This is a genomic window from Mycolicibacterium sp. XJ879 (assembly GCF_053483935.1).
This window is the reverse complement of the sequence record NZ_JBEFTH010000004.1, coordinates 171987-228861: the sequence shown is the minus strand read 5'-3', so window position 1 is coordinate 228861 and position 56875 is coordinate 171987. Positions and strand designations below refer to the sequence as shown.

Annotated in this window: 58 protein-coding genes and 1 pseudogene (2 of these 59 only partly in view); 21 read left to right on the top strand and 38 right to left on the bottom strand. The window is 67.5% G+C overall.

Features of this window, described 5'->3' with window-relative positions; all coding sequences use genetic code 11:
* Positions 1 to 267 carry the 3' portion of a hypothetical protein gene (locus ABQF13_RS11635; protein ID WP_448392892.1) on the top strand. It extends 171 nt beyond the left edge of the window, so the window shows 267 of its 438 coding nt (coding positions 172–438); its start codon lies beyond the left edge, outside the window; the stop codon is at positions 265 to 267.
* An 85-nt stretch (positions 268 to 352) separates the two neighbouring features.
* Here the strand turns inward: ABQF13_RS11635 and ABQF13_RS11630 are convergent, their stop codons facing one another.
* On the bottom strand, positions 353 to 721 hold the full coding sequence (locus ABQF13_RS11630; RefSeq protein ID WP_448392891.1) for an Rv1352/Rv1906c domain-containing protein: 369 nt from the start codon (positions 719 to 721) through the stop codon (positions 353 to 355).
* A gap of 565 nt (positions 722 to 1286) precedes the next feature.
* Between ABQF13_RS11630 and ABQF13_RS11625 the strand changes: the two are divergent.
* Both ABQF13_RS11625 and ABQF13_RS11620 read left to right on the top strand, forming a co-directional pair.
* Positions 1287 to 1388: pseudogene (locus ABQF13_RS11625) on the top strand (DUF2510 domain-containing protein); the annotation flags it as partial.
* A 90-nt stretch (positions 1389 to 1478) separates the two neighbouring features.
* The gene (locus ABQF13_RS11620) at positions 1479 to 1865 is read left to right on the top strand and encodes a DUF4352 domain-containing protein (RefSeq protein ID WP_448393149.1); all 387 of its coding nucleotides are present in this window, start codon (positions 1479 to 1481) and stop codon (positions 1863 to 1865) included.
* A gap of 96 nt (positions 1866 to 1961) precedes the next feature.
* Here the strand turns inward: ABQF13_RS11620 and groL are convergent, their stop codons facing one another.
* The 10 genes from groL to ABQF13_RS11570 form a co-directional block, all read right to left on the bottom strand.
* The gene (gene groL / locus ABQF13_RS11615) at positions 1962 to 3587 is read right to left on the bottom strand and encodes a chaperonin GroEL (RefSeq protein ID WP_448392890.1); all 1626 of its coding nucleotides are present in this window, start codon (positions 3585 to 3587) and stop codon (positions 1962 to 1964) included.
* Positions 3588 to 3666: 79 nt separating this feature from the next.
* Positions 3667 to 3969 (bottom strand): co-chaperone GroES, encoded by a 303-nt coding sequence (groES, locus tag ABQF13_RS11610; RefSeq protein ID WP_046754122.1) that lies wholly within the window; start codon positions 3967 to 3969, stop codon positions 3667 to 3669.
* A gap of 168 nt (positions 3970 to 4137) precedes the next feature.
* Entirely contained in the window at positions 4138 to 4587 is a 450-nt protein-coding gene (locus ABQF13_RS11605) for a nuclear transport factor 2 family protein (protein WP_448392889.1), read from the bottom strand.
* Positions 4584 to 5609: a tRNA (adenosine(37)-N6)-threonylcarbamoyltransferase complex transferase subunit TsaD gene (gene tsaD, locus ABQF13_RS11600; protein WP_448392888.1), complete on the bottom strand. Its 1026-nt coding sequence runs from the start codon at positions 5607 to 5609 to the stop codon at positions 4584 to 4586. Before tsaD ends, ABQF13_RS11605 begins: the two co-directional genes overlap by 4 nt.
* The gene (rimI, locus tag ABQF13_RS11595; protein WP_448392887.1) at positions 5606 to 6058 is read right to left on the bottom strand and encodes a ribosomal protein S18-alanine N-acetyltransferase; all 453 of its coding nucleotides are present in this window, start codon (positions 6056 to 6058) and stop codon (positions 5606 to 5608) included. Before rimI ends, tsaD begins: the two co-directional genes overlap by 4 nt.
* Positions 6055 to 6642, bottom strand: coding sequence for a tRNA (adenosine(37)-N6)-threonylcarbamoyltransferase complex dimerization subunit type 1 TsaB (gene tsaB, locus ABQF13_RS11590; protein ID WP_448392886.1), 588 nt, complete (start codon positions 6640 to 6642; stop codon positions 6055 to 6057). The genes rimI and tsaB overlap by 4 nt, the downstream gene beginning before the upstream one ends.
* Positions 6639 to 7106: a tRNA (adenosine(37)-N6)-threonylcarbamoyltransferase complex ATPase subunit type 1 TsaE gene (tsaE, locus tag ABQF13_RS11585; protein WP_448392885.1), complete on the bottom strand. Its 468-nt coding sequence runs from the start codon at positions 7104 to 7106 to the stop codon at positions 6639 to 6641. Before tsaE ends, tsaB begins: the two co-directional genes overlap by 4 nt.
* Positions 7099 to 8220 carry an alpha/beta fold hydrolase gene (locus tag ABQF13_RS11580; RefSeq protein WP_448392884.1) on the bottom strand — a complete coding sequence of 374 codons (1122 nt, stop codon included), beginning with the start codon at positions 8218 to 8220 and terminating at the stop codon, positions 7099 to 7101. The genes tsaE and ABQF13_RS11580 overlap by 8 nt, the downstream gene beginning before the upstream one ends.
* Positions 8217 to 9392, bottom strand: coding sequence for an alanine racemase (gene alr / locus ABQF13_RS11575; protein ID WP_448392883.1), 1176 nt, complete (start codon positions 9390 to 9392; stop codon positions 8217 to 8219). The genes ABQF13_RS11580 and alr overlap by 4 nt, the downstream gene beginning before the upstream one ends.
* 178 nt (positions 9393 to 9570) lie before the next feature.
* Positions 9571 to 10464 (bottom strand): alpha/beta hydrolase, encoded by an 894-nt coding sequence (locus tag ABQF13_RS11570; RefSeq protein ID WP_448392882.1) that lies wholly within the window; start codon positions 10462 to 10464, stop codon positions 9571 to 9573.
* 96 nt (positions 10465 to 10560) lie between these two features.
* On the opposite strand from ABQF13_RS11570, the gene ABQF13_RS11565 reads away from it, so the two are divergent.
* The gene (locus tag ABQF13_RS11565) at positions 10561 to 11598 is read left to right on the top strand and encodes a helix-turn-helix domain-containing protein (RefSeq protein ID WP_448392881.1); all 1038 of its coding nucleotides are present in this window, start codon (positions 10561 to 10563) and stop codon (positions 11596 to 11598) included.
* Between the two features lie 5 nt (positions 11599 to 11603).
* On the opposite strand, the gene ABQF13_RS11560 is transcribed toward ABQF13_RS11565, so the two are convergent.
* From ABQF13_RS11560 to glmS, 4 genes are read right to left on the bottom strand one after another with little or no spacing between them, the layout of a single operon-like run.
* Positions 11604 to 12989 (bottom strand): glutamate decarboxylase, encoded by a 1386-nt coding sequence (locus ABQF13_RS11560; RefSeq protein ID WP_448392880.1) that lies wholly within the window; start codon positions 12987 to 12989, stop codon positions 11604 to 11606.
* A gap of 28 nt (positions 12990 to 13017) precedes the next feature.
* Positions 13018 to 14439: an NAD(P)H-hydrate dehydratase gene (locus ABQF13_RS11555; RefSeq protein WP_448392879.1), complete on the bottom strand. Its 1422-nt coding sequence runs from the start codon at positions 14437 to 14439 to the stop codon at positions 13018 to 13020.
* A 36-nt stretch (positions 14440 to 14475) separates the two neighbouring features.
* Entirely contained in the window at positions 14476 to 15363 is an 888-nt protein-coding gene (locus tag ABQF13_RS11550; RefSeq protein WP_448392878.1) for an alpha/beta fold hydrolase, read from the bottom strand.
* A complete protein-coding gene (gene glmS, locus ABQF13_RS11545) occupies positions 15363 to 17231 on the bottom strand; it encodes a glutamine--fructose-6-phosphate transaminase (isomerizing) (RefSeq protein WP_448392877.1) in 1869 nt (622 codons plus the stop codon). The genes ABQF13_RS11550 and glmS overlap by 1 nt, the downstream gene beginning before the upstream one ends.
* A gap of 55 nt (positions 17232 to 17286) precedes the next feature.
* Here glmS and ABQF13_RS11540 point away from each other — a divergent pair, with 55 nt between their 5' ends.
* From ABQF13_RS11540 to ABQF13_RS11525, 4 genes are all read left to right on the top strand, one after another.
* A complete protein-coding gene (locus ABQF13_RS11540) occupies positions 17287 to 18141 on the top strand; it encodes a dienelactone hydrolase family protein (protein ID WP_448392876.1) in 855 nt (284 codons plus the stop codon).
* A 12-nt stretch (positions 18142 to 18153) separates the two neighbouring features.
* Positions 18154 to 19194 (top strand): LLM class F420-dependent oxidoreductase, encoded by a 1041-nt coding sequence (locus ABQF13_RS11535; RefSeq protein WP_448392875.1) that lies wholly within the window; start codon positions 18154 to 18156, stop codon positions 19192 to 19194.
* A 180-nt stretch (positions 19195 to 19374) separates the two neighbouring features.
* Positions 19375 to 20643, top strand: coding sequence for a DEAD/DEAH box helicase (locus tag ABQF13_RS11530; RefSeq protein ID WP_448392874.1), 1269 nt, complete (start codon positions 19375 to 19377; stop codon positions 20641 to 20643).
* A gap of 140 nt (positions 20644 to 20783) precedes the next feature.
* On the top strand, positions 20784 to 22391 hold the full coding sequence (locus ABQF13_RS11525) for an HNH endonuclease signature motif containing protein (RefSeq protein WP_448392873.1): 1608 nt from the start codon (positions 20784 to 20786) through the stop codon (positions 22389 to 22391).
* Between the two features lie 394 nt (positions 22392 to 22785).
* Here ABQF13_RS11525 and ABQF13_RS11520 read toward each other — a convergent pair whose 3' ends face one another.
* From ABQF13_RS11520 to eccCa, 11 genes are all read right to left on the bottom strand, one after another.
* Positions 22786 to 24105 (bottom strand): hypothetical protein, encoded by a 1320-nt coding sequence (locus tag ABQF13_RS11520; protein ID WP_448392872.1) that lies wholly within the window; start codon positions 24103 to 24105, stop codon positions 22786 to 22788.
* A 39-nt stretch (positions 24106 to 24144) separates the two neighbouring features.
* Positions 24145 to 24450: a DUF7162 family protein gene (locus tag ABQF13_RS11515; protein ID WP_448392871.1), complete on the bottom strand. Its 306-nt coding sequence runs from the start codon at positions 24448 to 24450 to the stop codon at positions 24145 to 24147.
* 39 nt (positions 24451 to 24489) lie between these two features.
* Complete coding sequence (glmM, locus tag ABQF13_RS11510) at positions 24490 to 25827, bottom strand: phosphoglucosamine mutase (protein ID WP_448392870.1); 1338 nt, start codon at positions 25825 to 25827, stop codon at positions 24490 to 24492.
* Positions 25828 to 25974: 147 nt separating this feature from the next.
* Positions 25975 to 26421, bottom strand: coding sequence for a hypothetical protein (locus ABQF13_RS11505; RefSeq protein WP_448392869.1), 447 nt, complete (start codon positions 26419 to 26421; stop codon positions 25975 to 25977).
* A gap of 253 nt (positions 26422 to 26674) precedes the next feature.
* Positions 26675 to 27073 carry a hypothetical protein gene (locus ABQF13_RS11500; protein WP_448392868.1) on the bottom strand — a complete coding sequence of 133 codons (399 nt, stop codon included), beginning with the start codon at positions 27071 to 27073 and terminating at the stop codon, positions 26675 to 26677.
* A 326-nt stretch (positions 27074 to 27399) separates the two neighbouring features.
* On the bottom strand, positions 27400 to 27885 hold the full coding sequence (gene rpsI / locus ABQF13_RS11495; protein WP_448392867.1) for a 30S ribosomal protein S9: 486 nt from the start codon (positions 27883 to 27885) through the stop codon (positions 27400 to 27402).
* Positions 27882 to 28325: a 50S ribosomal protein L13 gene (gene rplM / locus ABQF13_RS11490; RefSeq protein WP_448392866.1), complete on the bottom strand. Its 444-nt coding sequence runs from the start codon at positions 28323 to 28325 to the stop codon at positions 27882 to 27884. Before rplM ends, rpsI begins: the two co-directional genes overlap by 4 nt.
* Before the next feature lie 204 nt (positions 28326 to 28529).
* A complete protein-coding gene (locus ABQF13_RS11485) occupies positions 28530 to 28826 on the bottom strand; it encodes a WXG100 family type VII secretion target (RefSeq protein WP_448392865.1) in 297 nt (98 codons plus the stop codon).
* Between the two features lie 3 nt (positions 28827 to 28829).
* Positions 28830 to 29153, bottom strand: a complete 324-nt coding sequence (locus tag ABQF13_RS11480; RefSeq protein ID WP_448392864.1) for a WXG100 family type VII secretion target — start codon at positions 29151 to 29153, stop codon at positions 28830 to 28832.
* A 77-nt stretch (positions 29154 to 29230) separates the two neighbouring features.
* Positions 29231 to 30352 carry a type VII secretion-associated protein gene (locus ABQF13_RS11475; RefSeq protein WP_448392863.1) on the bottom strand — a complete coding sequence of 374 codons (1122 nt, stop codon included), beginning with the start codon at positions 30350 to 30352 and terminating at the stop codon, positions 29231 to 29233.
* On the bottom strand, positions 30349 to 34029 hold the full coding sequence (gene eccCa / locus ABQF13_RS11470) for a type VII secretion protein EccCa (protein ID WP_448392862.1): 3681 nt from the start codon (positions 34027 to 34029) through the stop codon (positions 30349 to 30351). Before eccCa ends, ABQF13_RS11475 begins: the two co-directional genes overlap by 4 nt.
* A gap of 141 nt (positions 34030 to 34170) precedes the next feature.
* Here eccCa and eccD point away from each other — a divergent pair, with 141 nt between their 5' ends.
* Positions 34171 to 35454 carry a type VII secretion integral membrane protein EccD gene (gene eccD, locus ABQF13_RS11465; protein WP_448392861.1) on the top strand — a complete coding sequence of 428 codons (1284 nt, stop codon included), beginning with the start codon at positions 34171 to 34173 and terminating at the stop codon, positions 35452 to 35454.
* Positions 35451 to 36776: a type VII secretion-associated serine protease mycosin gene (mycP, locus tag ABQF13_RS11460; RefSeq protein WP_448392860.1), complete on the top strand. Its 1326-nt coding sequence runs from the start codon at positions 35451 to 35453 to the stop codon at positions 36774 to 36776. Before eccD ends, mycP begins: the two co-directional genes overlap by 4 nt.
* Here mycP and eccB read toward each other — a convergent pair.
* Together eccB and ABQF13_RS11450 are read right to left on the bottom strand one after the other, a co-directional pair.
* A complete protein-coding gene (gene eccB / locus ABQF13_RS11455) occupies positions 36741 to 38117 on the bottom strand; it encodes a type VII secretion protein EccB (protein ID WP_448392859.1) in 1377 nt (458 codons plus the stop codon). The genes mycP and eccB overlap by 36 nt on opposite strands.
* Positions 38118 to 38248: 131 nt before the next feature.
* Positions 38249 to 38830 (bottom strand): CGNR zinc finger domain-containing protein, encoded by a 582-nt coding sequence (locus ABQF13_RS11450; protein WP_448392858.1) that lies wholly within the window; start codon positions 38828 to 38830, stop codon positions 38249 to 38251.
* 69 nt (positions 38831 to 38899) lie between these two features.
* Between ABQF13_RS11450 and ABQF13_RS11445 the strand changes: the two genes are divergently transcribed.
* The 4 genes from ABQF13_RS11445 to ABQF13_RS11430 are packed head-to-tail and all read left to right on the top strand — an operon-like array spanning position 38900 to position 42116.
* On the top strand, positions 38900 to 39904 hold the full coding sequence (locus ABQF13_RS11445; protein WP_448392857.1) for an EamA family transporter: 1005 nt from the start codon (positions 38900 to 38902) through the stop codon (positions 39902 to 39904).
* Positions 39905 to 39937: 33 nt separating this feature from the next.
* Positions 39938 to 40690 carry a cutinase family protein gene (locus ABQF13_RS11440; RefSeq protein ID WP_448392856.1) on the top strand — a complete coding sequence of 251 codons (753 nt, stop codon included), beginning with the start codon at positions 39938 to 39940 and terminating at the stop codon, positions 40688 to 40690.
* A 36-nt stretch (positions 40691 to 40726) separates the two neighbouring features.
* On the top strand, positions 40727 to 41374 hold the full coding sequence (locus ABQF13_RS11435; protein ID WP_448392855.1) for a cutinase family protein: 648 nt from the start codon (positions 40727 to 40729) through the stop codon (positions 41372 to 41374).
* Positions 41375 to 41399: 25 nt separating this feature from the next.
* Complete coding sequence (locus ABQF13_RS11430; protein WP_448393132.1) at positions 41400 to 42116, top strand: cutinase family protein; 717 nt, start codon at positions 41400 to 41402, stop codon at positions 42114 to 42116.
* Positions 42117 to 42136: 20 nt separating this feature from the next.
* Here ABQF13_RS11430 and truA read toward each other — a convergent pair whose 3' ends face one another.
* From truA to infA, 8 genes are all read right to left on the bottom strand, one after another.
* Positions 42137 to 43063: a tRNA pseudouridine(38-40) synthase TruA gene (truA, locus tag ABQF13_RS11425; RefSeq protein ID WP_448392854.1), complete on the bottom strand. Its 927-nt coding sequence runs from the start codon at positions 43061 to 43063 to the stop codon at positions 42137 to 42139.
* Positions 43047 to 43610: a 50S ribosomal protein L17 gene (gene rplQ / locus ABQF13_RS11420; protein ID WP_448392853.1), complete on the bottom strand. Its 564-nt coding sequence runs from the start codon at positions 43608 to 43610 to the stop codon at positions 43047 to 43049. Before rplQ ends, truA begins: the two co-directional genes overlap by 17 nt.
* 44 nt (positions 43611 to 43654) lie before the next feature.
* Positions 43655 to 44707, bottom strand: a complete 1053-nt coding sequence (locus tag ABQF13_RS11415; RefSeq protein WP_448392852.1) for a DNA-directed RNA polymerase subunit alpha — start codon at positions 44705 to 44707, stop codon at positions 43655 to 43657.
* A 79-nt stretch (positions 44708 to 44786) separates the two neighbouring features.
* A complete protein-coding gene (gene rpsD, locus ABQF13_RS11410; RefSeq protein ID WP_448392851.1) occupies positions 44787 to 45392 on the bottom strand; it encodes a 30S ribosomal protein S4 in 606 nt (201 codons plus the stop codon).
* 13 nt (positions 45393 to 45405) lie between these two features.
* On the bottom strand, positions 45406 to 45813 hold the full coding sequence (gene rpsK / locus ABQF13_RS11405; RefSeq protein ID WP_448392850.1) for a 30S ribosomal protein S11: 408 nt from the start codon (positions 45811 to 45813) through the stop codon (positions 45406 to 45408).
* A gap of 4 nt (positions 45814 to 45817) precedes the next feature.
* Positions 45818 to 46192 (bottom strand): 30S ribosomal protein S13, encoded by a 375-nt coding sequence (rpsM, locus tag ABQF13_RS11400; RefSeq protein ID WP_448392849.1) that lies wholly within the window; start codon positions 46190 to 46192, stop codon positions 45818 to 45820.
* A gap of 174 nt (positions 46193 to 46366) precedes the next feature.
* Entirely contained in the window at positions 46367 to 46480 is a 114-nt protein-coding gene (rpmJ, locus tag ABQF13_RS11395; protein ID WP_003879483.1) for a 50S ribosomal protein L36, read from the bottom strand.
* A gap of 33 nt (positions 46481 to 46513) precedes the next feature.
* On the bottom strand, positions 46514 to 46735 hold the full coding sequence (infA, locus tag ABQF13_RS11390; RefSeq protein WP_003418601.1) for a translation initiation factor IF-1: 222 nt from the start codon (positions 46733 to 46735) through the stop codon (positions 46514 to 46516).
* 273 nt (positions 46736 to 47008) lie between these two features.
* Here infA and ABQF13_RS11385 point away from each other — a divergent pair, with 273 nt between their 5' ends.
* The 7 genes from ABQF13_RS11385 (at position 47009) to rfbB (ending at position 54769) form a co-directional block, all read left to right on the top strand.
* Positions 47009 to 48670, top strand: coding sequence for an NAD(P)/FAD-dependent oxidoreductase (locus ABQF13_RS11385; protein WP_448392848.1), 1662 nt, complete (start codon positions 47009 to 47011; stop codon positions 48668 to 48670).
* Positions 48671 to 48680: 10 nt separating this feature from the next.
* On the top strand, positions 48681 to 50132 hold the full coding sequence (locus tag ABQF13_RS11380) for an ATP-binding protein (protein ID WP_448392847.1): 1452 nt from the start codon (positions 48681 to 48683) through the stop codon (positions 50130 to 50132).
* A 22-nt stretch (positions 50133 to 50154) separates the two neighbouring features.
* Positions 50155 to 51000, top strand: a complete 846-nt coding sequence (locus tag ABQF13_RS11375) for an LLM class F420-dependent oxidoreductase (protein WP_448392846.1) — start codon at positions 50155 to 50157, stop codon at positions 50998 to 51000.
* A 19-nt stretch (positions 51001 to 51019) separates the two neighbouring features.
* Positions 51020 to 51862 carry an LLM class F420-dependent oxidoreductase gene (locus ABQF13_RS11370; RefSeq protein ID WP_448392845.1) on the top strand — a complete coding sequence of 281 codons (843 nt, stop codon included), beginning with the start codon at positions 51020 to 51022 and terminating at the stop codon, positions 51860 to 51862.
* A gap of 198 nt (positions 51863 to 52060) precedes the next feature.
* On the top strand, positions 52061 to 52540 hold the full coding sequence (locus ABQF13_RS11365) for a hypothetical protein (RefSeq protein WP_448392844.1): 480 nt from the start codon (positions 52061 to 52063) through the stop codon (positions 52538 to 52540).
* Between the two features lie 315 nt (positions 52541 to 52855).
* The gene (locus ABQF13_RS11360; protein ID WP_448392843.1) at positions 52856 to 53662 is read left to right on the top strand and encodes a class I SAM-dependent methyltransferase; all 807 of its coding nucleotides are present in this window, start codon (positions 52856 to 52858) and stop codon (positions 53660 to 53662) included.
* 111 nt (positions 53663 to 53773) lie between these two features.
* Positions 53774 to 54769 carry a dTDP-glucose 4,6-dehydratase gene (gene rfbB, locus ABQF13_RS11355; protein ID WP_448392842.1) on the top strand — a complete coding sequence of 332 codons (996 nt, stop codon included), beginning with the start codon at positions 53774 to 53776 and terminating at the stop codon, positions 54767 to 54769.
* A gap of 16 nt (positions 54770 to 54785) precedes the next feature.
* Here rfbB and ABQF13_RS11350 read toward each other — a convergent pair whose 3' ends face one another.
* Together ABQF13_RS11350 and ABQF13_RS11345 are read right to left on the bottom strand one after the other, a co-directional pair.
* Positions 54786 to 56189 (bottom strand): MCE family protein, encoded by a 1404-nt coding sequence (locus ABQF13_RS11350; protein WP_448392841.1) that lies wholly within the window; start codon positions 56187 to 56189, stop codon positions 54786 to 54788.
* A protein-coding gene (locus tag ABQF13_RS11345) for a virulence factor Mce family protein (protein ID WP_448392840.1) crosses the window boundary here: on the bottom strand, positions 56189 to 56875 show its 3' portion. The gene runs 456 nt beyond the window's last position; the window shows 687 of its 1143 coding nt (coding positions 457–1143); the start codon falls outside the window, past its right edge; the stop codon is at positions 56189 to 56191. Before ABQF13_RS11345 ends, ABQF13_RS11350 begins: the two co-directional genes overlap by 1 nt.

Genomic DNA, 56875 nt, shown 5'->3' with positions numbered 1-56875 from the left:
GGCGCCGTGCAGAACATCGTCGACCAGAACAACAAGGGCCTGCAGGGCATCACGGAAATCAACAACGAGGGCCTGCAGAGCGTCGTCGACCAGAACAACAAGGGCTTGCAGAGCATCGTCGACCAAAACAACAAGGGTCTGCAGAGCGGCGTCGGGTCGCTCAACGACGCCGTTCAGGCGACGGTGCCAGCCACGCAGTCCACATTGTCGGCCGCCAACGGGTTGGTGAGGTTCGCCGTCCACGGCTTGCTGAGGGGCGGCAACTAGTTCCGCGCTCGAAGACACCCCCGGTTCCCTGTCGGACCGGGGGTGATTCGTTACCGCCTATTACCCTCTGCTGCAGTGGGTTCGGTCAGCGGACCCGCGTCCAGGGTTGACAATTGAGCGACTCGAAGGCCTTGACGGTCGAGTTGATGTTCGCATACATCGGACCCATGGAGATGTTCGTCGCGAGGACGTTGTCCTTGTTCGCATCGGGTGTGCTGTAAGTGAACCAGACACACATCGAGTCCTGTGTCGGCACGTCGTTGATCCAGACGCCGAACACCGAGGCCGTTCCGTCCGAATGGTAGAGGCCTGGCGCGATGTCGGGCCCGACCAGAAAAAACCCGTTTCCCGGGATGGGATCCAGCGGCGCGGCCGCCGCCGGTGAGACATACGCGATTGCGGCCGCCGAGACGAACACCGCGGCGGCTGCTTGAGACCAACACTTCAAGGGCATCGTTCCTCGTTTCGTTGCCCGAAGACTTGATGTGCCTTGATGTGCAGCGTATGCCTTCGACCGTTGGGTGGTGCAGATTTCGCGACCGCGACGAGCGCGGCGCGGGCCACATCAGTCCGTTCCACCCACCACCAGACCCGGCCCATGCTCGACGAAACCGAAAACACCCCCGGCCGCGACGACGGGGGTGTTTCGCCGAACTACGAACTAGTGCGCGTGGACGTGGGGACCGTGGCCGTGGCCGTCGTCTATCTTCCTCCGGCTTCTCCACCACCGCCGTCTCGGGAGTTTACGATGTGCCACTACTACCGAAACGGCGCCCGTACCGGTCATCCAGTTCAGCCAACCAACGGACGCCACCACCTACAGAGTGGTTGGGCGAGACACGGGCTGCCGCGGCTGCAGCCAAACTCATTGGCGCAGAGCGGAATGGGCCAGTCTTTGTGCCCGTGATTTTTCGTGAACCAAGAGTTGGCCCAGGCTCGAGGCCACCGATTCAACATCCTCGACGGCGAACCACGGTGGCGCCAACCGACAGCGAGTCGTTTGCTACTGTCCTGCAGTCATGAGCACGCCGTCACCCCCGCCTGGTTGGTATCCAGACCCCTCAAATCCCGGCCAATCCATCTACTGGGACGGCACAAAATGGACCGTACGCAGGGCAGGCGCGCCAACATCAGCGACTCAGGGCGTTGGTCGATCCAATTCCGATGCTGTGGTCAAGTGGGTCGCTGGCAGCGTCGCTGCAGTCGTAGGGTTGGTGATCGTCTTTTCCGCACTAGGCGGTAAAGACAGCGAGCCGATCGACGAGCTGCACCTGCCGCCCGTACGGGACGGCAAGCTGGAGTTCACCCTGCTTTCCTGGAACGGACACGCTGGAAAGCTGCGGGTTGTGAACATCGGAGACCGTTCGTGGTCATACGCCGGCGACAATCAGAAGGCTGTCGACGCCGGAGGCCGGGAATTCGACTGTGATGGCGAAACCGTAAGTGATATCCAGCCTGGGCAAGGGATCATCGACTCGCTCACATGCCGCAATGGCGAAGTTACTATCCACCACCTCGAAGTTCACGATTCTTGGCTTTCGCTCGGAGCCGACCTCATCCTGGAACCGACTCTCGGGGATGACCCACCATCGCCTTGAGCAACAAAGATTGACTCACATCATCCTGGGCGGCATGCTCGCCGAAACCGAAAACACCCCCGGCCCAAGCGGACCGGGGGTGCCTCGTCTCCGTGCCTAGTGCGCGTGGCCGTGGTGACCGTGGCCGTGGCCGTCGTCCTCGGGCTCCTCGGGCTTGTCAACAACCGCGGTCTCGGTGGTGAGCACCATCCGCGCGACCGAGGCCGCGTTCATCAGCGCCGAACGGGTCACCTTGACCGGGTCGACGATGCCGGCGGCCGCCAGGTCGCCGTAGCTCAGCGTCGCGGCGTTGAAGCCCTGTCCCTCAGGAAGTTCCAGGACCTTGCTCACCACCACCGAACCGTCGAGCCCGGCGTTGGTGGCGATCCAGTGCAGCGGTGCTGACAGCGCCGCGGCGAACAGGTCGACACCCAGCCGCTCGTCGCCGGAGAGGCTTTCGCGCAGCTTGTCGGTGGCTGCGCGGGCACGCACCAGCGCTGCCCCGCCACCGGCGATGATGCCTTCCTCGACCGCAGCCTTGGCCGCCGCGATCGCGTCCTCGACGCTTTCCTTGCGCTCCTTGAGCGCCGTCTCGGTGGCCGCGCCGACCTTGATGACGGCCACCCCGCCGGCCAGCTTGGCCAGCCGCTCTTCGAGCTTCTCGCGGTCCCAGTCCGAGTCGCTGGCCTCGATCTCGGCGCGCAACTGCTGGGCGCGCCCATCGATGGCGTCCTTGGTGCCGCCGCCGTCGACGATGACGGTGCTGTCCTTGTCGACGACGACGCGCCGCGCGGTGCCCAGCACGTCGAGGCCGGCCTCACGGAGCACCAGGCCCACGTCGGGGTTGACGACCTGCCCTCCGGTGACGATCGCGAGGTCCTCGAGGAACGCCTTGCGGCGGTCACCGAAGAACGGCGCCTTGACCGCGACGGCCTTCAGCGTCTTACGGATGGAGTTCACCACTAACGTTGAAAGCGCTTCGCCCTCAACGTCTTCGGCGATGATCAGCAGCGGCTTACCGGCTTCGGCGACCTTTTCCAGCAGCGGCAGCAGGTCGGGCAGCGAGCTGATCTTCTCGCGGTGCAGCAGCACCAGCGCGTCCTCGAGCACCGCCTGCTGGGCGTCGAAGTCGGTGATGAAGTATGCGGACAGGAAGCCCTTGTCGAAGCCGACACCCTCGGTGATCTCGAGTTCGGTGTTCAGCGTCGAGGACTCCTCGACGGTGACGACGCCGTCGTGGCCCACCTTGGTCATCGCCTCACCGACCATCTCACCGATCTCATCATCGCGTGACGAGACGGTGGCAACCTGGGCGATGCCCTGCTTGTCGGACACCGGTGTGGCCGACGTCAGCAGCGCTTCAGAGACCGCGTCGGCGGCCTTGGCGATGCCCTGGCCCAGCGCGATCGGGTTGGCGCCGGCGGCGACGTTGCGCAGCCCGCCCTTGACGAGGGACTGGGCGAGCACCGTCGCGGTGGTGGTGCCGTCGCCGGTGACGTCGTTGGTCTTGGTTGCGACGGACTTCACCAGCTGCGCGCCGAGGTTTTCGAACGGATCCTCGAGGTCGATTTCGCGCGCGATCGTCACGCCGTCGTTGGTGATCTGCGGTCCGCCGAACGCCTTGGCCAGCACGACGTGTCGGCCACGCGGCCCGAGGGTCACGCGAACTGCGTCGGCGAGCTTGTCTACGCCCGCTTCCAGTGCGCGGCGCGCAGTTTCGTTGTACTCAATCTGCTTGCTCATGGATGTCTTTCCCTAGTTACGCATGCCGCCCCGGAGATCACCCGTTGGAACGGGGATTTCCGGGGCGGTACACGGGCGCTTACTTGTTGACGACAGCCAGCACGTCGCGGGCCGACAGGATCAGGTACTCCTCGCCGTTGTACTTGATCTCGGTGCCGCCGTACTTGCTGTAGATGACGGTGTCGCCCTCCGACACGTCCAGCGGGATCCGCTTTTCGCCGTCCTCATCCCAGCGGCCAGGGCCGACTGCGACGACGGTGCCTTCCTGCGGCTTCTCCTTGGCGGTGTCGGGAATGACCAGACCGGAAGCGGTCGTGGTCTCGGCCTCGTTGGCCTGTACGAGGATCTTGTCCTCGAGTGGCTTGATGTTCACGCTCGCCACGATGGAGCCCTCCAGTGGTTCGGGTAGTAGATCCGGGGCCAGGCCCCGGATCTAGAGATTCCAGTGTTACCAGGTGTTCGGCATAGCGTCCGTGCCCAGGAGCCGTCGTCGCGGGTGCCGGCACAGGGGGTTGGCCGCCTGCCACCTAGCACTCTATACATGAGAGTGCTAGCACTCAAGGTCACCCCTCTGCCTAATTCCTGGCAGCAGGTGATCGGACACGTCACCGAGCAACTCGATGTCGACGTGGCGGTCGGTGAAATACCAGCCGGAGCGGTCCCGGGCGAAGCTGTCTCGGTAGCGGCCCACGACGATCGGCTGCAGCGCAATGGTGTCGGTGGCCTGTACGACGCAGAACGTCGAGCGGGCCTGCGCGGTGTCACCGTCCACCTCCACGATGGGGTTGAGCACCAGGTGCCGGGTGCGTGGGGTGTTGGTGTGCTCCGGAAAGCGACGGGTCGTGGCGGCGAAGAGACCGGCGATGTTTTCCTCGCCGGCCACCCCCATGAACCGTCCCCTGCCCAGCAGCCGCCCGACCCCCTCGAAGTCGCCGGCGTCGATCAGCTCGGCATAGCGGTACAGCAGCTCGGTGACGGCGAGCTTGTCGTCCGTGCTCACGCGACCTGTCCCTGCAGCACCGGAAGGCCCGGGTCGCTGGCCACATCCAGCGGCGACGCCGTCGCACCGGCGGCGATCAGGTGCGCAGCGAAGGACGCGATCATCGCGCCGTTGTCGGTGCACAGCCGCGGCCGCGGTATGCGCAACGTCAGCCCGGCGGCCGCGCAGCGTTCCTCGGCCAGCTCGCGCAACCGCGAATTGGCCGCCACCCCACCGGCGATCAGCAGCGTCTTGACCCCGAGCGCGGTCGCGGCGCGCACGGCTTTGCGGGTCAGCACATCGGCGACGGCCTCCTGGAAACCCGCCGCCACGTCGGCCTGCGCGGCGTCGGGATGGCTTTCGACATAGCGGGCCACCGCGGTCTTGAGCCCGGAGAAGCTGAACGCGTAGGGATCGTCGCGCGGGCCGGTCATGCCGCGCGGGAAGACGACCGCGTCGCGGTCGCCGGTGCGGGCCAGGTCGTCGAGCACCCTGCCGCCCGGATAGCCGAGCCCGAGCAGCCGCGCCACCTTGTCGTAGGCCTCCCCCGCGGCGTCGTCGACGGTGCTGCCCAGCTCGACGATCGGCTCACCCAGCGACCGCACGTGCAGCAGGTTGGTATGCCCGCCCGACACCAGCAGACCCACGCACTCGGGAAGCGGGCCGTGGTCGTAGACGTCTGCGGCCAGGTGCCCACCCAGATGGTTGACCGCGTAGAACGGCACCTGCCACGAGGCCGAATAGGCCTTGGCCGCAGCCACTCCCACCAGCAGCGCACCGGCGAGACCGGGGCCGATGGTGGCCGCGACGACGTCGGGTTTGGTGACGTTGGCCGCCTCCAGCGCGCGGCGCATCGTCGGGCCCAGCGCCTCCAGGTGCGCCCGGCTGGCGATCTCGGGGACGACGCCGCCGAACCGGGCATGTTCGTCGACGCTGGAGGCCACCTCGTCGGCGAGCAACGTCACCGTGCCGTCGGCATCGAGTTGTGCGATGCCGACTCCGGTTTCGTCGCAGGAGCTTTCGATGGCCAGGATGACAGTCATGAGGGATCTCGTCTCATCGTATAGGCATCGGCGCCGCTGACGCGGTAGTAGCGCCTGCGCACGCCGACGATGACGAACCCCAAGCTCTCGTACAGTTTGATGGCGGCCTCGTTGTCGGTGCGAACTTCAAGGAAAACCATTGCGTCCGATGCAATTTCGAGCAGCCGCGCGACCAGCTCCCTGCCGATGCCCTGCCCCTGGTAGGCGGGGTCAACGCCGACGGTGTGGATCTCGTACTCGTAGGGTCGTTTTCGGCCGAGCCGCGCGATGCCGGCATAGCCGACGAGCTTGTCCTGCGCGCGCGCCGCGACATAGTGGATGTGCTTGGCCGCCAGCTCGGCCAGAAACGCCCGCGTCGGCCAGGGGTCGTCACCGTCGAACAGCTGCGCCTCCAGCTCCGCGCACCGGGCCGCGTCGCGGGGGGTCAGCTTGCCGTATTCGACGTTCATCGGGGCGCTGCCGACGGTTTGGCGTCGGGGCGTCGCAGGTAGAGCGGGATCAGCGGGGCCGGTTCGGCCGACCAGTCCGCGACGGCTCGCACCAGCCCCGCCGGCGTCGGATACAGCGCGGGTCCGGCCAGGATGTCAGCCGCGCCCGGCACATCGGCGGGGGCGTTGACCGCCGGCCCGTCGATGCGTACGCCGTCGCGGTAACGCGCCCAGTACACCTCGCGACGGCGGGCGTCGGTGACCACCAGCACCTCACCGGTGGTTTCGACGCCTATGGCGTCCAGGCTGCAGACACCGTGCACGGGCACCCCCAGCGCATGCCCGAACGCCGCCGCGGTGGCCATCCCGACCCGCAGCCCGGTAAATGGCCCGGGGCCGCAGCCCACGACGACGGCGTTCAGCTCATCGAAGGTGACCTGTGCGTCGGCCAGCGCTGCCACCACGTTGGGGGTCAGTTGTTCGGCATGTGCGCGGGCGTCGACGGTCACCCGCTGCGCCAACACATGCGCCGCCGTATCGAGGCGCACCACGCCCGCGGTGACGGCCGGGGTGGCGGTGTCGATGGCCAGCACCACAAGGCTCATGGTGCGCTCCAGTCCCATACCGCGGTGCGCACTTCGCTGTCCGAGCCGCGTTCCAGCCGCACGTCGAGGTGGCTGTCGGAGAGCCGCTCGGCAAGACCTTCACCCCATTCGACGACCACGACGGCGTCCTCGAGGTCGGTGTCCAGATCCAGCGAGTCCAGCTCGGCCAGCAGGTCGACCGAAGGCTGATCTAGCAGCCGGTACAGGTCGACGTGAATCATCGCCGGTGCCTCGGGTTTTCGGGCACGATGCACGCGCGCGAGCACGAACGTCGGTGAGATGACCGGACCATCGACGTCCATCGCCTCTGCGATTCCCTTGGCCAACACCGTTTTCCCCGCACCCAGCGGTCCCGACAACACCACCACATCCCCTGCGCGCAGCTGCGCGCCCAGCCGTGCGCCCAGTGCGGCGGTGTCTTCGGCAGTGGGTAATTCCGCTGTGCCGGGGGCACGTTCAGTCACGGTTGCGGACCCGTTCGACGACGCGGCGGGTAAGCGCGACGAGCTTGGAGGGAGTGGCCCGTTCGACCATCCGCACCAGCGCGTCGTCGATGATGTCGGCCTGTTCGAGTTGCACCAGATGCCCTGCGCCGGGCACGATCACCAACTCGGACTTGGGCAGCGCGGCCGCCATGTCTTCGGAGTACTCCTTCGGCGTGAGCAGATCGCGGTCACCGCAGGCGATCAACGTGGGCACTTTCGCCAGGGTGGCCAGCCCCTCGGATTCGTCGTGTACCTCGAGGGCATGCAGGAACTCCACCACGGTCGCTATCGGCGTGTCGTGCATCATCTGCTCGGAGAACGCCACGACGCTGGGGCTGACCTCCTCGTCACCGTAGGATGCCGCGCGCAGGATCGGCGCGATCACCGACTTGGCGACGCCGCGGGTGCGGTGCACGGCCTTGGGCGCGTAGCGCACGGCGAAGCGCACCGCCTCCAGCGCCGGGTTCTTCAGGATCTCGCCGAGCGGTGATCGCGAGACACCTTCGGCCGCAGAGGAGATCAGCGCGGCGCCGACGATGCGTGTCGGATAGCGCTGCGGGTACTGGCGGGCGTGGGACAGCACGGTCATCCCGCCCATCGAGTGTCCGACCAGCACTACCGGGCCCTGCGGTGCCATCACCGCGAGCACGGCCTCCAGGTCACGGCCCAGTTGCTCGACCGTGTACTCCTGGGGTGCGGACTCCTCGGACCGGCCGTGGCCACGCTGGTCGTAGAACACCATGCGCACCTGATCGCCCCACTGCTCGGTGAGCCGGGCCCGCTGAAAGTGGAAGGCGCCCATGCGCAGACAGAACCCGTGCGCGAATACGACGGTGAGAAATGCGTCTTTGGGGCCAACCTCGCGCACGGCGAGCGACACACCGTCGGGTGTGGTGACCACATAGCCGCGGTCGGCGTCGAGCAGGGTGAAGTCTTCGTATGCGTACGGGTCATCGACACTGAGCCGGCGGCGCAGCGAACGGGCGACCGAGAACCCCGCAGCCGTGCCGACTGCGGTCAGCCCGGCCCCGCCCGCCAACCAGCGGCCACCCGCACCACGGTCGTCTGGTGGCTCGATTTCGTTGTCCGTCAACGGTTCGTGCCTGCCTGTTGGGTTCCGCGGTAAGTCCTGACGACACGGCCGCGCGGGCTGGTGACCACCTCGTAGTTGATGGTGCCCAGCAGATCCGCCCAGTTCTGCGCGGTGGGCTCGCCATGTGTGCCTGGCCCGAACAGAATCGCGTCGTCGCCTTCGGCCACATCCGTGTCGGGGCCCAGATCGACCACGAACTGGTCCATGCAGATCCGGCCCACGTTGGGTCGCAGCCGACCGTTGATCAGCACGTCGATGCGCCCACTCAACACTCGAAACACCCCGTCCGCATACCCGATCGGGATCAACCCAACCGTGGTGTCGCGCTCGGCGATCCAGGTGTGCCCGTAGGAGACCCCGTCCCCGGCGCGTATCGATCGAACAAGCGTCACAGGGCATTTCAGCGTCATCGCGGGGTGCAGGCCCATGTCGCCGCGTTCGGGGATCGGGGTCTGCCCGTAGACGGCGATGCCCGGGCGGACGAGGTCGAACGCCAGGTCCGGGCGCGTCATCGCGGCAGGCGAGTTGCTTAGATGCGCGATCTCGAACGCCACACCCTGCTCGCGCGCGTACCGCAGCATGTCGGTCAGACGTTCACCCTGCTGGGCGTTGAGGGGATGCTCGGGGCAGTCGCCGTGCACCAGATGCGACATCAGGCCGCGTAGCCGCACCGCGCCGTCGACGTGTGCGCGCTTCAACGCGGTCAGCAGCGCGGGATAGTCCGACGGGCTGCAGCCGTTGCGGCTCAGCCCGGTGTCGACCTTCACGGTGACCGTCGCGGCGGCTCCGGTGCGTTCGACCGCGTCGAGCAGCTCGTCGAGTTGGCGCACCGACGACAGCCCGATCTCGACGCCGGCGTTCAGCGCGGGCGCGAAGTCCGTGCCGGGCGGGTGCAGCCACGCCAGCACGGGCGCGGTGACCCCGTCGCGCCGCAACGCCACCGCCTCGCCGACGGTGGCGACACCCAGTTCGGTAGCACCTGCGGCCAAGGCGGTCCGGGCGACCTGGGCGGCGCCGTGACCGTATCCGTCCGCCTTCACGACGACCATCACCTGCGCGGATCCTGCCAGCTCGCGCAGCAGCCGCACGTTGTGGGCGATGGCGTCGAGATCCACCACCGCCTGGGCGGGCGCGGCGGCGGATGTCGTCAGCTCGGTCGTGTGCATGCTCATGTCACTACGGCCGATTGTCCCAGACGGGTGGTCTGGATCGCCGCGCGCGACCGCCTACGCGTTCGCCCGCGCCTCGAGCTCAGTGTTTTCCAGCACAGTGACCGCCAGGATGTCGCTGGGGACGTCGACTTCGATGCGGTGCCACCGTCCCCTCGTCATATCGAAATCCCTTCTGCTGTCAGTGCAACGCTCGGCGCAGCACTGCCGCGAGTTCGGCGATCTGCCGCTGCGACACCTCCGCCGACAGGATGGCCTGCGAGCCGTGGAAGGTGCCCGACCACTGGTGTGCCTCGACCGGGACGCCGGCCGCCATCAGGCGCATCGCGTAGACGAGGCCTTCGTCGCGGTTCGGGCAGAACTCCGCGGTCGCGATGTAGGCCGCAGGCAGGCCGGACAGTTCCGTTGCCCGCGCCGGCGCGGCGTACGGGGTTGCGGTCGCGCCGCCGAGGTAGTGCTTCCAGATCGCCGTCACCTTGTCCCGGTTCATCCACGGCGTTTCGGTGAAGTTGCGTGCCGACCAGGTCTCCTGCCGGTCGTCGAGGCCGGGCTGGTTGAGCAGTTGGAAGCGGATTGTCGGGCCTCCTTCGTCGCGGGCGCGCAGCGCGACGGCGGTTGCGAGTGCGGCGCCGGCACTGTGCCCGCCGACCGCGATCCGGTCGGGGTCCACACCAAGCTCCGCGGCGTGCTTCGCGGTCCACTCCAGCACCGCGTAGGCGTCGTCGATTGCGGCGGGGAACGGGTTCTCCGGGGCCAGCCGGTAGCCGACGGAGACCACCGTCACCCCGGATCCGGCGGCCACCCTGGTGGCCCACGGATGCTCGGTGCTCAGGTCGCCCATCACGAAGCCTCCACCGTGCAGCCAGACGATCGCGGCCTCGGCGCCCGGTGGCCGGTAGATGCGGATCGGCACCTCCGGTTCGGCGGGCACCGTACGGTCCTCGACCACCAGGTCGGCGACGTCGGGCACCGGTATCGCGGCGGCCAGCGCGGCGAAGTTCTTGCGTTCTTCGACGGGATCGGACAGTTCGGCCGGGGGGAACAATGCGAGAAACGCTTCGAGTTCGGGGTCCATGTTTCCCATACTCGGCGCTTGCCGCCCGCAAGACATCCGACATTCGTCGGCAATAGTCAGGTGATCATCCGACGATCGGCGCCTACGCTGCACAGCATGGAAGCGTTGGTGGCGCGGCTGTCGCGGCTGGACGCCGACGCCGAAGGCGCGCTGCGGGTGGTCACGTTTTTCGACACGCTGATGCGCAGGCGCGTGGATCTGCCCGCGCTGGCGCGGGCCGCGGCGGGCCTGGCCGAGTGCACGGCCGGCATCCGCCTGCACGCCACCGGACAGTCGATCCGGATGTCTGCCGCCGGCACCGAGGCGTCCGATCCGGCGCAGTCCGCGTCGTCGGAAGCCGTCGTCACGCTCGACGACGAGGACATCGGCACCGTTTGGCTGGAGCGTTGCGGACCGGTCCGGTCCCTCGACGAGCTGGCATTGGAACGCCTGGCGATCGCGGTGGCCGCCGTCGTCGAACGGTACGGCCCAGCGCAGACCACGATGGCCGACCCCGCGCTGGTGGAGCTGGTCATCGCCGGCGACACCGATGATGCGGGCAGAAACCGCGCGTTGCGCCTGCTGGGTTTCGCGCCCGGCAGCCCGGTCCGCGTCGCCGCAGTGCGTTCAGCGACGCCGTTGGACCGGCTCGGCGCCATGGTGTGCCCGGCGCGGCCGGTCAAGGCGGCGCAGCTCGGCGATGTCGGCGTGCTGTTGACCGGGGAAATAGCCGACGAGGCGTTTCCGGCAGGGGTGCGCGCGGGCGTCGGCGTCGCCAAGCACGCCGCCCGGTCGTGGCGGGAGGCACGTACGGCGCTGCGGTTCACCACCGCCCGTCGCCCCGTGGTGCGCTACGACACGCTCGGTGCCGTCGCACTGCTCGCGCAGGTGCCTGAAGGCATCGCCCGCGACCATCCCGATGTGGCTGCTGTCACCCGGTTGGCAAGCACGCCAAGCGATCTCGATACGCTCGATGCGTACTGCACGACCGGTTCGCTGCGCCGCGCCGCCGACGTGCTCCACCTGCACCACAGCAGCGTGGCGCGCAGGCTCGATCAGCTCGGCAAGACGCTCGGGTTCAGCCTCACCGAATCCGGCGGGCTGCTGCGGGCCAGCGTCGCGTTGACGACCTGGCGGCTACTCGACGACAGCTGAACGCGTCAGTGCGCGAAGGGTTGCACCCCGTTGAAGTGCCCGCCGGGTTTGAGCTCGTCGAGATGATCCAAAACGGTGGTCAGATCGTCGCGTAACGCGCGGGCCATGTCGGCGGAAAAGCCCTCTCGCACCACGACGCGCAGCACGGCGACGTCGTTGGCGTTGTCCGGCATCGTGTAGGCGGGTACCTGCCAGCCGTAGGCGCGCAGGGTGTGTGAGATGTCGAACTCGGTGTAGCCGAAATCGCCGGACAGCTTGAAGCTGACCACCGGGATCGCCGACCCGTCGGTGATCACCTCGAAATGTTTACTGTCGCGCAGCTGGTCGCCGAGCCAGCGCGCGGTCTGCGACAAGCTCTGCATGACCTGGCCGTATCCCGCGCGGCCGAGGCGCAGGAAGTTGTAGTACTGGCCGACCACCTGGTTGCCGGGCCGGGAGAAGTTCAGCGTGAACGTCGGCATGTCGCCGCCGAGGTAGTTGACCCGGAACACGAGGTCCTCGGGCAGGTGTTCGGCGCTGCGCCACACCACAAACCCGATGCCCGGGTAGGTCAGCCCATACTTGTGGCCGCTGACGTTGATCGACACCACCCGCGGCAGCCGGAAGTCCCATTGCAGGTCCGGGTGCAGGAACGGCACCACGAAGCCGCCGCTGGCCGCGTCGACGTGCACGGGCACGTCCACTCCCCCGTCGCCGGCCGCGAGCTTGTCCAGGGCGGCGCAGATCTCCCCGATCGGCTCGAGTTCGCCGGTGTATGTGGTGCCCAGGATGGCGACCACGCCGATGGTGTCTTCGTCGACGTGATCCAGCACCTGCTCCGGGGTGATGACGTAGCGGCCCTTCTCCATCGGCAGATACCGCGGTTCGACGTCGAAGTAGCGGCAGAACTTCTCCCACACCACCTGCACGTTGGAGCCCATCACCAGGTTGGGGGTACGCCCTTTCCAATCTTTGCCGACGCGGTCACGCCAGCGCCACTTCATCGCGAGTCCGGCGAGCATGACGGCCTCGCTGGAGCCGATGGTCGACACGCCCACGGCGCTGGACGGATCGTCGTCGCGTAGGTCTTCGGCGTGGAACAGGTCGGCCACCATGCACACACAGCGCTGCTCGATCGCGGCGGTCGCCGGATATTCGTCCTTGTCGATCATGTTCTTGTCGAACGTCTCGGCCATCAGCTTCTCGGCCTGCGGATCCATCCACGTCGTGACGAACGTGGCGAGGTTCAGCCGGGAACTGCCGTCCAGCATCAACTCGTCGTGGATGAACCGGTAGGCCGCGTCCGGGGGCATCGACTCGTCGGGCAGCCGCAGCGACGGGATCGGCGCCATTTCAAGCCGTCCCGTATAGGCCGGTGCGACAATCGGTGCGGAACTGCGCCTGCGCGACATAACGAAACCCTTTCGACTACAAACTGGCTTACAAACTGGCTAGGGCACTGCGGATGTGCGCGAGGATTCGCGACGCTGAGGTGGGCGCGGGCTGCGGCCCGGGATCGACGGCCGACAGGCTCGCCGCGCGGGTATGGACGAACGCCGCGGCGCCGGCGGCTTCACCGGCGGGCAGGCCGGCGGCCAGCAGCGCGCCGATCACGCCCGACAGCACGTCACCGGATCCCGCTGTGGCGGCCCATGACTCGCGGGCGGGGCTGAGGCAGACCTGTCCGCCAGGTTCGGCGATGACCGTGACGTTGCCCTTGAGCAGCACCGTGGCGCCGAGCCTTTCGGCCAGCGCCCGGGTAGCGCCGACGCGGTCGTCTCCCGGCGGGGAACCGGCTAGCCGCGCGAATTCGCCTGCGTGCGGGGTCAATACGGTCGGTGCGGTACGTTCGGCGACGATCTCGGGATGGGCGGCGACGATGGTCAGCGCATCGGCGTCGACGATCACCGGCAGCTCAGTCTGCAGGGCGAACCACAACGCGGAGGCGCCGGCGTCGTCGGTGCCCAGCCCGGGGCCGACCACCCACGCCTGCACCCGGCCGGCCGCGCTGACGCTGGGTGTGGCGATGACCTCCGGCCAGTGTGAAAGCACTTGTTGCCCAGCGGTTCCGGCGTAGCGCACCATGCCCGACGTCGCGGCCACCGCGGCCCCGGTGCACAACACGGCCGCGCCTGGGTAGGTCGCCGATCCGGCCAGCACCCCGGTCACGCCCTGCGTGTACTTGTCGTCGCTGGCCCCGGGCACCGGCCAGCGTGCCTTGACGTCCGCGGCCTCCATCTCGAACATGTCCGGGGGCGGTAGGTCCAGACCGATGTCGACCAGCTCGACGCGGCCGCAATCGGCCAACGCGTGAGCGGGTTTGAGGCCGCCGAAGGTGACGGTCAGCTTGGCGGTGACGTGCGCGCCTTCGGTGGCCCCGGTGTGCACGTCGACGCCACTGGGGATGTCGACCGCGACGACCGGGATGCCTGCGGCGTCGACCGCGGCGAACACCTCCGCGGCGTTGGGGCGCAGCGGTCCGGACCCGGATATCCCGACGATGCCGTCGATCACCAGATCGGTTGTCACCGGCACGCTTTGCACGATGCGGCCCCCGGCGCCGGTGAACGCCGCCAGCGCCTCGGCATGGGTGCGGTCCGGGTTCATCAGCACCGCCGTCACCGTCGCGCCGCGCCTTCTCAGGAAGGCCGCGGCCCACAGCGCGTCGCCGCCGTTGTCGCCGGAGCCGACGACCGCGCAGACGCTGCGGCCGGCAACGGCGCCGGTGATCGCGCCGAGCTCACGCGCGATCGCGGTGGATAGACCGTAGGCTGCGCGACGCATCAGGGCACCGTCGGGCAGGGAAGCCAACAGCGGAGCTTCGGCCGCGCGGATCGCATCAGCCGAGTAGTAGTACCGCATCACCGCTCAGCCTACGTCGGTCCTGGCTGCACATGGTCAGTTTCGACGGGCGGCGTCGTCCCAGAACGCGCTCGCGCGGTCGGCGATCTCGGCCGCGTACTCTCCGTTGATGGCATGTGAGGCGTCCGGCCACAGTTCGACCTGAACGCGCGGCAACAGGTTTCGTGCCCGTGCGGCGGCGCGGACGGCGTCGTGCATGACGCTGCGGCCCCCGAGGAGCGCCAGCACCGGGATGTCCAGTGAGCGCAACTGCTCGTCGGTGATCATCTTGGGCATCGCCTTGCGCATCGCGTACTCAGAGGATCCGGCGGAGATCAGTGCGGCCTCGGGCAGCGAGTCGTCGACCTCGGCGCCGCCGGAGATCCAGCTGAGCACCCATCTGCGCAGCCGGTTCGGAACCCCCGGCATGAACAACGCGGGCGACGCCAGCACCGCCTTGACCGCGACCGGAGCGAACGTGAACACCGGATCCAACAGCACCAGCGAGGCGGCCCGCCCGGGTCGGCGAACCGCATAGTTGACCGCAGTCCAGCCGCCGATCGACACGCCCATGAAATGCACCCGGTCCAGGTTCAGCGCCGCCAGCGTGTCGTCGAGCCACTGCGCCTCGTCGTCAGGTCCGGTGATCGGATTGTGCTGCACCGACATTCCGGCCTCACCAAGCAGGTCGACACCGAGCAGGGGGTGGCGGCCCAGCAGGGTGTCGATGTTGGTGCGCCACATCGGTGTCGAGGCGTTGCGACCAGGTAACAGCATGACCGGTGGGGCGTCGGCCGCACCGTTGAACCGGTACACCCGGACCGTACCGAACTGCGTTGGTACATCGTGGGTTTCACTGACCGGCGCGAGCTCGGCCATCGCCTTCTGGTACACCTCGAGGAAGCGCGCGCGGGCTCGCTCGCTCTTGAAGTGTCCGACCGCCACTACTCGACGGTGACCGACTTGGCCAGGTTGCGCGGCTTGTCGACGTCGTAGCCGCGGGCCTGCGCGACCCCCGCGGCGAACACCTGCAGCGGGATGGTCGACAGCAGCGGCTGAAACAGCGTCGACACCGGCGGGATCTCGATCAGGTGGTCGGCGTACGGGCGGACCGTGTCGTCGCCTTCTTCGGCGATCACGATGGTGATCGCGCCGCGCGCCTGGATCTCGCGGATGTTCGACAGCAGCTTGGCGTGCAGCATCGGTGCGTTCTTCGGCGACGGCATCACCACGATGACCGGCAGATCGTCCTCGATCAGCGCGATGGGACCGTGCTTGAGCTCGCCTGCGGCGAAGCCCTCGGCGTGCATGTAGGCGAGTTCTTTGAGCTTGAGCGCACCCTCGAGCGCCACCGGGTAACCGACGTGGCGGCCGAGGAACAGAACGGTGTGCGACTGCGCGAATCGGTGGGCCAGTTGACGAACCGGTTCCATCAGGTTCAGCACCCGAGACACCAGTTCGGGCATGGCTTCCAGCTCGCGGTACTCGCGCTCCACCTCGTCCGGATACTTGGTGCCGCGGGCCTGCGCAAGTGCCAGTCCGACAAGGTAATTGGCGGCGATCTGCGCCAGGAACGTCTTGGTGGACGCGACCCCGATCTCCGGTCCGGCACGGGTGTAGAGCACCGCGTCGCATTCGCGGGGGATCTGGCTGCCGTTGGTGTTACAGATGGCCAGCACCTTGGCCTTCTGCTCCTTGGCGTGCCGTACCGCCTCGAGCGTGTCGGCCGTCTCACCGGACTGCGAGATCGCCACGACAAGCGTGTGGCGGTCCAAAACCGGGTCTCGGTAGCGGAATTCACTGGCCAACTCGGCTTCGACGGGCAGCCGTGTCCAGTGCTCGATCGCGTACTTGGCGAGCAGCCCGGAGTGGAACGCCGTACCGCAGGCCACCACAAAGACCTTGTCGATCTCGCGTAGCTCCTGATCGGACAGCCGTTGCTCGTCGAGCACGATGCGCCCGTCGGTGAAATGCCCGAGCAGCGTATCGGAGACCGCGGCGGGTTGTTCGGCGATCTCCTTGAGCATGAAGTACTCGTAGCCGCCCTTTTCGGCGGCCGACATGTCCCAGTCGATGTGGAACGAGCGGGCACTCGCGCCGTCGTCCTCGCCGTTGAAGTCGGTGATGCGGTAGCCGTCTGCGGTGACCACCACCGCCTGGTCCTGGCCCAGCTCGACGGCCTCGCGGGTGTGTTCGATGAACGCCGCCACATCCGAGCTGACGAACATCTCACCCTGGCCCACGCCGAGCACCAGCGGGGTGGAGCGTCGCGCGGCGACGATCGTGCCGGGCTCGTCGGCGTTGGCGAACACCAACGTGAAGTGGCCCTCGAGCCGGCGCAGCACAGCGAGCGCGGACGCGGGAAAGTCGCCAGCGGTGTCACCGTGGCGGAACTGCCGAGAAATCAGGTGGACGGCGACCTCGGTGTCGGTGTCGCTGACGAACTCGGCGCCGTCGGCTTCCAGCTCACCGCGCAGGGCCGGGTAGTTCTCGATGATGCCGTTGTGCACGACGGCGAACTTGCCGGTGCTGTCGCGGTGCGGATGGGCGTTGCGGTCAGTGGGTCGGCCGTGGGTGGCCCAGCGGGTGTGGCCGAGGCCGGTGGTGCCAGTCAGGCCGTCCGATCCGGTCGCGCTGAGCTCGGCCTCCAGGTTGGCCAGCCGCCCGGCCCGCCGACGCACGGTCAGCCCGCCGGAACCGTCCAGCAAGGCGACCCCCGAGGAGTCGTATCCGCGGTACTCCATCCGGCGCAGCGCGTCGACGACGATGTCACAGGCAGGGCGTTGCCCCACGTAGCCGACGATTCCGCACATAGCCATAAAGGGTAGTGCAAGAGCTACGTCACACCCGCTGCGCTACGGTTCGGTGGTGGCCAGCACGAAGAAGCTCTTCACCGCGTTGACCCGGCGCGGTCCGCACCGCGTTTTGCGAGGTGACCTGGCATTTGCCGGTCTGCCCGGCGTCGTGTTCACCCCGGAATCCGGCATGAACCTACCCGGGGTGGCGTTCGGTCACGATTGGGTGGCCAAGGCCGACCGCTACCACGGCACGTTGGAGCATCTGGCGTCCTGGGGCATCGTCGCGGCGGCGCCCGACACCGAGACCGGCTTGGCGCCGTCGGTCCTCAATTTCGCGTTCGACCTGGGCACGGCGCTGGACATCATCACCGGCGTGCGGCTGGGCCCGGGCAAGATCAGCGTGCATCCGACCAAGCTCGGCGTCGTCGGGCACGGTTTCGGCGGTTCGGCCGCGGTGTTCACGGCGGCCGGGATGCCGGCCGGACCCAACGCGCCCAAAGCCGTCGTCGCGGCATTTCCCAGCGTCACCCGGCCCGCGGCGGAGGAGCCGGCCGCGGCGCTCGCGGTGCCCGGCCTGGTGCTGACTGCCCCGGGCGACCCGATGACGTTGCGGTCCAACGCGGTGGAGCTGAGCCGGGTGTGGAAGTCGGCCACGCTGCGGACGGTGAACAAGGCCAAGGCGGGCGGGATCATCGAGGGCCGTCGGTTGGCTCGTGTGGTGGGTCTGCCCGGGGCCGATCGCAGCACCCAGAAGGTGGTGCGGGCGTTGATGACGGGCTATCTGCTGCACCTGTTGACCGGCGACAAGACCTACCGTGACTTCGCCGACCCTGAGGCCGCGCTGCCTAAGTCGCCGGCTGTCGACCCGTTCTCCGATGACCCGGTGGATCTGCAGGACAAGGTCATCGCCCTTTTGAAGCCCTAGGAGCCATTCGCAGTGCGCACCGGCATCTTCCTCAGTTACGCCGACTCTTTTCTCGACGCCGTCGACGAAGTCGTCGAGTTGGAGAGAATCGGCGTCGACCTCGCCCTGGTGGCCGAGGCCTACTCCTACGACGCGATCAGCCAACTGGGCTTTTTGGCCGCGAAGACATCTCGGATCGAGTTGGGTACCGGCGTCGTTCCGATCTACATTCGCACGCCCACCTTGCTGGCGATGACGGCGGCGGGCCTCGATTATGTTTCCGGCGGCCGGTTCCGGTTGGGCATCGGCACCTCGGGCCCGCAGGTGATGGAGGGTTTTCACGGGGTGCCGTTCGACGCGCCGTTGGGCCGCACCCGCGAGGTCGTCGAGATCTGCAGGCAGGTCTGGCGTCGCGAAAGGGTGCAGTTCGACGGGAAGCACTACCAGATCCCGTTGCCTGCATCGCAGGGCACCGGGCTGGGCAAGCCGCTTCATCTGATCAATCACCCTGTGCGCGATCGTATTCCGGTGACGATCGCGGCGCTGGGTCCCAAGAATGTGGAGCTGACCGCGGAGATCGCCGAGGGGTGGCAGCCGGTGTTCTTCTACCCGGAGAAGGCGGAGGAGGTGTGGGGACCTTCGCTGACGGCGGGGTTCGCCAAACGGGATGCCGCGCTGGGACCGTTGGATGTGATGGCGAGCGCGACGCTGGCGATCGGTGACGATGTCGATGACCGGTTGGCCTGGGCCAAGCCACAACTGGCGCTATACATCGGCGGCATGGGAGCGCGCGGCCGCAATTTCTACCACAATTTGGCGACCCGCTACGGGTACGGCGAGGTGGCCGATCACATCCAGGACCTCTACCTCGCGGGCAAGAAGACCGAAGCGATCAATGCGGTGCCCGACGAGTTGGTGCGCCAGGTGTCGCTGGTGGGGCCGCGAGGGTTCGTCAAGGAACGGTTGGCCGCCTATGCCGAGGCCGGTGTGACGACGATGTTGCTGCATCCACTCGGCGTCGATAAGCGCGAATCGGTGCGTTTCGTCGAGGAATTGCAGTCGCTGCTGCCGTAGCCGATTAAACGAATTGGGCGACCTGCCTGTAGAGTGGTGCCCAGCGGCATCTTCTGTTCTGCCTTTTGTCGCTTCTCGATCGTCATACCGAGCGCCGCGGAATCTTCCGCGCCGGGCAGGACGACCATCCTCACTTTCGGAGTTTCCTACTTGTCTGTTCAAAACACCTGTGGCACAGGCGTGCCCACCTTCGCTGACCTCGGCCTGTCTGAGGCTGTCATCAGCGTTCTCGCCGCCAACGGCGCCGAGTCCCCGTTTCCGATCCAGGCAGCGACGCTGCCGGACTCACTGGCGGGCCGTGACGTGCTCGGCCGTGGCCGGACCGGATCCGGTAAGACCTACGCGTTTCTGTTGCCGATGGTGACGAGGCTCACTACCCATCGCACCAAGCGGGTTTCCGGTCGTCCGAGGGCGCTCATCCTCGCGCCCACACGCGAACTCGTCGCGCAGATCGCGGCGTCGTTGGCGCCGCTGGCCGCCGAGACGGGCTTGCGCACGGTGACGATCTTCGGCGGTGTCGGACCCCAGCCGCAGATTTCGAAGCTGCGTGCGGGCGTCGACGTCGTGATCGCATGCCCCGGACGTCTGGAAGACCATGTGAAATCGGGCCATGCCGATTTGTCCGCCGTCGAGATCTCGATACTCGACGAGGCCGACCACATGGCCGATCTGGGGTTCCTGCCGCCCGTGAAGCGGCTGCTGGATAAGACGCCGCGAGACGGGCAACGGATGTTGTTCTCCGCCACGCTCGATGGCGGGGTCGACGTGCTGGTCAAGCGTTACCTCAACAACCCTGTGGTGCACAGCGTGGATTCGGTGGAGGCGCCGGTCACCGCGATGGAACACCACGTGTTGCATGTCGAGAAGGCTGCGCGCATCAACGTGCTGACCGACCTTGCGGCATCGCCCGGTCGGACGATCGTTTTTTCGCGCACCAAGCACGGCGCTAAAGCTCTTACACGCCAGTTGAATTCGCGAGGTGTGCCGGCGGTCGAGTTGCACGGCAACTTGTCTCAGAATGCCCGCACCCGCAATCTCGCGGCATTCTCTGATGGTTCGGCGACCGTGATGGTCGCGACGGACATCGCGGCGCGGGGAATTCACGTCGATGACGTGAACCTCGTCGTACACGCCGATCCCCCGGTCGAACACAAGGCGTACCTGCATCGGTCCGGTCGCACGGCGCGCGCCGGAGCCGACGGCACGGTGGTGACGCTGATGCTCGACGACCAAGTCTCCGACGTGCGACAGCTCGTCCGCAAAGCGGGTGTGAAGCCGACGATCACGCGGTTCAGCGGTGCATCGCACCCGGTGTTACGTGAGATTGCGCCGGGCGAACGCACGTTCTCGAAGCCGCTGGTACTCAGCCGGCCGGAGCCCACGGCGCCTCAGCGGCCGCGTCGGCGTCGGTCGTCGCGTCGCAGGCGCCCCGCCGGAGCTGCGGTCTGATCGGCCTGCAACACAGCCTGGCCGGCCCCGCCGCACCTTGCCCTCGCGGCTGAACCCCATCTGCGCTCGCCGAGATTCGCCGTCGCGCCGGATGACCTGCGACGACAATCTTGTCGTACCCCTCTGGCAGTATCGAACGTATGTTCGAAGGATTTCGGTCGGTCGACGATGCGGGGTTGGTCGCTGAGATCCAGGCGTGCGCGCGTTTCGAGGCTGCCATTGCGGCGCGGCGGTTTGCCGCGACCGGTGAGCTGGCCGCGCGGTCCCGTGAATCGTATGAGGAGCGCGAGCACTGGGTGGTCGATGGGTGGGATTGCGCGGCCGCCGAGGTGGCCGCGGCGATGGGTATCAGCCGCTATCGGGCCGGGCAACAGATGGCGGTCGGGTTGGCGTTGCGTAACCGACTGCCCAAGGTCGCCGCACTTTTTAGTCAGGGCTTGATCAGCGCGCAGGTGATTTCCACGATCACCTGGCGCACCCATTTGGTCCTTGAGGATGAGCCGTTGGCGCGGGTGGATGCTGAGATCGCCCAGCGGGCGTCCTCGTGGGGAGCCTTGGGCCAGGAGCGGCTGGAGTTGGCCGTCGATGCGGTGGTGGAGACCCATGACCCGGATGCGCGGCGGCGTTTTCGCGACGCCGCGCGCAAATGTGATGTGCAGGTAGGCAAGCCCGATGATGACACCGGCACGGCGTCGTTGTACGGGCGGCTTTCGGCCACTGACGCGAAGTTGTTGATGCAGTGTCTGGAACAGATGGTCGCTGGGCTATGTGCTGGCGATCCGCGCAGTGTGGGTCAGCGGCGCGCGGCGGCGTTGGGGGCGTTGGCCGCTGGGGCCGATCGCCTCACATGCCAATGCGGCAGCCCGCAATGCCCCTGGACCAACAAAGACGACCCGCGTGCGGCCGCGTTCGTCATCCACGTGCTCACCGACACCGTCCCGACCGCCGAAACCCCGGCCACCACCTCTGCGGAGCGCTCCCACGACACCCGCACCGACGCCGATCCCGAACCTCCGAAACCGGAGGTTCCCGCAGCTGACACCGCGGAAACAAAGCCGGTGCTCGACGAGTCAACCTCGCAGCCGGAAGCCGAGCCGGGCGATGAGGAGCCGCGGGCCAAATCGACACCCAAGGCCAATCTGTGGGTGCCCAACCAGTCCGGTAATTCGGGGTCGGCGGCGGTGATCGTCGGTGGTGGGGTGATTCCGCCGGCGTTGCTGGCCGAGCTGGTCGCCAACGGCGCCAAAGTACAGAGCGTGTATCGCCCGGAGGCGACAGCAGGCGAGCCGCGCTATCGGCCGTCGCGGGCTTGTGAGCGCTTCGTGTGCCTGCGCGATATGACGTGTCGCTTCCCCGGGTGTGACCGCCCGGCCGAGTGCTGCGATCTCGACCACACCACGCCGTATCCGGGCGGACCCACGCATCCGTCAAACATCAAGTGCCTATGCCGTTTTCATCATTTGTTGAAGACGTTTTGCGGTTGGCGTGACCAACAATGCCCCGACGGCACCATCATCTGGACCGCGCCCAGCGGCCACACCTATCGCACCCATCCCACCAGCAAGCTCTACTTCCCACACTGGGACACCACCACCGCTGAGCTGCCACCACCGTCCAACGCACCCCCGCCCTCGGCGCAACGCGCCCTGAAGATGCCACGACGACGACGCACCCGCGCCGCCGAAAACGAAGCACGCATCACCGCCGAACGCGAATTCAACGCGATGAGGCCGCCGCCGAATTACTGAGCGTTGTCGATTGCCTTCGGCTGGCGGCAATCTCACCGAGCAGTGCGACGACGACGCCGATCGCGAGATATAACCGGTCCAGCCACGGTCCGACTCCGACAAACCATCGGAGTCGTCGTGGTAGGCGAACAGACCGGCTTTGGCGGGCACGATTTCGACCGCTGGGCCGATGACGGCGCCAAGCGCACCACAGGCCGGCACCAGAAGTGCGCGGTGTACCAGCGCGGTCGTGATGTAGGTGCCAACTACTGCCGCGACCCCCGCGACACCCTGCCGCACCGTGACGTCGGTCCGCGGTCGAGGGACGTGCAAGCGGATAGTTCCCGTATGCGCAATCTCACGCTCGGACCTACCGTGTCGAGTTTGCGCCCACGGCTGTGATCACAGCGCCCGGTTACTCCCCTACCTGCGGCAGTTCGTGGGCGGCTATCTCGCACGGAGTGCCCGCTCCTGGTGGCGGCTCAGGTGATGCAGGCGCCGGTGGCTCTGCAATGGGCGGTGGCGTCGGCTCCGGCGCGGCCTCCACGGCAGCTTCGTCCGCGAGCACCTCATCCTGTTGCGGCACGGGCTCTTCCGGAGGTGGCTCACAAACAGTATTGGGTTCGTCGGCCGCGCCTTCCTCCGCTTCCGCGTCATCGAGTTCTTCACCTTCGTCCAGCTCCGGCTCATCCAGCTCCGGCTCATCCAGCTCCGGCGCGTCGAGTTCGGGCTCCTCGAGCTCGGGTACTTCGGCTCCCACATTGTCGACCGACCCCAACAGACCGCCCAATGTCTCACCCAGCTGCTGGGCGAATCCCGAAAGCCCGCTACCCATTTCCCCCAGTCCCCCACCGCCGAGCGACGGCATCGGAGGCGGAGCCAGCGCAGGCGCCGTCGCTGCGGGATCAACCGGCGCCGCAGCAGCGGTCGGCGCCACGGCAGGCGGGGCCAAAGCGGGTGCCGAAGCCGGCGCCGCAGCAAGAGGCGGCGACGAGCCAACCGGCGCAGGCGCATTCCACGCTGTCGGCGCGGTGGTCGCGACCGTCTGAGCCGGCGACGCGCCGATCTCCGAAGGCGGCGTCCACGTCGGCCCCAGATCACCCGGCACGGCGAACACCGCATCACCCTCCGAGACAAGCTCAGCGGTCACCGCATCGTATGCCGCCTCGATCGCATCAACAGCGGCATGCATCGCCGCCACCCATTCTCCGCCGACCACGTTGGCGACAAACGGTTTTACCTCTTGGTCTATCAGCTCGCTGGCCACCGCGCGGTCGCCGGCGCCGGTTGTCACGGTCTGAGCCGCCGCCAGCCAATCCGGACGCTGCACCTGATCATCGACGGCCAAAACGGTCGCAACCTTGCCGTCGACGGCCTGCCACAGCTTGTCCCGCAACTCGGCCAGGCCATGCGCTGCGGTACGCACCGCCGCCGCCGCCACCGCCGACGCTTCACCATGGCGGCGCAGGAATTCTCGCGCCGCATCAGCGCCCCGACCATGCCACGCCGCGGTCAGCGCAACCCGTTGATCGTCCTGACGCACGAGCGCCTCCGCCGCCGTCGTCGCTGCCGACTGTAGCGCCGCGCAATCGGCGTCCAGCGCCGCCAGGTTCAATCCCTCCTCGCTGGCGTACCGATCACGCACCTGTGCCGCGGCCGTCGTGAGATCCGGATGCTCATATCCGAGCATCCGGCATGCCCACACATAGGTTTGCACGGCCTCCACAGCCGGCATGCCCTCAGCCAATCGCGAAGCGACATCGAAGACCATGGCTCAACCCACTCGCCTGCCGGCGCGCGCGTCGGCCTCCACGTAGCGGTCCGCCGAAATCCGCAACACGGCGGCGATTTCACTGCACGCACGCGACCACTGCCGTAGCTGGTGCACAACTTGCTCCAGCCCATCGCGTACAGCGTCACCCCGAGCGACATACTCCCGACCCGCCGTCGCTCCGTCGAAGCTCAGACCGGCCAGATGCGTACGCACCGCGCCGTCGAGTAGATCGGCCACTGACTGATACTGGTCTGCCACACCGAGCAGCGCCACGACATCGACACCCGCGGCGTCAGGTTGTCCCATATAGGTTTGGACGCAGCGGGGGCGCTTTCGGTTCCATCCTCAGCGCGCGGCGCTGACCTGCTCGGCCACCCGCACCGCCAACTGCCGCGCGGTGTCCTCGTCGGCCGCTTCCACCATCACCCGAACGACTTGCTCAGTTCCCGAGGGCCGCAACAAGATTCGGCCGGTATCGCCTAGCTCGGCTTCCGCCTGCGCGACGGCGGTGCGCACCGACGGCGCGTCGGCCACGGTCGCCTTGTCCGTCACCTCCACGTTGATCAGCACTTGGGGCAGCGTCTTCATCGGCTCGGCCAGCGTCGCAAGCGGTTTGCGGGTCTGCGCCATCCGCGACATCAACCGCAAAGCGGTGACGATACCGTCGCCCGTGGTGCCCAACGTCGGCATGACGATGTGACCGGACTGCTCACCGCCGAGTGAGAACTCCCCTGCCCGCAGTTCCTCGAGCACATAGCGGTCGCCGACGCCGGTGGTGCGCACGTTCACGCCCGCCGCGCGCATCGCCAGATGCAACCCGAGGTTGCTCATCACGGTGGTGACCAGCGTGTTGGACGCCAGCTCACCGGCTTCCTGCATCGCAAGCGCCAAGATCACCATGATCGCGTCGCCGTCGACGATGCGGCCGCTGGCGTCGACGGCCAGGCACCGGTCGGCGTCGCCGTCGTGCGCGATCCCCAGATCCGCGCGGCGGGACACCACCGCGGATTGCAGGGCTTCCATGTGCGTTGAACCGCAGCGGTCGTTGATGTTGAGGCCGTCGGGCGCGGAGTTGATCGCGACGACGTCGGCGCCGGCAGCCCGGTAGGCCTGTGGGGCTGCGGTCGAGGCGGCACCGTGGGCGCAGTCGACGACGACGGTCAGCCCGTCGAGTCGGGTGGTGACCGCCTTTCCGGTGTGCCGCAGGTAGCGGTCGAGGGCGTCCTCGGCGTCGACGACACGGCCGATGCTCGCGCCGACGGGTCGCTCGCCGGGACCCTGATGGACCAGTTCCTCGATCCGGTCCTCGGTGGCGTCGTCGAGTTTGTGGCCGCCGGGTCCGAAGATCTTGATGCCGTTGTCGGGCATCGGGTTGTGCGACGCGCTGATCATCACGCCGAAGTCGGCGTCGTATGCGCCCGTTAGGTACGCCACGGCCGGCGTCGGCAGCACGCCGACCCGCAGCGCGTCGACGCCCTCGCTGGTCAGGCCCGCGATCACCGCCGCTTCCAGCATCTCGCCGCTGGCCCGTGGGTCGCGGCCGACGACGGCGACCCGACGAGCATGACCGCCGACGCTACCCAGCCGGCGAGCTGCCGCCGAGCTCAGCGCCAACGCCAATTCCGCGGTCAGCGCCTGGTTGGCCACCCCGCGAACGCCGTCGGTGCCGAACAGTCGAGCCATGCCGACAAACTTCTCACAGATGCCGCCCGAAAAACCAACTGGCGAAGGTGCCGCCCGTGCCGCCACCGAATCGGTATCCAACCGCGACCCGAAACGACGCACCGCCCGCGTCCGAACAACCGGACACGGGCGGTGGACGCTGACTATTTAGTTCTGGCCTTCAGCGGGCTGCTCGGCGGGAGCCTCTGCGGCGCCCGGCGCGGTCTCAGCCTGTCCCGGGGCGCTCTCGGCCTGTCCCGGAGCCACCTCGGCCTGGCCGGGGGCGTTCTCCGACTGTCCCGGGCCGCCCGGCTGGATGTTCACCGAGCCGAGGTTGTTCGTGCAGACGACCTGCTCGGTGCCGTTGTTCAGAACGGATTCGGTGACCGAGTTCACCTCAGCGACCTCGACGTCGCAGAGCGCGGCCGCGATCTGCGCTGCATCGGTCACTGCCACGTTCTCGAGCACACCTGCGGTGCCGATGGCCACGTTGACCCGGTCGTTGTTGTTCTGGGCATCGTCCGGCTGCGCGGTGGCGACACCGAGCCCGGCAGTGAACAGCAGCGAGCCGCCCATCAGGGCGCCTGCAGCAGCGTTTCTAACGACGTTCCTCATCAAATGCTCCTTTGTCGATAGGCGGCAGTGATCCGGCTCGCCCACAAGGTCCGCGCGGCCGCGATGGCAGGAATGGCCCGCCAGCGCACAAGAGGCGCCCCTGCCGCCCGGACGGGATTTCCCGCACTCACCGTGCGACCAAACACGAATTTCGTGAAAGATGCCGTCCGGGCAGGTCCCGGGCACCGATTTAGGCCCGACACGACCCACCGCCCGCATCGAGAGGATGCGGGCGGTGAGGTTGGGGCGTCGTTTAGTTATTCGGGCCGCCCGGGGTCGGGTTACCGGGAGCCTGTGCGGGGCCGCCGCCAGGCGCCTGACCTGACTGACCAGGAGTACCGGCGTTCTGCGTCAGCGTTATCTCGCCACCGGGCACATCGCAGACGGTCTCAGAGGGAGCCGTTCCGCTGTCGACGGCCTCAGCCAGCACATTGACGCTGCCGATGTCGGCGACGTCGCAGATGGCTGCCGCGACGGTCGCCGCGACGCCGACATTCACGTCCTCGAGGATCGTGACGTCACCGACACCCACGTTGACGAGACCGTCCTGGACATTGAGCGGTTGTGCGCCCGCCAGGCCCAAGCCAGCGGTGAACAGTAGTGATCCGCCGATCAAAGCGCCCGTGGACGCTCTCTTCACGATGTTCCGCATCAGATATTCCCTTCTGTCAGGAAGCAGCGGATCCGGCCCCCGACACGCGATCCGCCGCAGTGGCAGGTTTGCCTGCCTGGCGGAAGGCCCTCTGCTTCCGAACAGACGGGTTACACGATCACGGGGGAAGTCAAACCAAAATTTAAGAATCAGAGCGTCATTCGCGCGTATAATGCGTCGCGCTAATTAACTGGGAGGTAAAGGCGATTCGCTCGGCCGCAGCTGAGGACTCAATCACACATCGTTCCGTACCCCGGCGAACGTTACTGGCATAAAGAAAACCGCCGGGCTCGCGATGCGAACCCGGCGGCTTTACAAACAATCGATCAGCGCTTGCTGTACTGAGGCGCCTTGCGGGCCTTCTTGAGGCCGTACTTCTTGCGCTCGATTTCCCGGGGGTCCCGGGTCAGGAAGCCGGCCTTCTTCAGCGCAGGCCGGTCCTCGGGCTGCACGAGGATCAGCGCCCGCGCAAGCGCCAGGCGCAGCGCGCCGGCCTGGCCGGACGGGCCGCCACCGTCGAGGTGGGCGTAGACGTCGAAGCTCTCCAGCCGATCCACGGTCACCAGCGGGGCCTTGATCAGCTGCTGGTGCACCTTGTTCGGGAAGTAAGCCTCGAGGCTGCGTCCGTCGAGGTTGAACTGGCCGGTGCCGGGCACCAGACGCACCCGCACCACAGCCTCCTTGCGGCGGCCTACGGTCTGGACGGGGCGGTCGAACACCACGGGCTCACGCGGGGCGGCCTCGGTCTCGGCCACAGTCCCGGCGGCCTCGGTGGTGTCGCTGTCTGGGGTCGTCTCAACTGACTCGGTCACTGGGCCACCTGCTTGATCTCGTACGGAATCGGCTGCTGGGCGGTGTGCGGATGATCCGGCCCGACGTAGACGCGCAGCTTCTTCTTGATCTGGCGGCCCAACTTGGTGTGGGGGATCATGCCGAGGATCGCCTTCTCGACGACCCGATCCGCGTGCTTTTCCATCTCGTCACCGAGCGACCGCCTGCGCAGGCCACCGGGGTAACCCGAGTGGCGGTAGAAAAACGTGCGGTCGGCCTTGTTGCCGCTGATCGCGATCTTTTCGGCGTTGATGACGATGACGAAGTCGCCACCGTCGACATTCGGCGTGAATGTCGGCTTGTGCTTGCCGCGCAACAGATTCGCTGCCGCGACGGCGAGCCGGCCGAGCACCACGTCGGTGGCGTCGATGACGTACCACGAGCGCGTGGTGTCACCCGCCTTCGGCGTGTACGTAGGCACAGCGCATACCTCTCTTCTCGGGTTACCTGGTGCCGGTCAGGGCGGTTGCGGTGGGAAACCCTCGGCGACCGACATTGACCCGAGGCCCGGCGTTCCGCACGCCAACGAGGCAGCTTACCCGCGAGCGTCGTCGCAGGTCAAAACGTACTGTGCGGTCCCGCCCGGCTCCCCTCCAAGGCGGGACCGCACAGTGTCCCGGCGGGGCTAGGCGCCCCAGGCGTTGGCGGCGGTGCGGTCGGTGGCCGCGACGTCATCCGCGCCGTCACGAACCGCATTGCCCAGGTTGAACAGGATGTCGTTGAGCGCCCCGGCCGCCTGCTCCCAGCGGCTCTGCTCGACGCGGTAGGCCTGCGCGGCCTCACGTGTCCAGACCTGCTGCAGCGGCGCGATCTGGGCGCGCAGATCGTCGAGCGCCGCGTTCAGCCGCGCTGACGTGGCATGGATCTCCTGCCGAACCGTGTACTCGATCTCACCGAAGTTGTACGCAAGCGTGTGGTCCATGGCTCACAACTCCGTGCCGACGGCGCCGAGCCGCTGGGAGTGGCTCTCGCTGGCGTGGACCAGCGTCTGCCGGTTCTGCCGGATGGTCTCCGCGATCCGCGCGAGCGCAGTGTGCAGCTTGAGCGATTCGGTGTTCCACCGGTCCACCACCTCCCTGAACCGGGTGGCGGCCACACCGCCCCACACCGACGGCGGCACGCTGCTCATCCGCCCGATGAACGACTGCAGAAACGCCCGGATCTCGTCGTTGCGCGCATCGGTCTTGTCGGCGACCGCGGCCATCAGGTCGAAGTCGGTGGTCAGTGCACCGCCTGCAGGTGTGGTCATGGGCTTCCTTTCATCGTGCCGTTATCAAGTTGGACGCAGCGGCGGCCCGTTCGGTTCCATCGTCCGGGCAACTTTTTTCAGTGCACCGCGTGGGCGCTGCGGATCGCCTGGTCGCACGCCTTACGCACCAGATGCTCCTGTCCTGTCGGGCTCTGGCAGCCGATCGCGATGCGCACGATCCCGTCGACCAGCACCGCCCAGGCGACCGTGTGATCTTGTCGCACTTCTCGATATGTCACCGCGTTGCGGTCGGCGCGGTGATCGGCGGCATTGAAATCGACGAAGACGCCGGGGGTTTCGGCGTCGAGCGCCGCCCGCAGCATGGTTGCCGTCACCTCGAGACGTTCGTCGGGCACCGCGATCGACTGCGTCAGGTGCACGGCGACATCGTCACGCGATGGGGACGCGATCTGCACCCGCGCAGATCCCGGACCGGTGGTGACATGTTGCACGGTCCAGTCGGCAGGCACCACCATGCCCACCCGGCCCTCCACCAACCACGCTGTCGGCGAACCTCCAGTAGTTCCGCCGAGCAGGGCCGCCGCCGCTATGGCAGCCGCGCCGACGAGGACCACCGCCACCCAGGGGCGACGTCCGCGACGCGCCTTGGCAGGCGGGGCAGCGATTCGCCTGGACCGCAACACTTCCCGTCGCAGCGCGTCCTCGTCGACCTCAACGACCTCGATTCCGTCGCGCCGCAGCCGGCCGACGATCGCGGCGTCCGGGGCGTCGATGAGCACGACGGGCGACGCGCCGACCGCCGAGACGACCGCCTCCGCCGTCGCGGCCGCGTCGCCGTGATGTGCGACGACGATTGCGCGCGCATTGGGGTGGGTGACGACGACGAGGTCACCTGCCAACTCGACGATCGTCGGTCGCCGCGGAGCGGCCACTGCGCACAGCAGTTCGGTGCGCGGTAAAACGACGACGTCTTCGGCGACGGCCTGGGCCGCCTCGCGCACCCGGTCAGTGCGCGCCGACGGCCACCACGTCGGGCAGATCACCACCAGCGGGCCGGCCTCCTCACCGGCGGCCGTCCGCATGACATCCTGCCACAGTTCCTGCACCGCCACCGGTCGGTCGTCCAGCAGTGCGATGTCGTCGTCGATGCACTCCAGTGCCGTCGAAACCCATTCGAACGGAATGCTATTGGGGCCGCGGATGCGGCGGGGTCCGACCTCGAGAACGGTTTCGGTCACGGTGGCTCGACCCAGGCGACCTGGATGAGCTGATGCGCATCGGCGCGGCTGATCAACGTGGCCCTGCCCGGCGGTAACGGTGCCGGTCGAACCGCGCCGAGCAGCGCACCCTCCTCCGGGTCCGCGCTCAACATCAACCCGGTGCAACCCGGTTCGCGCAGCCGGGCCAGTACCGGGTCGAACATCGCCCGCGCGGCACCGCTGGACCGTCGCGCGACGATGACGTGCAGACCCAGATCCTTAGCGTGCGGTAGCAGGTCGGCAAGCGGTGCCAACGGGTTTCCGGTGGAGGTGGCGACCAGGTCGTAATCGTCGACGACGACATAGATCTGCGGGCCCGACCACCACGACCTTTCCCGCAACTGTTGCTGGGTGACGTTCTCCCCCGGCATTCGTCCCTCCAACCGCGACAACAGCGACCGCATGCGCGATGCGAGCACCGCCGAGGACGCCGCATATCCGGCGAGGTGCTGCGTTTCCACGACGCCGAGCAGCGTGCGGCGAAAGTCGACGATCTCGATCTGTGCTTGCTCGGGGCTGGCGCCGCCGATGATCTGCTGACACAGCAGGCGCAGCACCGACGTCTTACCCGACTCGGCTTCACCCAGCACCAGCAAATGTGGCTGCGCGGCAAGATCGAGTGTTACCGGCTGCAATTCACGCTCGCCCATGCCGATGAGAACGTGCGGCGGCATTGGAGGTGCCTTCGTCCGCGTGATGAGATCAGCCAGCTTGATGCGGCCGGGCAGCAGTTCCACCGTCGGTGCGCGGCGTCCGCCGTAGCGGCGCTGCAACCGCTCGACCCCGTCCCAGCGGGGCAGCGCAAGCAGCATTTCTTTACCGTCGGCCGTGAGACCGCGCCCTGGCCCCGCCGCACTGAGTTGGCGGGCGAGCTTGCGGTCCATCTCCGATTCGGCAGGCTCGCCGAGCCGCAACTCGATGCGCGTCGCGATCTGATCTTTGAGCCCGGGCCGCAACTCGGGCCAGCGCGAAGCCGTCACGACGACGTGGACACCGAACGAGAGACCGTTCGCGGCAAGGGCGGTGATCGGCGCCTCGAGCGTGTCGAACTCCTGGCGCAAGGTGGCCCAGCCATCGACGATGAGGAAGACGTCGCCGACCGGATCCGCCTTCGCGATAGTGTCACCGGCGGCGCGTCGGGCCCGGTCCTCCCTGGCGCGGACGATGGACTGCATGACCGCGACCGTGCGACGGCACAGATCGACATCCCGTCGTCCGGCCACTGATCCCATGTGCGGCAGATCGCGCAATGACGACAGGGTTCCGCCGCCGAAATCCAGGCAGTAGAAGCCGACCTCGGCCGGATCGTTGGCCTCCGCCAGCGCCAGGATCATCGTGTGCAGCGCCGTGGACTTACCGGACCGCGGCGCCCCGACGATCGCCACGTTGCCCGCGGCGCCGGACAGGTCAACGGCCAGCACATCGTGACGTTGCTCAAACGGCCGGTCCACCAACCCGATCGGGACCTTCAGCCCACGAACCCCGCTGGAGAGGAGCCGCTCGAGTGGCGGCGAGGTGGTCAGCGGCGGCAACCACACTTGGTGTGCGGCGGTGCCGCGCCCGCCGACGCGGTCCAATACCGTGTCCAGCACGGTGCGTTCTTCCCGCGGTGTCGGGTTCTTTGCCGCGGTGGGCAGAAGGACCGGTGCCGCGGTGAACGGTCGCGGCAGCAGCGGTTGCTCGCAATCGGCGCCGGGCGCGGCGGTGATGCCGGATACGAACGCGGTCTGAAACCGGGTCAGATCCCCCGCTGCGGTCTTCAGATACGCCGCGCCGGGACTGCCCGGCAGGTGGTAGGCGTCGGGCAACCCCAGCACCGCGCGCGATTCGCCGGCCGAGAACGTCTTGAGGCAGACCCGGTAGGAGAGGTGGGTTTCCAGACCGCGTAACCGGCCTTCGTCGAGGCGCTGGCTGGCCAGCAGCAGGTGCATACCCAGCGAGCGGCCGAGTCGGCCGATCGCCACGAACAGCTCAGCGAAGTCGGGGTGTTGGCTCAACAGTTCGGAGAACTCGTCGACGACGATGAACAAGACGGGCAACGGCGGGTGTGCTGCCCCTTGTGTTCGGGCGCGCTCGTAGTCGGCGACATTCGCGAATCCGCCTGCGGCCCGCAACAACTCCTGGCGCCGGTGCATCTCGCCGGCCAACGCATCGCTCATTCGGCTGACCAGGTGCGCCTCGTCGGCGAGGTTGGTGATGATCGCCGCGACGTGCCGCGCCCGCTCCATTCCAAGGAATGTCGCGCCGCCCTTGAAGTCCACCAGCACCAGGTTCAGCACCTCGGGTGAATAGGCCGCGATGGCGCCGAGGACCAGCGTGCGCAGGAACTCCGATTTGCCCGAACCGGTTGCGCCCACGCACAACCCGTGTGGGCCCATACCGTTGCGCGCGGCCTCGTTGATGTCGAGTCGCACCGGCGATCCGTCCTGTGCGACGCCGATGGGGATGGGCATGATGCGCCCGCTTCGGGTCGACGCCCATCGCCGCTCAGGGTCGATGCGGTGCGGATCGTCGATGCCCATCAGCTCCAACCAGTCGCGGGCCGCGTTCGGGCCCGCCTGGGAGTCACTGAGGCGATACCGCGCCAACCGTCGTGCACACGTCGCGGCCTGGCTCCGCGTCAACGAATCAGCCCGCGACATACCGTCGACCGGCAACCGCAACCCGGTCACGCTGAGCGTCGCGCCGGCCGCCACGACGGTGACCGACCCGTCGAGCGGAACCCGGTCGAACCCGGCCGTCGGCGCGCCGTCGACGATCACCACGGCCCAGCGTGACGTCACCGCCTCCACCGCCTCCCGGAGGCTGCCGTAGACCAGTCGCTGCGGGCCGACGGCGTCGACCTCGCGGTGATGCTGATGGTGTGGCAGCCATTTCAGCCACTCCCACTGGTGACGGGTATCCGGACCGACCACCGCGGCGACGGCGAGAACGTCGGGTCCGTGGGCCACCGCAAGCTGGCAGACCATCGCCCGGATCAACGCGCGGGCGGCGTCGACGTCGCACTCGACAGTTACCGCGGCGTGCTCGGGTAGTGCCACGACGACGGGCACCTCGGCGAGCATCGACCGCTGCTCGATCAACCGGTGCATCGCGTCCACGGTGACGGGGTCGTGCTGATCGGACGGCCCGAGCGGCGGCGCCACCAACACGGTGCTCAGCGGCTGATCGCCGATCCCGACCCGCACGTGGCCGAAGTCCGCGTCGTGTCGGCGACGCTCCCACATCCGCGGGCCGCCCACCAGCGTCCACAGCGCTGAAGGGTCAGGGTGGCTTTGCCACAGCGAAAGGTGCTGGGCCTCGGCGGCTTGCGCGATCGTGGCGTCGAGCGTGTCGAGGTAGCGCAGGTAGCTCTTGCGGCCCTCGTTGATCTCGGCGGAGCGGTTGGCGCCGCGCGCGCCGTAGGCGACGGTGCCGAGCACCGATACCAGCATCATCACCGGGAAGAACAGAAACATCGGGTTGCGGGCAGACGCCGCACCGGACGTGAAATAGAAGGCCATCATCCCGACGGCGGCCACCAGCATCGCGAGGGGCATCAGCCGGGTAAGCGGGTTCACCGGAACCACCTTGGGCACCGGCGGCGGGGCCTCGACAGCCAGCTCACCGGACACCGTCGGCGGCACCGAAAGTCGTGCTTCGCGGACGAATTCCATCAAACAGTTGGACGCTGGGAACGGTGTTTCGGTTCCATCCACAGCGCACAGAATTGGCGCGCGATCGCACCCGGCAGCGGGGTTACGGTGACTGCGGGCGGGAAAATTCCGGGGGTCGCGATGCGAAATGCACTATGTCGATTGACCGTTGCGCATGATCGGGGCGACACCTTCCACGAGGTGGATCTCGCGCTGCCCCGCAGCATTGACGTGTGCGCGCTGATGCCGTCGATCGTGGAATTGGCACACGGTACGACCGCTGCGGTCACCGGCATCGGGTGGCGGCTCCTCCACGTCGACGGTCAGCCGCTCGACCAAGCGATGACTTTGGACGAGAACGACGTTGACGACGGAATCACGCTGCTGCTCACCGCGGCCGTGCCGCCGAAGCCGGTGTGGCGACCCGGTGACGTCAGCCAGATCGCGGTGCAGCACGCCGACATCGACGAGCGGCCACCACGATTACCGGCGGCCGGTTGTCTGGTCGCGGCGGTTGCCGCCGCCGCAGCGCTCGGATGGACGGCGACCCCCGAGGGGCTGGTCACAAGCGCGGGCCTGACCGTGGTCACGGCGCTGGTGGCGGTCCTGGCGGACCGGGCATACGTCGACGGCGCGCTGGCTGCGACGCTGAGCGTGGCGGCTGTATTGTTCGCCGCTGCAACGGGATTCGCGGCCGTCCCTGGCGCCCCTGGTGCCGCGCACGTATTGCTGTCGGCTGCGGCCGCGTTGTCGGCGGCCGTGGCACTGCTGCGCCTGACACGCTGTGCCACCACGTGGTTGGCGGCGATCGCAACGGTCGCCGTACTGACCGCCGCGGTGACGGGCGTCGCGGTCGGGTGGCACCTGCCCGACGCGACCATCGGAGCGTCGCTGGCCGCCGCGTCGCTCGCTGCCCTGTCTTTTGCGCCGCGCATCTCGATGCTGGTGACCGGTGTCGGTCCGTCACCGCCTGATGCGCCGGTCCCGGACACCGACCGGGTGGGGCAGGCGCATCGGGTGCTGACCGGGGTGATCGTGGGCGCCACGAGCGCTGCGGTGCTGGGCTGCGGGGTCGTCGCGTTCGCGGCGCTGACCGACCGCGCGGCGAAGGTGAGCGCCGCCGCGTTCGTCGCCGTCACCGCTACCGTGCTGCTTCTTCGTAACCGCACGCACGCGGATCGGGCTCGCTGCACCGCGCTGGGCACCAGTGGAGTCGTCACGGCCACTGTGTGCTTCGCGATCGCCGGTGCCGCATTGCCCGGCCACGTCCACTGGCTCAGCCTGCTGGCGGTCATCACCGGTGTCGCCGGGCTGACGCGGCCGGTCAGCCCCGTGACGCAGCGTGTGGTCGACGTCACCGAGTACCTCGCGGTCGCGGCCGTCGTGCCGCTGACCTGCTGGGTGGCCGGCGTCTACGACGCAGTCCGCGCCATGGGGCTGTCATGACGGCGGCGCGGCTGCTGTTGGCGGCGTTGCTGGTCGTGTTTCCGGTGTGCGTGGCGGCGCCGGCCACGGCGGTGACGCCGCCGCCTGTGGACGACTCGCGGCTGCCCAGAGCGGCGTCGCCCGCACCGCCGCAGCCCACCCGGCAGCGGGAGCCGTGTGTGCTGCCCGTACACAGCACCGAGGCCACCACATCGGGCCAACTGGACGACCTTGGGTTGGCGTCGGTTTGGCCACTGACCCGCGGGCGCGGTCAGACGATCGCGGTCGTCGACACCGGGGTGGCGCAGCATCGGCTGCTTCCACACCTGGTCCCCGGCGGCGACTACGTGTCGAGCGGCGACGGCACACAGGATTGCGACGGCCACGGCACGATCGTGGCCGGCATCGTCGGGGCGGCCGAAGAACCCACTTTTCAGGGCGTCGCACCAGACGCGACGATCATCGCGATCCGCCAGTCCAGCACGAAGTTCCGTGCCGTCGACGATGCCTCGGGTTCGGGGTTCGGCAACGTCGACACGCTTGCCATGGCGGTGCGCACCGCCGCCGATATGGGCGCCACGGTGATCAACGTGTCGTCGGTCGCGTGCCTGCCCGCCCAGGACGCGCTCGATGACCGTGCCCTCGGCGCCGCGCTGGCATACGCCGTCGACATCAAGAACGCCGTCGTGGTCGCCGCCGCAGGCAATGTCGGCGGCACCGGACAATGCCCGCAACAGAACCCGGCACAGGCCGGCAGGCCCGATTGGTCCGGTGTGCACGTGGTGGTCAGCCCGGCCTGGTACGACGATTACGTGCTGACGGTGGGGTCCGTGGCACCCAACGGCACCCCGTCGGCGTTCAGCTTGGCGGGCCCGTGGGTCGACGTCGCCGCACCCGGTGAAGGGGTGGTGTCGCTGGATCCCGACGGCGAAGGCCTCATCGCCGAACTACCGGGCGTCGACGGCGCGACGCCGATCGCGGGCACCAGCTATGCCGCCCCGGTTGTCAGCGGCGTCGCCGCGCTGCTGCGGTCGCGCGCACCCGAGTTGACGGCGCGACAGGTCATGCAACGCATCGAGACCACAGCGCGTCATCCCGCTTCCGGATGGAATCCGATTGTCGGACACGGGGTGGTCGACCCCGTCGCCGCGGTGACCGGCGGCCCTGTCTCCGCGCCCCCACCCAGCGCACCCCGCACGGTGTCGATGCCCGCCGCGAACCCACCCGACGAACGACCCGCACACATCGCCGTGCGCGGTGCGGCGATCTGTGTTGCGTTGTCGGGGTGCATCATCGCAGGAGCACGATTACGGCGGCGATCCGATGCTGTCGCGCACGATTGACGCTGCCGCGACGCTGAGTTCGGGACCACGTGGCAGCCTGGCCAGCACCGGCCACGGCGCGGGCATCGCTGCGGCGGTCAGCCCCAGCCGTTTGGCGGCGTCCTCGTCGTGCACACCGAACACCACACCGGAGCCGTCGACGTAGTAGAGCGCACCGGTGCGGGCACCTGCCCCCGTGACACCGGTTGCCCGCACATAGGCGGCGCGACCGCGAGGCAGGTGCACCCGGTCGATCTGGATCCCGGCGCCGTCCGCCTGAGCCAATGTCACTGCCGGGTCGACCGGCAGCGAATCCCCGACCAGCACTGCAGTTTCCGTGGCGTCTGCCGAGCTGGACCATGTCCAGCGCGTGCACAGCACCGGCTCGTCGGCCACACCCCCGCGATCGGGAAACCGCCCGACCGGCAGGTCGTCGACCACCGGCACGGCGCCAATGACGCCCGGCTCGACGGTGGACATCTCGCGGGTGCCCGCGGAGTAGGTCAACCGGATCAGGTCGGCGGCCACCGCACCAATCCGCTGCACACCGTCCCCGAGTACAACGTAGTACTCGGTCGAATCAGCATGCGGCATGCGGAGAACCGTGCCCACCGAAAACCCGTGCAACGCAGCCGGTCCCGGTGTTCCGGCGTCCTCGATGGCGGGGACGGCGAGCTCGGGCACCTCCGGCACCGCGTCGAGCAACACCCGAGGCACGACACGCGGCTCGACACCATCGAGCCGAAGCGCGTGCACCACCGCGGGGTTGCGCAGGTCCACCTTGGCCCGCACCCCGTCGTAGAGCAGATAGGTCGCTGCAGCCCCTTCTCCCCCGGCCACGACCAGCGCGTTGCGCCCCGCATCCAGATGTCCGTCGGCCGCCCCGACGAGCACTGTGGTGGTCGATGTCGCGTCCTGGCAGACCGTCCAGCGGGATTCCGCCAACGTGGCCGAGATGTTGGGTGCACCGGGAATACCCACCAGCGCACTCCTTTTCGCATCGTCGACAGCCGCAGCGTTGACCAGTTCGGGTGTGGCCGCGGTACCCGCGACCAGCCGGGCGGATGCCAGGTTGAGCACCGGATGCACGGTGTCGCCAATCCGCACATAGAGGGCGCCGGAATCGCGGACCATGACGATCGGTGCGGTTCCCAGCGCGCCCCTGGGGCTCAGGAACGCCAGGATCGCGCAGGCGGCGATCGCGATGGCCGCCAACACACAACCGGCGATCAACGAAAGCGACTGTGCGCGTAGTGGATCGTCGAGCATCCGCGCGTCGCCGCGGACCAGGGCATGCGACAGCCGCCGCGTCAGGAAGCGGTGCCCGCTGATCTGCAATCTGTTCGTCGCGTCCCGGACCATGGCTCCCCCGCAACCGAGCCTATCGGCCCGGCGGGTATGCGGCTCGCACCTTTTCTGGCCGCCGAACGTGGATTACCCGCACGCAGTTTTGCCGGCGGACGTGCGTCGACCCCACACTCGGCGAACACCGGCTAGCCGACCCCGCCGCCGCGCACACCTCGCGCGCGGCGTCGTCGATAGGCCGCCACATGTTGGCGGTTACCACAGTTTCCCGTGTCGCAGAACTTGCCCGAGCGGTTTCGCGAAAGGTCGACCAGGACGGCCTCGCAGTCTGGTGCCGCACAGGTTTTGAGCCGACGCAACTCGCCGATGCGGATCAGGTCGGCCAGCGCCATCGCCATCTCGGCTCCCATCCGCTGCCACAGCGGGGCGGAAACCGACGCCAGATGCAGATGCCACTCCGGCATCTCCGGATGCCGCGTCAGCCACGGGGCGGCGTGGGTGTCGCTCAGCAACGCGTTGACCTCGCCGACCACTTTCTCCTCGTCGTCGGCGACCGCCCAGATCGTCGCGAGCCGGTCGCGCAGCCGCCGCACGGCGCGCAGTTCGGCGTCGTCGTGGTCGCGGCGCCCCGTCCAGCCGAAGGTGTCCAGGTAGCTGCTCAAAGCAGCCATATCCGCGAGCCGGTCGCCCGCCACCCGATCGCTGTTGACCAGCACGCAGATGGCCCGCAGCGTGAGCTCGGTGTCATGACTGAAAAGCGTTTGACCCATGATCCCTCTCATCGGTACCGTCATGAGCAAAGTCCACTTTACTCATGACATGCTTTCCCGGAGGTGTAAATGCCCCCGCGCGCGCGTCCGGCCACCGACCACTTCCGGCTCGGCCTGGTACTGGCGCTCACCTCGGCGTTGGCGTTCGGTTCGTCGGGGCCGTTCGCCAAGTCGCTGCTGGACGCGGGGTGGACGCCGACGGCCGCGGTGGTCGCCCGGCTGGCCGGCGGCGCGCTGGTCATGGCGCTTTTCGCGACGCTGATCCGGCCCGGCTGGGTTCGCGAGGCGGCCACGCACCGCAGGGCGGTGCTGGCCTACGGTGTGATCCCGATCGCCGGGGCGCAGCTCTTCTACTACAACGCGGTTGCACACCTGTCCGTCGGCGTCGCGCTGCTGCTCGAGTACACCGCGCCCATCCTCGTCGTCGCGTGGGTCTGGGCCCGGACCCGGCGCAGGCCCAGCAACGGCACGCTGGCCGGCGTCGTCCTGGCTTTCACCGGAATGATATTGGTGCTCAACGTCTTTGCCGGTGCGCACATCAACGTGGTCGGCGTCGGCTGGGCATTGGCGGCCGCCGTATGCGCGGCCTGCTACTTCGTGATGTCGGCCAACGTTCACAGCGACGGCGACGAGGCCGTGCACCCCGTCACCCTGGCCGCGGGAGGTTTGGTCGTCGGCGCCGCCACGGTGTCACTGCTGGGCGCCACGGGCGTGATGCCGCTGACCTTCACCGCCAACGACGCCGTCGTCGCTGGCTGGACGACCTCCTGGCTGGTGCCCGTACTCGCCATGGGTGTGCTGGCCACCGCGCTGGCCTACACGCTGGGCATCCTGGGCATCGCGTTGCTGCGCCCGCGGTTCGCGTCCCTGGTGGGACTTTCCGAGGTGATATTCGCCGTGCTCGCCGCGTGGGTGCTGGTGGGTGAGTCGATCACCGTCACGCAGGCGGTGGGCGGCGCGATCGTGCTCTGCGGGTTGGCGCTGGCCCGTGCAGGCGATCGGTCCGCGGCGGTGGCCGAGGCGACCTGGCCGGACGGGCCGGTCGAGAAGTTGCCGACCACTTCCGATCGTTAGGCCTTCGGCCGTGCGGTATGTGAGTATGGCGGCGTGACTTTGCTGCGCGCGTTGCGCCTGCCCGCGGTCGCCGTCGCCGCCGTCGCACTCATCTGCGCCCCGATACCGTTGGCCATGGCCCAGCCCGGCCCGCTACCGGGGCCGCCGGAACCCGGGCACGGAACCGGAGAAGTACCTGGTCCGTACCCGTCCCCGGTGACACCGACCGCGGTCGCACCGAGGTCGACGTGCGCCGATATCGAGGTGATCTTCGCCCGCGGCACCGACGACACCCCGGGCCTCGGGACACCGGGAACCGCGTTCGTCAACGAGTTGCGCCAGCGGACCGGCGGCCGCAGCGTCACCGCATACGCGGTCGACTATCCCGCCTCCTACGACTTCCTGGCCGCCGCCGACGGTGCGGCCGACGCCACCAACCGCATCGCGGTTCTGTCGCAGCAGTGCCCGTCGACCCGCATCGTGCTCGGCGGCTACTCGCAGGGCGCCGCGGTGATGGACATGCTGGCCGGTGTGCCACCGCTGGGCAACAAGATCGGCTCCATCGGGTCGGCGCCCCCGTTGCCCGGCAGCCTGCAGCGAAACGTCGCGGCGGTCGTGGCGTTCGGCAACCCGGCGGCCAAGTTCGACAATCCGATCACCAGTTCGGTTTTCGCCGGCAGGGCGATCGACCTCTGCAAGGACGGCGACCCGATCTGTTCCGGCGGCCGCAATCCGTTCGCGCACAACGACTACGTCACTTCGGGACTGGTTCAGCAGGCCGCCGACTTCGCCGCTGGCCACCTTTGACCTGAACACCGCGGCCCGCCGATATCATCGGACCCCGTGGAACCCCCTCGTCTTCGCCGACGGTTCATCGGCGCTGCCCTTGCCGCGCTGACCGCCGCGGCCACCCTCGTCGCCCCGACGGTCGCCTCGGCGCAACCCTGCTCGGATGTGACGGTGGTGTTTGCGCGCGGCACCGGCGAACCACCCGGCATCGGGCGCGTCGGACAGGCCTTCGTCGACGCGTTGCGCCCCCAGCTGGGCGCACGGACGTTGTCGAGCTACGGGGTGAACTACCCGGCCAGCTACGACTTCGTGCTGGCCACCGATGGTGCGGCCGACGCGTCGGCGTTCGTCTCGAACATCGCGCAGACTTGCCCGTCGACCCGGATCGTCCTCGGCGGATTCTCTCAGGGGGCGGCCGTGGTCGACATGCTGGCCGGGGTGCCGCCGCTGGGCAACCGGCTTGGCGCGCTCGGGCCCATGCTTCCCGCGACGGCCATCTCGAAGGTCGCCGCGGTCGCGGTGTTCGGCAACCCCGCGGCCAAGTTCGGCAACCCGATCACCAGCTCGGTGTTCGGCGGGCGCGCAATCGACCTGTGCACCGACGGCGACCCGGTCTGCTCGCGCGGTCGCAATCCGTTCGCGCACCGCGACTACACCGCCATGGCACACCAGGCCGCCAACTTCGTCGCAGGTCTGGTGTAAAACCTTTGTCGACGGTCACGTCGATATCTCAGTTATCATCGGCGGGGTGAAATTCGATCTTGTCAGTCGGTGGGGACGTCGCGGAATTCTGCTTGCAGGGGCGGTTGTGCTCGCTGTCGCCGGGCTGATGACCCCGGCAACGATTGGCCACCAAGGGTTGGCGCCTGTTGCCGTCGCGCAGTCCTGCCCGCCGGCGGAGCTCATCTTCGCCCGTGGCCGCACCGAATCCGCAGGGGCCGGGGTGATCGGCAATGCCCTCATCAGCGCTGTGCGCAGCAAGACCGACAAGACCGTCAACCTCTACTCGGTGAACTATCCCGCGGACTATGAGATCGACATCGGCGCCAACGACATGAGCTCACGCATCCAGGACATGGCGGCACGGTGCCCCGACACCCGGCTGGTGCTGGGTGGCTATTCGCTGGGCGCCGCGGTCACCGACGTCGTGCTGGCTGCGCCCATCGCGGCGCTCGGCTTCGACAAGCCGCTGCCGCCGGGGATGGACCGCCATATCGCGGCCATCGCGCTGTTCGGCAATGGCATCGCCTGGGTCGGGCCGATCACGAATTTCAGCCCGCTCTACGGGGAGCGCACGATCGAGCTGTGCCACGGCGCCGACCCGATCTGCAGCCCGGCCGACCCCAAGACCTGGGAGGGCAACTGGCCCGACCACGCCGCGCGGGCCTACATCAACGCCGGCATGGTCAACCAGGCCGCGGACTTCATCGTGGCCCGCATCTAATATCTGCGATTTCGGCGCGCTTATGCCCCCTCAGGGGCCCTGTCCGCGCCGAAATCACTCGCTGAACGCAGGCCGCGGGTCACCTTGGTGCGGGCCTCGAGCTGATCGTCGGGTGGGTAGTCGACGCCGACGAGCGTCAGCCCCTGCGGTGGTGCCGCGGCGAACTCGCTGGAGCGTCGCTGGGCCTTTAACAGCGTTGCGCACCAGGTCGGTTCGCGGCGCTGTTCGCCCACCGCCAGCAGCGCACCCACCAGTGAACGCACCATCGACCAGCAGAACGCGTCGGCGCTGACGTGGGCGGTGACGCGGTCGCCGTCGCGGGACCAGTCCAGCCGCTGCAGGTCACGAATCGTGGTGGCGCCCTCGCGGTGGCGGCAGAACGCGGCGAAGTCGTGCAGCCCCAACAGGTGTCGGGACGCGGCGGCCATCGCGTCGACGTCCAGCGCACGCGGCCACGCCGTCACGAACCGGGCGTCCTGCGGTTCGACGCCGTAGGGCGCCGTCGACAGCCGATAGGTGTAATGGCGCCGCAGCGCCGAGAACCGCGCATCAAAACCCGCTGGCGCCCGGTCGATGTGGAGCACGCGCACGTCGGAGGGTAGGAACCTGGCCAGCCGGCGCACCAACGGAAGGAACTCGCTGTCGCCTTGACGTGGCGTGCGGGGATAAGCGCACGGCAGCGCGTCGGCGGGCACGTCGACGTGCGCGACCTGCCCTGTGGCGTGCACACCGGCGTCGGTGCGTCCCGCCGCGCGCAACCGCACCGGGGTGCGAAACACCGTCGACAACGCGTCGTCGACGACACCGGCCACCGTGCGTTGCCCGGCCTGGGTCGCCCAGCCGGCGAAATCGGTGCCGTCGTAAGCGATGTCAACGCGAAGACGAACGGGCCCGCCACCGTTGCCGATGGCGGGCCCGTCGCTCACGTCACTAGGACTTGTCGTCATCCTTATCGGCTTGCGCCTCGGCGGCCTCGCTCGACTCGGCCTTGGCCTCCTCGACCGACTCGTCCTCGGTCGGACCCTCAGCGGCCTCCGGCTCGACGGAAGCCTGCGGTGCGGCCGCCGCCGCGACCGGCTGCTCGGCCTTGTTCGACGCGCCCACCCGCCGAGCTCGCTCGGCCTCCGAGGTCACCGTCTTCTCCCGCACCAGCTCGATGACCGCCATGGGCGCGTTGTCGCCCTTGCGTGCTTCGACCTTGATGATGCGGGTGTAGCCGCCGTTGCGGTCGGCGTAGAACGGGCCGATCTCGGCGAACAACGTGTGCACCACGTCCTTGTCGCGGATCTTCTTCATCACCTCACGCCGGTTGTGCAGCGTGCCCTTCTTGGCATGGGTGATCAGCTTCTCCGCATAGGGCCGCAACGCGCGCGCCTTGGGCTCGGTCGTCTTGATCCGGCCGTGCTCGAAGAGCGATGTGGCCAGGTTGGCCAGGAGCGCCTTCTGATGCGAGGACGACCCGCCGAGGCGAGGGCCCTTGGTGGGCTTAGGCATTTGAAACCTCAGGCATTGCGAACTCCTATTAGGGATGTGACGTACTAGAGCTGTTCGGTTTCGGCGTAGTCCTGGTTATCCTCCAGGTCGTAGCCGGCGTCGCTGTTCCAGGTGCCGGTGGCGGCGTCGTAGCCGGCGACCTCGGACGGATCAAACGTGGCCGGGCTGTCCTTGAGCGACAGACCCAGCTGGTGCAGCTTGATCTTGACCTCGTCGATGGACTTCTGGCCGAAGTTACGGATGTCCAGCAGGTCGGACTCCGTGCGGGCGACCAACTCGCCCACCGTGTGCACACCCTCACGCTTGAGGCAGTTGTAGGACCGCACGGTGAGGTCCAGATCGTCGATCGGCAACGCGAAGCTGGCGATGTGATCGGCCTCGGCCGGCGACGGCCCGATCTCGATGCCCTCGGCCTCGACGTTGAGTTCCCGTGCCAGACCGAACAATTCGACCAGCGTCTTACCGGCCGACGCCAGCGCGTCGCGCGGGCTGATGGAGTTCTTGGTCTCGACGTCGAGGATCAGCTTGTCGAAGTCGGTGCGCTGCTCGACGCGGGTGGCCTCCACCTTGTAGGTGACCTTGAGCACCGGGCTGTAGATGGAATCGACCGGGATGCGGCCGATCTCGGCGCCCGACGCCTTGTTCTGCACGGCGGGCACGTAGCCGCGGCCGCGCTCGACGACGAGCTCGACCTCCAGCTTGCCCTTGTCGTTGAGGGTCGCGATGTGCATATCGGGGTTGTGCACCGTCACACCGGCTGGCGGGACGATGTCGCCCGCGGTGACCTCACCCGGGCCCTGCTTGCGCAGGTACATGGTGACCGGCTCGTCCTCCTCAGACGAGACGACCAGACCCTTGAGGTTGAGGATGATGTCGGTGACGTCCTCCTTCACCCCGGGGACCGTGGTGAACTCGTGCAGCACACCGTCGATGCGGATGCTGGTGACTGCCGCGCCGGGGATCGACGACAGCAGGGTTCGCCGAAGCGAATTGCCAAGGGTGTAACCGAATCCGGGCTCCAACGGCTCGATGACGAACTGAGAGCGGTCCTCGGCAAGTACCTCTTCGGACAGTGTGGGTCGCTGAGAGATCAGCATGGTGTTTCTCTATCTCCTTCTCGGCACCCGCTATTTGATGCCGTCGGGGGGTACTCGGGGGGCGGAGCCCCCCGAGGGTTTACTTCGAGTAGAACTCGACGATGAGCTGCTCGGAGAGCGGCACGTCGATCTGCTCGCGGGTGGGTAGCTGGTGCACCAGGATGCGCTGGCGTTCGCCGACGACCTGCAGCCAGCTGGGGATCGGCCGATCACCCGCGGTCTCGCGCGCGATCTGGAACGGCAGGGTGTTCAGCGACTTCTCTTTGACGTCGATGATGTCGTACTGCGACACCCGGTAGCTGGGGATGTCCACCTTGACACCGTTGACGGTGAAGTGGCCGTGGCTGACCAGCTGGCGGGCCTGACGGCGGGTGCGTGCCAGCCCCGCGCGGTAGACCACGTTGTCCAGCCGGCTCTCCAGGATGCGCAGCAGCTCCTCGCCGGTGACGGCCGAGCGTCGCACGGCCTCTTCGTAGTAGCGGCGGAACTGCTTTTCCATCACGCCGTAGGTGAAGCGGGCCTTCTGCTTCTCCTGCAGCTGCAGGCGGTATTCGCTTTCCTTGACCCGGGAGCGGCCGTGCTGGCCGGGCGGGTACGGGCGCTTCTCGAATGACTGATCGCCGCCGACCAGGTCGACGCCGAGGCGGCGCGACTTGCGGGTCGCGGGTCCGGTGTAACGAGCCATCTGAAATCTCCTCCTAGACCCGGCGCCGCTTGGGCGGACGGCAGCCGTTGTGCGGCTGCGGCGTGACATCGGCGATCGCGCCGACCTCGAGGCCGGCGGCCTGCAGCGACCGGATGGCGGTCTCGCGGCCCGAACCCGGGCCCTTCACGAACACGTCGACCTTGCGCACGCCGTGCTCCTGCGCCTTGCGGGCGGCGTTCTCAGCGGCCAGCTGCGCGGCGAACGGCGTCGACTTACGCGAGCCCTTGAAGCCGACGTGGCCCGAGGACGCCCACGCGATGACGTTGCCCTGCGGGTCGGTGATCGTCACGATCGTGTTGTTGAACGTGCTCTTGATGTGCGCGGCGCCGTGCGGGACGTTCTTCTTTTCCCGGCGACGGGTGGTCTTACCCTTCGCGGCACCCTTTTTTGCTGGTGGCATCTGCTTACCTGGCCTTCTTCTTGCCGGCGATGGTGCGCTTGGGGCCCTTGCGGGTGCGCGCATTGGTCTTGGTCCGCTGGCCGCGCACCGGCAGGCCACGGCGGTGCCGCAGACCCTGGTAGCAGCCGATCTCGATCTTTCGGCGGATATCGGCCTGCACCTCGCGGCGCAGATCGCCCTCCACCTTGAGGTTGCCCTCGATGTAGTCGCGCAGCTGGGTCAGCTGGTCGTCAGTGAGGTCCTTGGTGCGTTGGTCCTTGGAGATACCCGTCGCCGCGAGGATCTCGTTGGAACGGGTACGGCCAATGCCGTAGATATAGGTCAGGGCGACCTCCATGCGCTTATCGCGCGGGAGGTCTACGCCCACGAGACGTGCCATCAGGCAGTGTTCCTTCTGCTATGCGGAGGTCTGGTCCCAGCCCGTTCCCCGATGGGGTCCGGCCTCCGTACCGGACGTGATGAGCGGCGCTGTTCCGTCTTTTTGGCGCTTGACGCGCCGGGCAGCTCAGTGGTGCTGGGATTTCGTCATTCAGTTGTGTTTGAAACAGGCGCGTTAGCCCTGTCTCTGCTTGTGGCGCGGATCGGAGCAGATCACCATGACCCGCCCATGCCGGCGGATCACCCTGCACTTATCGCAGATGGGCTTGACGCTCGGGTTCACCTTCACGGCTGTGTCGATCCTGTTCTTCTCGTTCGAAAATTACTTGTACCGGTAAACGATGCGGCCCCGGGACAGGTCGTAGGGCGACAACTCCACCACGACGCGGTCCTCGGGCAGGATGCGAATGTAGTGCTGCCGCATCTTGCCGCTGATGTGGGCAAGCACCTTGTGACCGTTCTCCAGCTCAATGCGGAACATCGCATTGGGCAGAGGTTCGACCACGCGGCCCTCGACCTCGATGGCACCGTCTTTTTTGGCCATTATGTTTCGGAGATCCTCCGTGTCCTTCTCGTACTGCGGCGCCTTTGTCGCCGCGAGCGGCGACACCCTGCACGGCGTGACTCGCTCCCGACTACAAAACGTGAGCCAGTAGCCAGAAATTCCAGACAGGGGCACGCAAGAGTCGGCGCGTGAGCCGCACCGCCGATCCATATTACCTGCTCGAGCGCCCGCCCCAAAATCGCTGGCCGACGACCCCCGCGCGGTGAATATCACCACTATATCCGCGGGCCGCACAGCGCATACTTGACGTCGATGACCGGCCCCACTGCCCGCAAGCCCGTAATCCTCTCCGTCGACGACGATCCAGCCGTGTCCCGAGCGGTCGCTCGCGACCTGCGCCGCCACTACGGTGAGGTCTTCCGCATTGTGCGCGCCGAATCGGCGCAGGACGCCCTGGAGACGCTCAACGAACTCAAGTTGCGCGGTGAGACGGTCGCGGTGTTTGTCGCCGACTACCGGATGCCGCAGATGAGCGGCATCGAGTTCCTCGAACAGGCGATGGACATCTTTCCGATGGCCCGCCGCGTGCTGCTCACCGCCTACGCCGACACCAACGCCGCGATCGATGCGATCAACGTCGTCGACCTGGACCACTACCTGCTCAAGCCGTGGGACCCGCCCGGGGAGAAGCTCTACCCGGTGATCGACGCGCTGATCGAGGCGTGGCGCGAGACCGGCGACCGGGCAATCCCGCACACCAAGATCATCGGGCACCCCTATAGCGCCCGCTCCTCGCAGGTGCGCGAGTTCCTCGCCCGCAACCGGCTGTACTACACGTGGTTGCGCTCCGACGAGCCCAAAGGCCGACGTCTGCTCGACGCCGCGGGCTTGGACGACCTGACGCTGCCGGTGGTGATCACCGAACAGGGCGAGACACTGGTCGCGCCGTCCGACGCCGATCTCGCCGCGACGCTCGGCCTGTCCACCACACCGGCCGAGGACTTCTACGACCTCGTCGTCATCGGTGGCGGGCCTGCGGGGCTGGCGGCCGCGGTGTACGGCGCCTCGGAGGGGCTCAAGACCGTGCTGATCGAACGCACCGCCACCGGGGGCCAGGCGGGCCAGAGCTCACGCATCGAGAACTACCTGGGTTTTCCGGACGGGTTGTCGGGCGCTCAGCTCGCCGAACGGGCGCGCCGGCAGGCCGAGAAGTTCCGCGCGGAGCTGATCACCGCCGCTGAGGTCACCCGCCTCGATGTCGACGGCGCCGCCCGCACCATCCACCTCTCCGACGGACGGGCGGTCGGCACCCGCGCGGTCATCCTGGCGATGGGCGTCGACTACCGCCAGCTCGACGCCGACGGCTGCACCGGTTTGACGGGTGCCGGGCTTTATTACGGTGCGACGGCGTCGGTGGCCGCGGACTGCGACGGCGAGGACGTCTTCGTCATCGGAGGGGCGAACTCGGCAGGCCAGGCCGCGATGCACCTGTCGCGCACCGCGAGGTCGGTGACCCTGGTGTGCCGTCGCACGCTGGAAGATTCGATGTCCTACTACCTGATCCAGCAGATCCGCGCCCAGCCCAACATCAAGGAGCTGCCCTACACCAGGGTGCACGCGGTCAAGGGCGCCGACCATCTGGAACGCGTTTTCCTGGAGAACACCCGCACCGGGGAGCGCGAAGAGCACGGCTGTGAGCGCATGTTCGTCTTCATCGGCGCCGAACCGCGCACCGACTGGGTCGAGCAGGCCGGCATCGCCCGCGACGACCACGGGTTCGTCCTGGCCGGCCCCGATCTGCGCAACGTCGCCGGCTGGACCCTTGATCGTCCGCCGCACCAGCTGGAAACAAGTGTGCCGGGGGTGTTTGTTGCAGGTGATGTGCGTTCGGAATCGGCCAAACGGGTGGCCGCCGCCGTCGGTGAAGGATCGATGGCGGTGATGCTGGTGCACCGCTATCTCGCGGAAGCTTAGGGAGACGACCATGGGCCAGACCTGCCTGCCCGACGAACTGCGTTCGCTGTTCCTGTTCGAGGCGCTCGACGACCGGCAGCTGCAGGTGCTGTGCGACAACGGCTACATCGCGACGTTCGAGCCGGGACCGATCTGCACCGAGGGCGACCCGGCGACCTGCTTTTACGTGCTGCTCGAGGGCGAACTGGTGATGTCGAAACGCTCGAGCGGCATCGATATCCAGACGGCCCGCACCTCCCAGCGCGGGGTGTACTGCGGCGCATGGTCGGCCTACGTGCCCGGTGAGGAACATGTCTACGAGGCGTCGGTGCGGGTCACCGAGCCGTCGCGGTTCTTCGTGCTGGACGCCGACGCGTTCGCCGAGTTCATGCGCACCGAGTTCCCGATGGCCGTGCACCTGCTGGAGGGTCACCGCGTCGGCGGGCGGCGACAGCGCGAGATCGTCGGTCAGCGCGAGAAGCTGTTGGCGCTGGGCACCATCACCGCGGGCCTGACCCATCAGCTCAACAATCCGGCGGCCGCGGCCGCAAGGGCGGTTGCCGACCTGCGCGAGGGCGTCGGCAAGATGCGCCACAAATTGGCGATGCTGGCCGACGGCCAGTTCACCCCCGAGGCGCTAAGGACGCTGATCAGCATCCAGGACGAGGTCACCGAACACGTGGCCAAGTCGACGGCGGTGGAGTTGTCGGCGCTGGAGTCCTCCGACCGCGAAGAGCAGATCGGCGACTGGCTCGAGGCGCGCGGGATCAGCGGTGCCTGGGACTGGGCACCGACCTTTGTCGAGGCCGGCCTAGACCTCGACTGGCTGCAGCGTGTGGAAGCCTCCCTCGACGACGTGGACTGCTCGGCCACGTTGCAGGGCGCACTCGGCTGGCTCAAGTACACGATCGACACCGAACTGCGGATGAACGAGATCGCCGATGCCAGCAAGCGGATCTCGGCGCTGCTGGCGGGCGCCAAACAGTACTCGCAGATGGACCGGGACGAATACCAGACCGCCAACGTGCACGAGCTGATCCACAGCACGGTCAAGACCATCTTCGGCGGCAAGGTGGGCAAGGACAAACCGATCGAGATGGTGTGGGACAAGGACACGTCGTTGCCCGAACTACATTGCTACCCGGGTGATTTGAACGAGGTATGGTCGAACTTGATCGATAACGCGATCCAGGCGATGGACGGCCGCGGCACCCTGACGATCCGTACCGCACGGCACAACGACGACATGGTGCGCGTGGAGATCTGCGACGACGGTCGCGGCATCCCCACAGACCACATCGACCGCATCTTCACCCCGTTCTTCACCACCAAGGCGTTCGGCGAGGGCACCGGGCTCGGCCTGGATCTGGCGCGTCGCATCGTGGTCGAAAAGCACCACGGTGACATCCGGGTGGAGTCCGCGCCCGGCGACACCCGGTTCATCGTACTGCTGCCGCTGGTGGCGCCCGCACCGCAGGAATGACACTCATAGAGTTGGAGCAGCTATGACCAAACCCGATCTCGGTCCATACGGTGCGTTCGGCCACCACTCGATGTGGCAGCGGCTGAGCCCGCAACAACTGCGCGAGATCGAGAGCCTCGGCTACCGGGCGATCTGGGCAGGTGGTTCGCCGGCGGCCGAACTGTCGTGGGTGGAGTCACTTCTCGAACCAACCACCGACCTGAAGGTGGCCACCGGCATCGTCAACATCTGGACCGCGCAGCCGGGCCCGACCGCGGAATCGTTTCACCGCGTCGAAAAGGCCTATCCCGGACGGTTTTTGCTGGGTATCGGCGTCGGACATCCCGAAGCGCACACCACGTACCAGAAGCCGTACCGCGCGCTGAGCGACTACCTCGACAAGCTCGATGAGTACGGCGTGCCCAAACAGCGCCGGGTGGTCGCCGCGTTGGGTCCGCGGGTCCTGCGGCTGTCGGCGCAGCGCTCCGCGGGCGCCCACCCGTATCTGACGACGCCCGAGCACACCGCGGCGGCGCGTGAGGCGATCGGCCCGGAGGCGTTCCTGGCGCCGGAGCACAAGGTGGTGCTGACCACCGACGCCGAGAAGGCCCGTGCGGTCGGCCGCAAGGCACTCGACATCTACCTCAACCTGACGAACTACCTCAACAACTGGAAGCGACTGGGCTTCACCGACGAGGACGTGGCGCGCCCCGGCAGCGACCGTCTCGTCGACGCCGTCGTCGCCCATGGCACCGTGGAGGCCGTAGCGTCCCGGTTAAAGGAGCATCTGGACGCCGGCGCGGACCACGTACCCGTGCAGATACTGACCGGACCGGACAAGCTGGTCGGCGTGCTCACCGAACTCGCGGGCCCGCTGGGCTTGCAGTGACCTCGAGGGGGATCAACGAATGACTGAGCTCAAACCCGAACTCGGCCGTTTCGGCGTCTGGACGTTCGGGGTGGCCAAGCCCGAACAAGCCGTCGAGATCGAGAAACTCGGGTACGGCGCGGTGTGGATCGGCGGGTCCCCGGCCGGCGATCTCAAGTATGTCGAACCGATCCTGGAGCGCACCGAGAACCTCACGGTGGCCACCGGCATCCTCAACGTCTGGACCGCGCCTGCTGAGCAGGTCGCCGAGGCCTACCACCGCGTCGAGGACGCCTACCCGGGACGGTTCTTGCTCGGGATCGGCATCGGGCATCCCGAGCACACCGAGGAGTACCGCAAACCCTACGACGTGTTGGTCGAGTACCTCGACGCGCTGGATGCGGCCAAGGTGCCGACGAGCCGGCGTGTGCTCGCCGCGTTGGGTCCCAAGGTGCTGAAGCTCGCAGCGCAGCGCAGCGCGGGCGCACACCCGTATCTGACGACGCCGGTGCACACCGGTGAGGCGCGAAACCTCTTGGGGCCGACGGTGTTTTTGGCGCCCGAGCACAAGGTCGTGCTGGCCAGGGACGCTGAGGCTTCCCGCGAGGCCGGCCGCGAAGCGGTCGATTTCTATCTGAACTTGTCCAACTACCTGAACAACTGGAAGCGGCTCGGGTTCACCGAGGACGACCTCGCCAAGCCGGGCAGCGACCGGTTCATCGACGCGATGGTCGCCCACGGCACGCCCGACGACATCGCCACGCGGCTGACCGAGCATCTGGACGCCGGCGCAGACCACGTCGCGATCCAGGTGCTCGGCGGGTGGGACGCGTTGGTGCCGACGCTGACCGAACTCGCCGGACCGCTCGGCCTGAGGAGCTGACACTCATCACCGCGGCCTCAGGCCCGCGCCCGAGCCAATGGTCCTGTCTCACACACGATTCCGCGCCTGACGGTGTCAGTGCTCGTGGCTGTGGTCATGGTCGTGATCGTGGCTGTGGTCATGTTCATCTTCGTGGCTGTCCGAGCTGCCGCTGCCTGAGCTGCCGACGATGTCGTCGCAGTGCGCGTGGTCGTGACCGTGTCCACTGTCGCATTCGTCGACCACCGCGAGGCCAATAGCCTGACCGTGGGAATGGCTGTGGGAATGGCCGTGATCGTCCCCGCCACCATGGTCATGACCGTGATCATCCCCGCCACCATGGTCGTCATCGTGATCATCCCCGCCACCATGGTCATGACCGTGATCATCCCCGCCACCATGGTCATGATCGTGATCATCCCCGCCACCATGGTCATGATCGTGATCATCCCCGCCACCATGGTCATGATCGTGATCATCCCCGCCACCATGGTCGTCATCGTGATCACCCCCGCCACCATGGTCATCATCGTGATCATCCCCGCCACCATGGTCGTCATCGTGATCACCCCCGCCACCATGGTCATGATCGTGATCCAGGTTGTCTCGTGCGATGCCATCGCGGCGGGCGCGGGCAGGGTCATCGACGGAGTCGTTGCCACCGGAGAGGTCGCTGCCGCCAGCGCTCACCGCGAGTGAGCGCTGCACGTTCACCGGGTAGATAGCGACGCGCGTGGCCGGACCTGTTGCGTACGGGCTGATTACGGCGGCTGGGCTGTCGACCTCTGCGGGTGAAACTCCAACGGCGCAAAGCGCGCCGATCAAGATAGCCGTGGGTGTGAATGCCTGGATCCCTCGCAATTGTGCGCGCACTACGCCTACCTCTCTCAGTCTGGATGTCGTACCCTACTGAGAATGATTATCATTTTCAGATGTACCTCGTCAACGTTATTCGCCAGAGTGGGCCGCTAGCGTTGGGCGACAAGCGAGTTCACGATGAAAGCTGGGAGGGCCTTGTCCGAGCTCACGACCCCCGAGGCGGTAAGCCAACAGCGGCGCATTTCATCCCTGTTTCGATACATCGAGAAACTGGGTGGCGACCGACCGTGGGGCAACTTGTTGGACACCGGTACCGGTGTCAAGTCCTTGGAGTGGATCACGACTCTGCCGACGCACAGCTGGACGGCTATCACCGCCTCGCACAGCATGGCGGACCGCATCCGCACGGCGCCGGGGATCCACGTGCGCACCCAGGACCGTCTCCTGGTCGGCAACTGGGTGAACGACAGCCTGCTCACCGGAGAAACCTTCGATACCGTGCTCGTCGACTATCTGATCGGCGCTATTGAAGGCTTCGCGCCGTACTGGCAGGGTCGGGTGTTCGAGCGCTTACGCCCGCTGGTGAGCGATGCTGGCCGTCTCTACATCGTCGGCCTGGAGCCCTACGTGCCGTTCAAGCCGGACACCGAAAGCGGCAAGATGATCTGGGAGATCGGCCGCGTACGCGACGCCTGCCTGCTACTGGCCGGTGAACGCCCCTACCGCGAGTTTCCCTCAGACTGGGTGCTGCGGCGACTCGGTGAAGCCGGCTTCCGCATGGTCGAGATTCGTCACTTCCCCATCCGCTTCCGTGAGCACTTCATCAACAGCCAACTCGATATGTGCCTCAACCGCCTAACCCGCTTCGCGTCCGAAGAGGTCGGGGCGGCAATGCGCAAGTACGTGGACGATCTACGCGCACGGGCTCTCGCCTTGAATGAACGTGAAGACGGGCTGCGTCACGGCAATGACTACGTGATCGCGGCCGAACCGATGTCGTGAGCCCGCCCGGCTCCCGGTGACCCGCACCGCCCCGGACGGACGACACCGCAATCGACTGGAACCAAATCCTCGCCCACCTCGGCCGCACGGTGGTCCGCTAGGGTTTTCGCCATGCGGTTGCTGATCACTGGCGGCGCGGGGTTCATCGGCGCCAACTTCGTGCACAGCAGCGTGCGGGTGCATCCCGACGATGAGGTGACCGTGCTGGACGCGATGACCTACGCGGGCAGCCGCGAGTCGCTGGCCGCCGTCGAGGACGACATCCGACTGGTGCAGGGTGACATCACCGATGCGGACCTGGTGGGCAAGCTGGTCGCCGAGAGCGACGCCGTCGTTCATTTCGCCGCCGAGACCCATGTCGACAACGCGCTGGCCGACCCGGAGCCGTTCCTGCGCGCCAACGTCATCGGCACCTTCGTGGTGTTGGAGGCGGTGCGCGCACACGGGGTCCGGCTACATCATGTGTCGACCGATGAGGTGTACGGCGACCTCGAGTTCGAGAACAAGCGACGGTTCACCGAGTCCACCCCGTACAACCCGTCGAGTCCGTACTCGTCCACCAAGGCCGCCGGCGACATGCTGGTGCGCGCGTGGGTGCGCTCCTACGGTCTGCGCGCGACGATCTCGAACTGCTCCAACAACTACGGGCCATTTCAGCACGTGGAGAAGTTCATTCCGCGCCAGATCACCAACGTGCTGACCGGTCGGCGGCCCAAGCTTTACGGCTCGGGCGCCAACGTACGCGATTGGATCCACGTCGACGACCACAACAGGGCGGTGCGACGCATCCTGGCCGATGGCCAGATCGGACGGACGTATCTCATTGGCGCCGAGCAAGAGCGAGACAACCTGTCGGTGATACGGACGATCCTGCGGTTGATGGGCCGCGACCCCGACGATTTCGACCACGTGACCGACCGCGCCGGCCACGACCTACGCTACGCGATCGATCCGACGGCGCTCCGCGACGAACTCGGCTGGACGCCCAAGCACACCGATTTCGAGGACGGTCTGCGCGCCACGATCGACTGGTACCGCGACAACGAAACATGGTGGGGCCCACTGAAAGACGTCACCGAAAGCACATACGAGCAGCGTGGTCAGTAATTGCGTCGACTAGATGTCAGGGCGGCAGCAGCATGTTCTGCCACGACTTGTCGGGTCCCGCTCCTGCCGCCAGGTCTGACTGTGTGTAGTGGCGGCCGTCGGGGCCGGTGAAACCACCGGTGGCCGGATCGTATTCGACGGCAGCTGGCGGCGACACATGTGGTACCGCCTGCCCCGACAGCGTGGCGTTCGGGTCACCCTTCCAGTTGAGGCCGTCGTTGAGCGGCACATACTCTTCGTCGCTCTCGCACAGCGCAACGGTCGGCGCGCGTTTACCCGGCACGGTCGCACACGGCGTGTTACGCGCGCCGCGCACATTGAATTGCGAGTCTTGCGGGACACGGCAATACAGGTCGCCTTCGGGACGGTCCGGGTGGTCTTCGAAGACCGCGGAGCGTTGTTGCTGTGCGGGCAGGAAACCCGTTGTGCACGGCGGCGGTAGGTTGATGTTGAGGTTGAAGCTCAGGTACTGCCCCTTGTAGTCCTGTTTGGTGTTGTGGTTGGCGACCAGGCCGGCTTGTTCAGCCGATATCACCTGGGGAAAGAGCACCAACAGCTGTTCGATGTTGTCGTGGTAGGCAACGGCCACCTGCCCGACGCTGACCAGGTTGGCCAGCATGACCGGCAGCGTCGGCTTGATCCGGTCGACGACCTGACGCACCGCGTCGGCCGCTTCCGCTCCGTCGTCGATCACGCGGGCGACGGTCCGGTCATGCGTCTGAAGCTGGCTGGTGACAGTGGCGACTTGTGCCGCCCACGCATTGATGGCCGCCGAGGTGCGGGTTTGCGAATCCAGCACGGGCCGGGACTGATCGATCAGCGTGATCAGCGGGTCGAGGTGCTCGCGAGCTTCTATCGCGAGATCGGTTGCCCCCGAGACGATCCGGGACAGCTCAGGGCCGAGCCCTCCGACGGCGGTGTAGGACTCGTCGATGACGGTCTTGAGGTTGTCGCGCGGGATGGCCTGCAAACCGGCGTTGGCGTCGGCGAGAAGCGTGTTGACGTCGGGCGGCACCGACGTGTCGGCAAGCGCGATGACGTCACCGTTGCGCAGCGGCGGGGCATCGCCGGTGCGTGGCAACAACGCTACGTACTGTTCGCCGATCGCCGACTGGCTGTGCACTTCCGCGCGCAGATCCGACGGGATGTCGATGCCGCGCTTGAGCGATAAGACGGCCTCGACTCCGGACCGTGTGAGCCGCACGTCGTCGACCCGGCCGACCTCGGTGCCGCGGTATGTGACGTTGCCTCCGCTGTACAGCCCGCCGGTCTGCGGCAACTCCAAAATGACCTGGTACTGGCCGATGCCGAACAACTTGGCGGGCAGCTTCATGAAGTGCAGACCCATCAACCCCATCGCCGCCAACGCGATCGTGCTGAAGACGGCGAGTTGGATCTGTATCCTCCTGTCCAGTCGCACTACGGCCCCTGATCGGTTCGGTACGGCACGGTCAACGGGTTGGCGTGGGTGTAGGGGCTGGGGAACTGCCCGATGGTGCGGCCCCACTGCAGTTCAAGTTGGGTGAGATCACCTTCCCAACGGGTTCCGGTGAACATGCCTGCGTCGATCCGGCTCAGCGTCAGATCGGCGATCGCGGTCAGGTTCGCGTAGTCACCGCGTTGCCATTTCTCGATGGTCTCGTTCGGAAACGGAAAGGTGAGGATCAGTGACAACGCCCGCGTCATGCTCGGCCCGGCGTCGGCGAGCGACTCCAGCACCGGGCCGAGATCGTCGAGTTCCTTGACCAAGTTGTCCTTGGTCTTGTTGACCGAGTCCACGGTCAACGCGCTGAACGTGCCGAACCGGTCGGCGGCTTCGATCAGGTCGTGCCGCTGACCATTGAGTACGGCCAACGCATCCGGAATGGTCTGCAGCGCGTGGTCGAGCACCGGTCGCTGGGCGGCGAACGTGCCGACCAGGTCGTTGAGGCTTTCGGTGGCGGCGATGATGTCGCCGGTCTGGTCGTTGAGGTTACGGGTAAACGTTTCCAGCTGACCGATCACGCCGCGCAGGTCGTCTTCGCGGCCACGGAACGCGGTGGCCAGCGCCGCGGTGATGTCCTGCACCTGGGCCAGCCCTCCCCCGTTGAGCACCACGGACAGTGC

Coding starts and splice junctions, on each gene's coding strand:
- ABQF13_RS11375 (WP_448392846.1), top strand. CDS start 50,155: ATGACCAAACCCGATCTCGGTCCATACGGTGCGTTCGGCCACCACTCG.
- ABQF13_RS11485 (WP_448392865.1), bottom strand. CDS start 28,826: ATGGACCACACGCTTGCGTACAACTTCGGTGAGATCGAGTACACGGTT.
- ABQF13_RS11370 (WP_448392845.1), top strand. CDS start 51,020: ATGACTGAGCTCAAACCCGAACTCGGCCGTTTCGGCGTCTGGACGTTC.
- ABQF13_RS11500 (WP_448392868.1), bottom strand. CDS start 27,073: ATGCGGAACATCGTGAAGAGAGCGTCCACGGGCGCTTTGATCGGCGGA.
- rfbB (WP_448392842.1), top strand. CDS start 53,774: ATGCGGTTGCTGATCACTGGCGGCGCGGGGTTCATCGGCGCCAACTTC.
- rpsM (WP_448392849.1), bottom strand. CDS start 46,192: ATGGCACGTCTCGTGGGCGTAGACCTCCCGCGCGATAAGCGCATGGAG.
- ABQF13_RS11560 (WP_448392880.1), bottom strand. CDS start 12,989: ATGTCGCGCAGGCGCAGTTCCGCACCGATTGTCGCACCGGCCTATACG.
- infA (WP_003418601.1), bottom strand. CDS start 46,735: ATGGCCAAAAAAGACGGTGCCATCGAGGTCGAGGGCCGCGTGGTCGAA.
- ABQF13_RS11385 (WP_448392848.1), top strand. CDS start 47,009: ATGACCGGCCCCACTGCCCGCAAGCCCGTAATCCTCTCCGTCGACGAC.
- ABQF13_RS11525 (WP_448392873.1), top strand. CDS start 20,784: ATGTTCGAAGGATTTCGGTCGGTCGACGATGCGGGGTTGGTCGCTGAG.
- eccCa (WP_448392862.1), bottom strand. CDS start 34,029: ATGGAATTCGTCCGCGAAGCACGACTTTCGGTGCCGCCGACGGTGTCC.
- glmS (WP_448392877.1), bottom strand. CDS start 17,231: ATGTGCGGAATCGTCGGCTACGTGGGGCAACGCCCTGCCTGTGACATC.
- ABQF13_RS11445 (WP_448392857.1), top strand. CDS start 38,900: ATGCCCCCGCGCGCGCGTCCGGCCACCGACCACTTCCGGCTCGGCCTG.
- ABQF13_RS11555 (WP_448392879.1), bottom strand. CDS start 14,439: ATGCGGTACTACTACTCGGCTGATGCGATCCGCGCGGCCGAAGCTCCG.
- ABQF13_RS11415 (WP_448392852.1), bottom strand. CDS start 44,707: ATGCTGATCTCTCAGCGACCCACACTGTCCGAAGAGGTACTTGCCGAG.
- tsaD (WP_448392888.1), bottom strand. CDS start 5,609: ATGACTGTCATCCTGGCCATCGAAAGCTCCTGCGACGAAACCGGAGTC.
- ABQF13_RS11450 (WP_448392858.1), bottom strand. CDS start 38,830: ATGGGTCAAACGCTTTTCAGTCATGACACCGAGCTCACGCTGCGGGCC.
- rimI (WP_448392887.1), bottom strand. CDS start 6,058: ATGAACGTCGAATACGGCAAGCTGACCCCCCGCGACGCGGCCCGGTGC.
- ABQF13_RS11515 (WP_448392871.1), bottom strand. CDS start 24,450: ATGGGACAACCTGACGCCGCGGGTGTCGATGTCGTGGCGCTGCTCGGT.
- rpsD (WP_448392851.1), bottom strand. CDS start 45,392: ATGGCTCGTTACACCGGACCCGCGACCCGCAAGTCGCGCCGCCTCGGC.
- rplQ (WP_448392853.1), bottom strand. CDS start 43,610: ATGCCTAAGCCCACCAAGGGCCCTCGCCTCGGCGGGTCGTCCTCGCAT.
- ABQF13_RS11380 (WP_448392847.1), top strand. CDS start 48,681: ATGGGCCAGACCTGCCTGCCCGACGAACTGCGTTCGCTGTTCCTGTTC.
- ABQF13_RS11480 (WP_448392864.1), bottom strand. CDS start 29,153: ATGACCACACCTGCAGGCGGTGCACTGACCACCGACTTCGACCTGATG.
- ABQF13_RS11520 (WP_448392872.1), bottom strand. CDS start 24,105: ATGCCGGCTGTGGAGGCCGTGCAAACCTATGTGTGGGCATGCCGGATG.
- ABQF13_RS11630 (WP_448392891.1), bottom strand. CDS start 721: ATGCCCTTGAAGTGTTGGTCTCAAGCAGCCGCCGCGGTGTTCGTCTCG.
- alr (WP_448392883.1), bottom strand. CDS start 9,392: ATGAGCATGCACACGACCGAGCTGACGACATCCGCCGCCGCGCCCGCC.
- ABQF13_RS11505 (WP_448392869.1), bottom strand. CDS start 26,421: ATGAGGAACGTCGTTAGAAACGCTGCTGCAGGCGCCCTGATGGGCGGC.
- ABQF13_RS11565 (WP_448392881.1), top strand. CDS start 10,561: ATGGAAGCGTTGGTGGCGCGGCTGTCGCGGCTGGACGCCGACGCCGAA.
- groL (WP_448392890.1), bottom strand. CDS start 3,587: ATGAGCAAGCAGATTGAGTACAACGAAACTGCGCGCCGCGCACTGGAA.
- tsaB (WP_448392886.1), bottom strand. CDS start 6,642: ATGAGCCTTGTGGTGCTGGCCATCGACACCGCCACCCCGGCCGTCACC.
- eccB (WP_448392859.1), bottom strand. CDS start 38,117: ATGGTCCGGGACGCGACGAACAGATTGCAGATCAGCGGGCACCGCTTC.
- truA (WP_448392854.1), bottom strand. CDS start 43,063: ATGACGACAAGTCCTAGTGACGTGAGCGACGGGCCCGCCATCGGCAAC.
- rpsK (WP_448392850.1), bottom strand. CDS start 45,813: ATGCCACCAGCAAAAAAGGGTGCCGCGAAGGGTAAGACCACCCGTCGC.
- mycP (WP_448392860.1), top strand. CDS start 35,451: ATGACGGCGGCGCGGCTGCTGTTGGCGGCGTTGCTGGTCGTGTTTCCG.
- ABQF13_RS11570 (WP_448392882.1), bottom strand. CDS start 10,464: ATGGACCCCGAACTCGAAGCGTTTCTCGCATTGTTCCCCCCGGCCGAA.
- glmM (WP_448392870.1), bottom strand. CDS start 25,827: ATGGCTCGACTGTTCGGCACCGACGGCGTTCGCGGGGTGGCCAACCAG.